The organism is Bacillus sp. BACIII, from assembly GCF_057836745.1.
Genome location: NZ_CM174437.1, coordinates 486,373 through 543,548 on the forward strand (window position 1 = coordinate 486,373; position 57,176 = coordinate 543,548).

At 45.9% G+C, this 57,176-nt stretch carries 61 protein-coding genes and 3 pseudogenes (2 of these 64 only partly in view); 53 read left to right on the top strand and 11 right to left on the bottom strand.

Annotated elements, in window-relative coordinates; genetic code table 11:
- The 4 genes in view from ACXN9U_RS02620 to ACXN9U_RS02635 are tightly spaced (at most 16 nt apart) and all read left to right on the top strand, a layout consistent with a single transcriptional unit that may run on beyond the window.
- Positions 1–285, top strand: the end of a protein-coding gene (locus ACXN9U_RS02620; RefSeq protein WP_016938889.1) for a nicotinate-nucleotide adenylyltransferase. 285 nt of this gene lie to the left of the window's left edge; the window shows 285 of its 570 coding nt (coding positions 286–570); its start codon lies off the left edge, out of view; it ends in the stop codon at positions 283–285.
- Positions 275–835 (top strand): bis(5'-nucleosyl)-tetraphosphatase (symmetrical) YqeK, encoded by a 561-nt coding sequence (gene yqeK, locus ACXN9U_RS02625; RefSeq protein ID WP_060964711.1) that lies wholly within the window; start codon positions 275–277, stop codon positions 833–835. The genes ACXN9U_RS02620 and yqeK overlap by 11 nt, the downstream gene beginning before the upstream one ends.
- A gap of 16 nt (positions 836–851) precedes the next feature.
- Positions 852–1,208: a ribosome silencing factor gene (gene rsfS, locus ACXN9U_RS02630; protein ID WP_016938891.1), complete on the top strand. Its 357-nt coding sequence runs from the start codon at positions 852–854 to the stop codon at positions 1,206–1,208.
- On the top strand, positions 1,205–1,942 hold the full coding sequence (locus ACXN9U_RS02635) for a class I SAM-dependent DNA methyltransferase (RefSeq protein WP_489202138.1): 738 nt from the start codon (positions 1,205–1,207) through the stop codon (positions 1,940–1,942). The genes rsfS and ACXN9U_RS02635 overlap by 4 nt, the downstream gene beginning before the upstream one ends.
- Before the next feature lie 68 nt (positions 1,943–2,010).
- Here the strand turns inward: ACXN9U_RS02635 and comER are convergent, their stop codons facing one another.
- Positions 2,011–2,832 (bottom strand): late competence protein ComER, encoded by an 822-nt coding sequence (gene comER, locus ACXN9U_RS02640; protein WP_489202139.1) that lies wholly within the window; start codon positions 2,830–2,832, stop codon positions 2,011–2,013.
- Positions 2,833–2,890: 58 nt separating this feature from the next.
- Here comER and ACXN9U_RS02645 point away from each other — a divergent pair, with 58 nt between their 5' ends.
- The 3 genes from ACXN9U_RS02645 (at position 2,891) to ACXN9U_RS02655 (ending at position 6,492) form a co-directional block, all read left to right on the top strand.
- Positions 2,891–3,505 (top strand): helix-hairpin-helix domain-containing protein, encoded by a 615-nt coding sequence (locus ACXN9U_RS02645; RefSeq protein ID WP_489202140.1) that lies wholly within the window; start codon positions 2,891–2,893, stop codon positions 3,503–3,505.
- Between the two features lie 65 nt (positions 3,506–3,570).
- Positions 3,571–4,140 (top strand): ComE operon protein 2, encoded by a 570-nt coding sequence (locus tag ACXN9U_RS02650; RefSeq protein WP_016938895.1) that lies wholly within the window; start codon positions 3,571–3,573, stop codon positions 4,138–4,140.
- Positions 4,141–6,492 carry a DNA internalization-related competence protein ComEC/Rec2 gene (locus ACXN9U_RS02655; RefSeq protein ID WP_060964715.1) on the top strand — a complete coding sequence of 784 codons (2,352 nt, stop codon included), beginning with the start codon at positions 4,141–4,143 and terminating at the stop codon, positions 6,490–6,492.
- A gap of 18 nt (positions 6,493–6,510) precedes the next feature.
- On the opposite strand, the gene ACXN9U_RS02660 is transcribed toward ACXN9U_RS02655, so the two are convergent.
- A complete protein-coding gene (locus ACXN9U_RS02660) occupies positions 6,511–6,645 on the bottom strand; it encodes a YqzM family protein (RefSeq protein WP_003152870.1) in 135 nt (44 codons plus the stop codon).
- Between the two features lie 40 nt (positions 6,646–6,685).
- On the opposite strand from ACXN9U_RS02660, the pseudogene ACXN9U_RS02665 reads away from it, so the two are divergent.
- Positions 6,686–6,840: pseudogene (locus ACXN9U_RS02665) on the top strand (hypothetical protein).
- Between the two features lie 39 nt (positions 6,841–6,879).
- Positions 6,880–7,921: pseudogene (holA, locus tag ACXN9U_RS02670) on the top strand (DNA polymerase III subunit delta); the annotation flags it as partial.
- Positions 7,922–7,938: 17 nt separating this feature from the next.
- On the opposite strand, the gene rpsT reads toward holA, so the two are convergent.
- Entirely contained in the window at positions 7,939–8,205 is a 267-nt protein-coding gene (rpsT, locus tag ACXN9U_RS02675; protein WP_003152876.1) for a 30S ribosomal protein S20, read from the bottom strand.
- Between the two features lie 202 nt (positions 8,206–8,407).
- Between rpsT and gpr the strand changes: the two genes are divergently transcribed.
- The 12 genes from gpr to mtaB all read left to right on the top strand — a co-directional run bounded on the left by gpr (position 8,408) and on the right by mtaB (position 22,319).
- Positions 8,408–9,514, top strand: coding sequence for a GPR endopeptidase (gene gpr / locus ACXN9U_RS02680; RefSeq protein ID WP_014418417.1), 1,107 nt, complete (start codon positions 8,408–8,410; stop codon positions 9,512–9,514).
- A 67-nt stretch (positions 9,515–9,581) separates the two neighbouring features.
- On the top strand, positions 9,582–10,775 hold the full coding sequence (gene spoIIP / locus ACXN9U_RS02685) for a stage II sporulation protein P (RefSeq protein WP_060964718.1): 1,194 nt from the start codon (positions 9,582–9,584) through the stop codon (positions 10,773–10,775).
- A 16-nt stretch (positions 10,776–10,791) separates the two neighbouring features.
- A complete protein-coding gene (locus ACXN9U_RS02690; protein WP_016938900.1) occupies positions 10,792–11,130 on the top strand; it encodes a YqxA family protein in 339 nt (112 codons plus the stop codon).
- Between the two features lie 131 nt (positions 11,131–11,261).
- Positions 11,262–13,097 (top strand): translation elongation factor 4, encoded by a 1,836-nt coding sequence (lepA, locus tag ACXN9U_RS02695; RefSeq protein ID WP_047475598.1) that lies wholly within the window; start codon positions 11,262–11,264, stop codon positions 13,095–13,097.
- A 58-nt stretch (positions 13,098–13,155) separates the two neighbouring features.
- On the top strand, positions 13,156–14,295 hold the full coding sequence (gene hemW, locus ACXN9U_RS02700; protein ID WP_060965134.1) for a radical SAM family heme chaperone HemW: 1,140 nt from the start codon (positions 13,156–13,158) through the stop codon (positions 14,293–14,295).
- Between the two features lie 80 nt (positions 14,296–14,375).
- A complete protein-coding gene (hrcA, locus tag ACXN9U_RS02705) occupies positions 14,376–15,407 on the top strand; it encodes a heat-inducible transcriptional repressor HrcA (RefSeq protein ID WP_016938903.1) in 1,032 nt (343 codons plus the stop codon).
- Between the two features lie 59 nt (positions 15,408–15,466).
- Positions 15,467–16,042, top strand: coding sequence for a nucleotide exchange factor GrpE (grpE, locus tag ACXN9U_RS02710; RefSeq protein ID WP_016938904.1), 576 nt, complete (start codon positions 15,467–15,469; stop codon positions 16,040–16,042).
- 24 nt (positions 16,043–16,066) lie between these two features.
- Entirely contained in the window at positions 16,067–17,905 is a 1,839-nt protein-coding gene (gene dnaK / locus ACXN9U_RS02715) for a molecular chaperone DnaK (protein WP_060964719.1), read from the top strand.
- Between the two features lie 179 nt (positions 17,906–18,084).
- Positions 18,085–19,212 (top strand): molecular chaperone DnaJ, encoded by a 1,128-nt coding sequence (gene dnaJ / locus ACXN9U_RS02720; RefSeq protein WP_060964720.1) that lies wholly within the window; start codon positions 18,085–18,087, stop codon positions 19,210–19,212.
- A gap of 23 nt (positions 19,213–19,235) precedes the next feature.
- Positions 19,236–20,171 (top strand): 50S ribosomal protein L11 methyltransferase, encoded by a 936-nt coding sequence (prmA, locus tag ACXN9U_RS02725; protein WP_060964721.1) that lies wholly within the window; start codon positions 19,236–19,238, stop codon positions 20,169–20,171.
- Positions 20,172–20,193: 22 nt separating this feature from the next.
- Entirely contained in the window at positions 20,194–20,964 is a 771-nt protein-coding gene (locus ACXN9U_RS02730) for a 16S rRNA (uracil(1498)-N(3))-methyltransferase (RefSeq protein WP_060964722.1), read from the top strand.
- The gene (gene mtaB, locus ACXN9U_RS02735; protein ID WP_013352930.1) at positions 20,964–22,319 is read left to right on the top strand and encodes a tRNA (N(6)-L-threonylcarbamoyladenosine(37)-C(2))-methylthiotransferase MtaB; all 1,356 of its coding nucleotides are present in this window, start codon (positions 20,964–20,966) and stop codon (positions 22,317–22,319) included. The genes ACXN9U_RS02730 and mtaB overlap by 1 nt, the downstream gene beginning before the upstream one ends.
- A gap of 35 nt (positions 22,320–22,354) precedes the next feature.
- Here mtaB and ACXN9U_RS02740 read toward each other — a convergent pair whose 3' ends face one another.
- A complete protein-coding gene (locus tag ACXN9U_RS02740; protein ID WP_060964723.1) occupies positions 22,355–23,281 on the bottom strand; it encodes a Na/Pi symporter in 927 nt (308 codons plus the stop codon).
- Between the two features lie 171 nt (positions 23,282–23,452).
- Between ACXN9U_RS02740 and rpsU the strand changes: the two genes are divergently transcribed.
- The 25 genes and pseudogenes from rpsU to ACXN9U_RS02865 all read left to right on the top strand — a co-directional run bounded on the left by rpsU (position 23,453) and on the right by ACXN9U_RS02865 (position 46,435).
- Positions 23,453–23,626 (top strand): 30S ribosomal protein S21, encoded by a 174-nt coding sequence (rpsU, locus tag ACXN9U_RS02745; protein ID WP_003152957.1) that lies wholly within the window; start codon positions 23,453–23,455, stop codon positions 23,624–23,626.
- A 14-nt stretch (positions 23,627–23,640) separates the two neighbouring features.
- Positions 23,641–24,087 carry a GatB/YqeY domain-containing protein gene (locus ACXN9U_RS02750; protein ID WP_007408278.1) on the top strand — a complete coding sequence of 149 codons (447 nt, stop codon included), beginning with the start codon at positions 23,641–23,643 and terminating at the stop codon, positions 24,085–24,087.
- Positions 24,088–24,209: 122 nt separating this feature from the next.
- Positions 24,210–25,526: an NfeD family protein gene (locus ACXN9U_RS02755; protein ID WP_060964724.1), complete on the top strand. Its 1,317-nt coding sequence runs from the start codon at positions 24,210–24,212 to the stop codon at positions 25,524–25,526.
- Positions 25,527–25,550: 24 nt separating this feature from the next.
- Positions 25,551–26,543 carry a flotillin-like protein FloA gene (floA, locus tag ACXN9U_RS02760; protein ID WP_060964725.1) on the top strand — a complete coding sequence of 331 codons (993 nt, stop codon included), beginning with the start codon at positions 25,551–25,553 and terminating at the stop codon, positions 26,541–26,543.
- Between the two features lie 27 nt (positions 26,544–26,570).
- Positions 26,571–27,005 (top strand): hypothetical protein, encoded by a 435-nt coding sequence (locus ACXN9U_RS02765; protein WP_060964726.1) that lies wholly within the window; start codon positions 26,571–26,573, stop codon positions 27,003–27,005.
- Between the two features lie 56 nt (positions 27,006–27,061).
- Positions 27,062–27,343: a sporulation protein YqfC gene (gene yqfC, locus ACXN9U_RS02770; RefSeq protein WP_003152966.1), complete on the top strand. Its 282-nt coding sequence runs from the start codon at positions 27,062–27,064 to the stop codon at positions 27,341–27,343.
- Positions 27,344–27,360: 17 nt separating this feature from the next.
- Positions 27,361–28,585: pseudogene (yqfD, locus tag ACXN9U_RS02775) on the top strand (sporulation protein YqfD).
- On the top strand, positions 28,549–29,508 hold the full coding sequence (locus tag ACXN9U_RS02780; RefSeq protein ID WP_045926742.1) for a PhoH family protein: 960 nt from the start codon (positions 28,549–28,551) through the stop codon (positions 29,506–29,508). Before yqfD ends, ACXN9U_RS02780 begins: the two are co-directional and overlap by 37 nt.
- A gap of 80 nt (positions 29,509–29,588) precedes the next feature.
- The gene (locus tag ACXN9U_RS02785; protein WP_060964728.1) at positions 29,589–31,721 is read left to right on the top strand and encodes an HD family phosphohydrolase; all 2,133 of its coding nucleotides are present in this window, start codon (positions 29,589–29,591) and stop codon (positions 31,719–31,721) included.
- Complete coding sequence (gene ybeY, locus ACXN9U_RS02790) at positions 31,722–32,195, top strand: rRNA maturation RNase YbeY (protein ID WP_003152973.1); 474 nt, start codon at positions 31,722–31,724, stop codon at positions 32,193–32,195. It begins immediately after the preceding gene.
- Positions 32,176–32,550, top strand: a complete 375-nt coding sequence (locus ACXN9U_RS02795; protein WP_060964729.1) for a diacylglycerol kinase family protein — start codon at positions 32,176–32,178, stop codon at positions 32,548–32,550. Before ybeY ends, ACXN9U_RS02795 begins: the two co-directional genes overlap by 20 nt.
- Positions 32,551–32,671: 121 nt before the next feature.
- On the top strand, positions 32,672–33,082 hold the full coding sequence (locus tag ACXN9U_RS02800; RefSeq protein WP_016938918.1) for a cytidine deaminase: 411 nt from the start codon (positions 32,672–32,674) through the stop codon (positions 33,080–33,082).
- A complete protein-coding gene (gene era / locus ACXN9U_RS02805; RefSeq protein WP_016938919.1) occupies positions 33,063–33,968 on the top strand; it encodes a GTPase Era in 906 nt (301 codons plus the stop codon). The genes ACXN9U_RS02800 and era overlap by 20 nt, the downstream gene beginning before the upstream one ends.
- A 155-nt stretch (positions 33,969–34,123) precedes the next feature.
- Entirely contained in the window at positions 34,124–34,267 is a 144-nt protein-coding gene (locus ACXN9U_RS02810; protein WP_007408286.1) for a YqzL family protein, read from the top strand.
- 36 nt (positions 34,268–34,303) lie between these two features.
- Entirely contained in the window at positions 34,304–35,071 is a 768-nt protein-coding gene (gene recO, locus ACXN9U_RS02815) for a DNA repair protein RecO (RefSeq protein WP_060964730.1), read from the top strand.
- Between the two features lie 301 nt (positions 35,072–35,372).
- Positions 35,373–36,260 carry a glycine--tRNA ligase subunit alpha gene (gene glyQ / locus ACXN9U_RS02820; RefSeq protein WP_060964731.1) on the top strand — a complete coding sequence of 296 codons (888 nt, stop codon included), beginning with the start codon at positions 35,373–35,375 and terminating at the stop codon, positions 36,258–36,260.
- Positions 36,253–38,292: a glycine--tRNA ligase subunit beta gene (glyS, locus tag ACXN9U_RS02825; RefSeq protein ID WP_489202141.1), complete on the top strand. Its 2,040-nt coding sequence runs from the start codon at positions 36,253–36,255 to the stop codon at positions 38,290–38,292. Before glyQ ends, glyS begins: the two co-directional genes overlap by 8 nt.
- Before the next feature lie 101 nt (positions 38,293–38,393).
- Positions 38,394–39,032: a transcriptional regulator CcpN gene (ccpN, locus tag ACXN9U_RS02830; protein ID WP_003152989.1), complete on the top strand. Its 639-nt coding sequence runs from the start codon at positions 38,394–38,396 to the stop codon at positions 39,030–39,032.
- A gap of 25 nt (positions 39,033–39,057) precedes the next feature.
- Positions 39,058–39,870, top strand: coding sequence for a pyruvate, water dikinase regulatory protein (locus tag ACXN9U_RS02835; protein WP_060964733.1), 813 nt, complete (start codon positions 39,058–39,060; stop codon positions 39,868–39,870).
- Positions 39,871–40,126: 256 nt separating this feature from the next.
- On the top strand, positions 40,127–40,633 hold the full coding sequence (locus ACXN9U_RS02840; RefSeq protein WP_045926739.1) for a YaiI/YqxD family protein: 507 nt from the start codon (positions 40,127–40,129) through the stop codon (positions 40,631–40,633).
- 21 nt (positions 40,634–40,654) lie between these two features.
- Positions 40,655–42,466, top strand: a complete 1,812-nt coding sequence (gene dnaG / locus ACXN9U_RS02845; RefSeq protein ID WP_060964734.1) for a DNA primase — start codon at positions 40,655–40,657, stop codon at positions 42,464–42,466.
- Positions 42,467–42,658: 192 nt separating this feature from the next.
- Complete coding sequence (rpoD, locus tag ACXN9U_RS02850) at positions 42,659–43,780, top strand: RNA polymerase sigma factor RpoD (RefSeq protein ID WP_016938926.1); 1,122 nt, start codon at positions 42,659–42,661, stop codon at positions 43,778–43,780.
- Positions 43,781–44,128: 348 nt separating this feature from the next.
- Entirely contained in the window at positions 44,129–44,491 is a 363-nt protein-coding gene (gene cccA, locus ACXN9U_RS02855; RefSeq protein WP_489202142.1) for a cytochrome c550, read from the top strand.
- A 182-nt stretch (positions 44,492–44,673) separates the two neighbouring features.
- Entirely contained in the window at positions 44,674–45,321 is a 648-nt protein-coding gene (locus tag ACXN9U_RS02860; RefSeq protein WP_438420244.1) for a tRNA (adenine(22)-N(1))-methyltransferase, read from the top strand.
- A complete protein-coding gene (locus tag ACXN9U_RS02865) occupies positions 45,314–46,435 on the top strand; it encodes a Nif3-like dinuclear metal center hexameric protein (protein WP_489202143.1) in 1,122 nt (373 codons plus the stop codon). Before ACXN9U_RS02860 ends, ACXN9U_RS02865 begins: the two co-directional genes overlap by 8 nt.
- 20 nt (positions 46,436–46,455) lie before the next feature.
- On the opposite strand, the gene ACXN9U_RS02870 is transcribed toward ACXN9U_RS02865, so the two are convergent.
- Both ACXN9U_RS02870 and vrrA read right to left on the bottom strand, forming a co-directional pair.
- Complete coding sequence (locus ACXN9U_RS02870) at positions 46,456–47,400, bottom strand: 4-hydroxy-3-methylbut-2-enyl diphosphate reductase (protein ID WP_060964738.1); 945 nt, start codon at positions 47,398–47,400, stop codon at positions 46,456–46,458.
- A 122-nt stretch (positions 47,401–47,522) separates the two neighbouring features.
- The gene (vrrA, locus tag ACXN9U_RS02875; RefSeq protein WP_049627032.1) at positions 47,523–48,230 is read right to left on the bottom strand and encodes a VrrA/YqfQ family protein; all 708 of its coding nucleotides are present in this window, start codon (positions 48,228–48,230) and stop codon (positions 47,523–47,525) included.
- A 165-nt stretch (positions 48,231–48,395) separates the two neighbouring features.
- Between vrrA and ACXN9U_RS02880 the strand changes: the two genes are divergently transcribed.
- Positions 48,396–49,712 (top strand): DEAD/DEAH box helicase, encoded by a 1,317-nt coding sequence (locus ACXN9U_RS02880; protein ID WP_060964739.1) that lies wholly within the window; start codon positions 48,396–48,398, stop codon positions 49,710–49,712.
- Positions 49,713–49,723: 11 nt separating this feature from the next.
- Positions 49,724–50,617: a deoxyribonuclease IV gene (locus tag ACXN9U_RS02885; RefSeq protein ID WP_489202144.1), complete on the top strand. Its 894-nt coding sequence runs from the start codon at positions 49,724–49,726 to the stop codon at positions 50,615–50,617.
- Positions 50,618–50,645: 28 nt separating this feature from the next.
- Here ACXN9U_RS02885 and ACXN9U_RS02890 read toward each other — a convergent pair whose 3' ends face one another.
- Positions 50,646–50,900 carry a DUF2624 domain-containing protein gene (locus ACXN9U_RS02890; protein ID WP_047475611.1) on the bottom strand — a complete coding sequence of 85 codons (255 nt, stop codon included), beginning with the start codon at positions 50,898–50,900 and terminating at the stop codon, positions 50,646–50,648.
- Between the two features lie 118 nt (positions 50,901–51,018).
- Between ACXN9U_RS02890 and ACXN9U_RS02895 the strand changes: the two genes are divergently transcribed.
- Both ACXN9U_RS02895 and zur read left to right on the top strand, forming a co-directional pair.
- Positions 51,019–51,900 carry a YitT family protein gene (locus ACXN9U_RS02895; RefSeq protein ID WP_060964741.1) on the top strand — a complete coding sequence of 294 codons (882 nt, stop codon included), beginning with the start codon at positions 51,019–51,021 and terminating at the stop codon, positions 51,898–51,900.
- A 123-nt stretch (positions 51,901–52,023) separates the two neighbouring features.
- The gene (gene zur / locus ACXN9U_RS02900; RefSeq protein ID WP_003153018.1) at positions 52,024–52,434 is read left to right on the top strand and encodes a zinc uptake transcriptional repressor Zur; all 411 of its coding nucleotides are present in this window, start codon (positions 52,024–52,026) and stop codon (positions 52,432–52,434) included.
- A gap of 29 nt (positions 52,435–52,463) precedes the next feature.
- On the opposite strand, the gene ACXN9U_RS02905 is transcribed toward zur, so the two are convergent.
- Positions 52,464–53,045, bottom strand: coding sequence for a 5' nucleotidase, NT5C type (locus ACXN9U_RS02905; protein ID WP_060964742.1), 582 nt, complete (start codon positions 53,043–53,045; stop codon positions 52,464–52,466).
- A 133-nt stretch (positions 53,046–53,178) separates the two neighbouring features.
- Between ACXN9U_RS02905 and ACXN9U_RS02910 the strand changes: the two genes are divergently transcribed.
- Positions 53,179–53,556 (top strand): DUF308 domain-containing protein, encoded by a 378-nt coding sequence (locus ACXN9U_RS02910; RefSeq protein WP_101605443.1) that lies wholly within the window; start codon positions 53,179–53,181, stop codon positions 53,554–53,556.
- 29 nt (positions 53,557–53,585) lie between these two features.
- Here the strand turns inward: ACXN9U_RS02910 and ispG are convergent, their stop codons facing one another.
- From ispG to ACXN9U_RS02925, 3 genes are all read right to left on the bottom strand, one after another.
- Positions 53,586–54,704: a flavodoxin-dependent (E)-4-hydroxy-3-methylbut-2-enyl-diphosphate synthase gene (ispG, locus tag ACXN9U_RS02915; RefSeq protein ID WP_198698973.1), complete on the bottom strand. Its 1,119-nt coding sequence runs from the start codon at positions 54,702–54,704 to the stop codon at positions 53,586–53,588.
- Positions 54,705–54,836: 132 nt separating this feature from the next.
- On the bottom strand, positions 54,837–55,139 hold the full coding sequence (locus ACXN9U_RS02920; RefSeq protein ID WP_016938938.1) for a LysM peptidoglycan-binding domain-containing protein: 303 nt from the start codon (positions 55,137–55,139) through the stop codon (positions 54,837–54,839).
- A 92-nt stretch (positions 55,140–55,231) separates the two neighbouring features.
- The gene (locus ACXN9U_RS02925; RefSeq protein WP_060964745.1) at positions 55,232–55,996 is read right to left on the bottom strand and encodes a DUF1189 domain-containing protein; all 765 of its coding nucleotides are present in this window, start codon (positions 55,994–55,996) and stop codon (positions 55,232–55,234) included.
- A 157-nt stretch (positions 55,997–56,153) separates the two neighbouring features.
- Between ACXN9U_RS02925 and ACXN9U_RS02930 the strand changes: the two genes are divergently transcribed.
- Both ACXN9U_RS02930 and sodA read left to right on the top strand, forming a co-directional pair.
- Entirely contained in the window at positions 56,154–56,636 is a 483-nt protein-coding gene (locus ACXN9U_RS02930; RefSeq protein WP_060964746.1) for a DUF456 domain-containing protein, read from the top strand.
- 165 nt (positions 56,637–56,801) lie between these two features.
- Positions 56,802–57,176, top strand: partial view of a superoxide dismutase SodA gene (sodA, locus tag ACXN9U_RS02935; protein WP_060964747.1) — the 5' portion only. Its footprint extends 231 nt past the window's final position; the window shows 375 of its 606 coding nt (coding positions 1–375); it begins with the start codon at positions 56,802–56,804; its stop codon lies beyond the right edge, outside the window.

Sequence of the window (57,176 nt, forward strand, 5' to 3'; positions counted from 1 at the left end):
CACCCGAACGACAAGCTTTTCTTTATTATCGGGGCGGATATGATTGAATATCTGCCGAAATGGTACAAACTGGACGAACTGCTTACACTCATTCAATTTATCGGAGTGCGGCGCCCGGGGTATCATATTGAGACCCCGTATCCGCTGCTTTTTGCCGACGTTCCGGAATTTGACGTATCGTCAACGATGCTGAGAGAACGTCTCAAAGCAAAAAAAACGACGCAATACTTAATGCCGGATAAAGTGAGGCAGTATATAGAGGAGAATGATTTATATGAATCGTGAGGAAGCACTTGCCTGCGTCAAAGAACAGCTGACCGAGCATCGCTACATCCACACAATCGGCGTGACAGATACGGCGGTTATTCTCGCAGGCCGGTTCGGAGCAGATCCGAAAAAAGCGGAAATGGCGGCTATTTTTCATGATTACGCCAAATTCCGGCCGAAAGAAGAAATGAAGCAGATCATCGTGCGGGAAAAAATGCCGGCTGAGCTTTTGGATTACAATGCCGAGCTCTGGCATGCTCCTGCGGGGGCGTATCTGGCTGAGAAAGAAGCGGGGATCACTGACCCGGAGATCTTAGACGCGATCCGCTATCACACGTCAGGGCGTCCCGGAATGACCCTTTTAGACAAAGTCATTTACGTGGCGGATTACATTGAACCCGGCCGCCATTTTCCGGGAGTAGAAGAGGTGCGGCGCCTGGCGGAAACGGATCTGAACGAAGCGCTTATACAAGCGCTGAAAAATACAATGATATTTCTGATGAAAAAAAACCAGCCGGTCTTCCCGGAGACGTTTGCAACCTATAACTGGCTGGTGTCTCAAAATTGACAGGAGGAATATGGAAATGGATCAAGCTTCCGTATTAAAAATCGCGGCAAAAGCATGCGACGATAAACGTGCAGAGGATATTTTAGCGCTGGACATGGAAGGAATCTCACTTGTAGCGGATTACTTTTTAATCTGCCACGGGAATTCTGATAAACAGGTTCAGGCAATTGCGCGTGAAATTAAAGATCAGGCAGAAGAAAACGGCATTGATGTCAAAAAGATGGAAGGGTTTGATGAGGCCCGCTGGATTTTAGTTGATCTCGGCGACGTCATTGTCCACGTTTTCCATAAAGATGAAAGAAGCTACTACAATCTTGAAAAGCTATGGGGCGACGCGCCGCTCGCAGAGCTTGAGCTCGGCTTGAACTCATGATTTACCAAGGCTTCGCCGGCGTATATGACGAGTTAATGTCCCATGCGCCGTATGATGAATGGGCGGACTGGATCGAAGCGTCTCTTCCGGAAAAGGGAAAGGTGCTTGATCTTGCCTGCGGAACCGGAGAAATATCCATCAGGCTTGCTGAAAAAGGCTGCGAAGTCACTGGGATTGATTTGAGTGAAGACATGCTGAGCTGTGCCCAGCAGAAAAAAACGGGAAAGCCGATTCTTTTTCTCCAGCAGGATATGAGAGAGCTTTCCGGTTTTGATGAACAGTTTGATGCCGTAGTCATCTGCTGTGATTCCCTCAATTACTTAAAAACGAAAAATGATGTCTTGAGCACCTTCAAAAGTGTTTTTCAAGTTTTGAAGGAGGGCGGCCTGCTTCTGTTTGACGTCCATTCCCCATATAAAATGACGGAGCTTTTTCCGGACAGCACCCATGCGGACCAGGATGAGCAGATCAGCTATATTTGGCAAAGTTTTGCCGGCGATGAAGAGCTTTCTGTCATCCATGATATGTCCTTTTTCGTGTGGAACGGACAAACTTATGACCGCTATGACGAGACGCATGAGCAAAAAACATTTTACATTGAAGAATATGAACAAATGCTTGCAGAGACAGGATTTGAACTGAAGAAAGTGACGGCTGATTTTACAGACCGGCCTCCTTCAAGAGAGTCCGAGCGTCTTTTCTTTACGGCAGGCAAACCAAAAACCATCGTTTAAACAAAACGATGGTTTTTAAAATGTATTTTTGCCGATTGGCACGTTATAGCGTTTTATGGCATACTCATTTACACGTGAAATTGCTTCTTTACTAAAGATATATCTTCATCGTATTTGTCATGTGTACGCTGAAAGACACGGTTGAACATATCCTGTACACCGCTTTCAAGCGCCTTCAGTCCTTCTCCGGTGACGCCGCCTTTAACGCACACTTTCTCCTGCAAGGCGGGAAGGGTGTAATGCCCTGTTTCCAGAAGCTTTCCGAGACCGACAAGCATTTCCGTCGACATAATGACGGCTTCTTCTTTGGTAATGTCCGTTTCTTCCACTGCCGCGTCAATAAAGCGTTGAACGAGATAACTCATAAAAGCAGGGCCGCAGCTGACAATGTCTGACGCCGCCCTTGTTATGCCACTATTGATTTCTACAGGCTTTGAAATATGAGTGATCAGGGTTTGGATATCCGCTTTTGTAGCCTCACTGCAGCTATTGCCGAACGTAACAAGCGAGACACCGGCAAAGGCGCGGTTTGTAATGCTTGGAATGACACGGGCCGTCTGGCACGGAACCGTATGTTCAATCTGTTCCGTTTGAACAGGGCTGGTAATGGAGATTAAAATGTGATCTTTCCGTAAATGAGGTGTGAGCTTCTTCAGCAAAGGATATATATCCAGCGGTTTTACACAAATGAATATCATTTCATTTTCCTGTACGAGCTTTTCCTGATCCTTGGTGACATGGATGCCGCTGAAACGCTCTTTTAGTTTTAATGCTTTTTCGATTGTTCTGTTTGTGATGGTGATATGTGAGGGATCGGCAGCGTTTGATTCAATTAACGATTCAATCAGGATCGTTCCCATGTTTCCGGTGCCGATAAAGCCTATTTTCAATGAATTCCCCTCCTTTTTCCCTTAATCCTCTAAACCTTATGCGGGGAGGCAATGCAATATGACGAAAGCGATGATGACGGAGCAGATGCGGCGGAACCTGAAAATTCTGGGTGTTTGTCTTGCGGCAGGAGCGATTTTTATCTGCATTTGGCTGTTTCATCCTGAAAAAGAAGAACCGGTCAAACAGCAGTCCGTGCTCGGCCAAACAGCCTCAGCATCCGGCACGGACAAAACAGACACCGCAGACGATAAGATTATGATTGATATGAAAGGCGCGGTCCGAAATCCCGGCGTGTATGAAATGAAGGCGGGAGACAGAGTGACACAAGCCATTGAAAAAGCCGGCGGCCTGAAGGAAAAGGCGGATGAACTGAATGTTAATTTAGCAGAGCAGCTGCAAGACGGGACGGTCGTTTATATTCCGAGTGAAGGCGAAGAAGAGAATCGCCCGAAAACCGCAGCAGGTGAGAAGGAGGATGCGCCTGTCAATATCAATACGGCAACTCTGGACGAACTTCAGGCGATTTCCGGTGTGGGGCAGAAAAAAGCGGAAGCGATTATCGCCTACCGGGAAGAAAACGGACGGTTTCAGACTGCTGAAGATTTGATGAAGGTATCAGGTTTTGGAGAAAAGTCATTTGAGCGGATAAAAACTTCCATTACAGTAAAGTGAATTGACGGTTTTGCTCAAAACTATGTAAACTTAGAAAAGCAACAAGACTTTTGGAGGGAACACTTGTGGAACGAATCTCATGGAATCAATATTTTATGGCGCAAAGCCATTTGCTGGCGCTGAGAAGCACATGTCCGAGACTGTCAGTCGGGGCAACCGTTGTCAGAGACAAGCGGATGATTGCCGGCGGGTACAACGGTTCAATTGCCGGCGGCGTCCATTGTGCTGATGAAGGATGTCTTTTAATAGATAATCACTGTCAGCGGACCATACATGCAGAGATGAATGCAATTCTGCAATGTTCTAAGTTCGGTGTGCCGACTGAGGGCGCCGAAATTTATGTAACGCATTATCCTTGTATTCAATGCTGTAAATCAATTATTCAGGCGGGCATCAAAACGGTCTATTATGCCGAAGATTACAAAACACAGCCATACGCAAAAGAGCTGTTCACCCAAGCCGGAGTCAAGGTGGAACAGGTTGAACTTGATGAAATGATCATTGATCTGAAAAACCGCGAAAAATTGTCTTTTGTAGCGGGTTTGATTCAGCAATTATCTGATGCGGGAGTTAAGGCGGATGAACTGAAAAAAATTCATGAACAGGCTAATGAGCTGTTTACCAGTTACGTATAAATGAAATATAAATACCTTCTTCTGCCTCTGGCGGCGGTTTCTGCAACCGCGGGAATTGCCGCCGCAAATTTCTTCTGGGTTCTATTCTTTTTTCTTCTGTATCTTCTCTTTCTTTTTGTAAAAACAAAGCAGTACACACCGTTTATCGTCAGCCTCGTTTCTTTTTGTCTTTATTTCTTTCTGTATACGGTTTGTGACGCTGCGAATGTATCCCGGTATCAGGGCGGGAGCTATACTGAACAGGCCGTCATCACAAATATTCCGAAGGTTGACGGGGCGAAAATGTCTGCCGTTATCCGAACGCATGACAAAGAAAAATGGGCCGCTTCATACAAAATCCGGTCTCTTGAAGAAAAAAGTCTCATTGAACAGCTGGAACCGGGGATGCGCTGCGTGTTTACCGGCTCTTTGGAACAGCCCGGACATGCGACGATTCCCGGAGGTTTTGATTATAAGGAACATCTTAATTCTCAGCATATTCACTGGTTATTTTCCGTGACTTCCATTCAGCAGTGTGAAAAATCCGGCATGCCGCTGTATAAATTGCTCAACATCAGAAAGAATTTGATTTCGATCATTCAAAATCACGTGCCTGAATCCTCTGCCGGAATTGTAGAAGCGCTGACCTTAGGTGAAAGATTTTCTATAGAGGACGATATACTGAACGCTTATCAAAATCTGGGAGTCGTTCATTTAATGGCCATTTCCGGAATGCATGTCGGTCTGATTACCGCGGGAATATTTTATGTTCTGATCAGAATCGGGCTGACAAGAGAAAAGGCGGGGGTTTTGCTGCTGTTTTTTTTACCGGTGTATACGCTGTTAAGCGGTGCGGCCCCGTCCGTATTGCGCGCATCTCTCATGCTGGGATTTTATATCGCCGGAACTCTTTTTAAACGCAGAATTCATTCCTCGGCTGCATTGTCTGTGTCTTATCTGCTGCTCCTCATGTTTAATCCTTACCTCCTTTGGCAGGCGGGCTTCCAGCTTTCTTTTGCGGTAAGCGCCGCTTTAATTCTGTCATCCTCCATTTTAAAGAAAGCAGGGAAAAGAAGATTTGCCGCGCTAGCGATGGCCTCATTCATTGCGGAGCTCAGTTCGCTTCCGTTTCTGCTCTATCATTTTCAGCAGATTTCGCTTGTCAGTTTTCCGATGAATATGGTGATGGTGCCTTTTTATACGTTATTTGTCATTCCGTTTTCGGTCATCGGTTTCCTTCTTCTCTTACTTTCAAGGCAGGTCGGGGAATGTTTGTTTTATATGTTTGACCTTGTGATGAAGCCTGTGCATGATTTCATGACGTATGCGGCATCCGTTGATTTATTTACAATGATTGTGTCAAAGCCTGACTTTCTTTCCCTTCTTCTGCTTGCGGTTTCCGTGTTTACGCTATTTGCAGCTTTGGAAAAGGGCGGTTTTTTGAAACTCAGGAAATCGCCTCTTTTTTTCTGCGCGGTTTTGGTTTATTTAATGTTCCGTCCTTATTTCAGTCCCTGGGGAGAAGCGGATATGCTTGATATCGGGCAGGGAGACTCGCTGTTTATAAGTGCGCCGCACCGCAAAGGAACCGTAATGGTTGATACAGGGGGAGTGGTGGCTTATCCAGGAGAATCATGGAAAGAAAAACGCCACCCGTATTCTATCGGTGAGAAGGTTTTGATTCCGTTTTTGAACGGAAAAGGGGTGAAAAAGCTGGATGCGCTGATTTTAACCCATGCGGATCAGGATCATATCGGGGAAGCCGGAGTATTAATCAAAAAACATAGAGTCAAACGGCTGATTGTTCCCGTGGGATTCGTGAAGGAACCGAAGGATCAGGACATATTGAAGATGGCGAAAGAAAACAACATTCCCGTTGCCGAAGCAAAGCGGGGCGACACCATTACAGCCGGTCATCTTCAATTTCAGGTGCTGTCCCCGGAGTCGTCTGACGGAAGAAGTAAAAACGATTCGTCACTGGTGCTTTGGACAGTTTTAGGCGGAGTGAGCTGGCTTTTGACGGGAGATTTAGAATCGGACGGCGAAACGGAAGTGCTGAAAGCGTATCCGAATCTGAAGGCTGATATATTGAAGGCCGGTCATCACGGCAGCAAAAGCTCTACGAGTGAAGCCTTTTTGAAACAGCTTCAGCCGGAAGCGGCACTGATTTCAGCAGGTGAAGATAATCGTTACCATCATCCGCATGAAGAGGTGCTGGATCGTTTGAAAGCGTACTCTGTCAATGTGCTTCGCACCGATCTCAGCGGAACGATTCAATACAGATTTAAAAAAGGCGCCGGAACGTTTTCTGTCTTTCCTCCATATGATATAGAAGAAACCAGGGCGCAGGAAGTAAAAAAGACTGCCGATTGACAGCAGCCCGGAATGCGGCTAAGAGCCGATAAGATGGATGGCTGTTGCCATCACGAACAAAAAGGCGAAAAATCCGAAGGACACGACAAAACCGACAGCTGAGTCAACAGCATCATTTCGTTTGCTTTGAACGTTTTTTTCAAAATCATTCAATTTCATCCCTCCTGACTTCCCTAAGTATACTGGAATTGTTTTGAAAAATCTAGAAGTGATGGTAACGTTTTCTGTTCTTGTGATTATCGCCTTTTTACAAGCAGCCCCGGGAGCTTGTGAATCAGGCGTTTATTATAAATGAGGAAGCTGTCCTTTTTAAAGCTTCCTCTTTACTATTTGCCTAACTCAATTTAGGATAGAAGGGGATCAAGAAAGAGAGGAAGTCATACGATCATGGTATTTGATGTTTGGAAAGCCCTGAAAAAAGGGGATGTCCGCTCCGTTTATTGTTTATACGGAAAAGAAACGTATCTTCTCCAAGAGACTGTCAGCCGTATCAGACAAGCTGTCGTTGATGAGGGGACAAAAGATTTTAACCTGTCTGTTTTTGATCTTGAAGAGGATCCGCTTGACCAGGCGATAACCGATGCGGAAACGTTTCCGTTTATGGGGGAGAAGCGGCTGGTCATTGTAAAAAACCCGTCTTTTTTAACAGGAGAAAAAAAGAAAGAAAAAATAGAGCACAATACAAGCGCTCTTGAGACTTATCTGAAGGAGCCTGCGCCTTATACGGTTTTTGTGATTGTGGCTCCGTATGAGAAGCTGGATGAGCGGAAAAAACTGACGAAGGCGCTGAAGCAGCAAGCTCTGATGATTGAAGCTAAGGAGCTGAATGCAAAGGAAACGACTGACTTTACGATTAATCTGGCAAAATCCGAAAATAAAACGATCGACGCAGAAGCTGCTGAGCATTTGGTTCTGCTTGCAAACGGCCACCTGTCTTCCATATATCAGGAAATACAAAAACTCTCCGCCTACACCGGAGACAGACATGAGATTACGCTTGAAGATGTCCGGGAGCTTGTCGCGAGAAGTTTGGAGCAGAATATTTTTGAGCTGATCAACAAAATCGTGAACCGAAAACGGACGGAAAGCCTTCAAATATTTTATGATCTTTTAAAACAAAACGAAGAACCGATCAAAATCATGGCGCTGATCGCCAACCAGTTCCGTCTCATTATGCAGACGAAGTATTTTGCCGGACAAGGATACGGTCAAAAGCAAATCGCATCCAATTTAAAGGTTCACCCTTTCCGGGTAAAGCTGGCGATGGACCAGGCGAGGCTTTTTTCTGAAGAAGAGCTCAGGCGTATTATAGAGAAACTGGCAGTGATGGATTACGAAATGAAAACCGGGAAAAAGGACAAGCAGCTCTTGCTGGAGCTCTTTCTTCTTGAACTTCTCCGGACCGAATGAAAAAAACGATCCCCGTTACCAGGGATCGTTTTTGTATTATGCAGAAAGTCCGTTCACTTGTTTCGCAAGTCTAGATTTGTATCGAGCTGCGGCATTTTTGTGTACAAGACCTGTTTTCACTGCTTTATCAATGCGTTTCGCTGCTTCAGAAAGAGCAGTTTTCGCTTTATCCGCTTCGTTGTTGGCAACAGAAGCTTCTACTTGTTTGATTGCAGTACGCATAGCAGATTTGATTGTCGCGTTATGAGCGCGGCGTTCGTTGTTTGTTTTTGTACGTTTAATCGCTGATTTAATGTTTGGCATGTGTTTCACCTCCTAAGATACAACCTGTAGCACAGTGTCTTAAGGTTAAATCTTCTTCACAATAGAACAAATTGTATTCTATCAAACAGAACTTTAGATTGCAATATAAATGTAAAGTATTTTTCGTTGATGGGTAAATTCGCATGATTCGTTTTACAAATGGCCACACTATGTACCACGATGATTGAAGGAGGTCTTCCCCGTGAAAAACAACGAACTGGATGTCAATCAATTTCTGATACGGACGGATTTAGCGGTAGAAACAAAACAGGCGGTAAAAGACGGACAAGCCGGTCAGAAAAAAGAAATAAACGGGTTTATTGAAAAAGAACGCGACAAGGGCGGCATTAAAGTCAGAACTGTGGATATTACAAAAGAAGGCGCCGAGCTATCGGGCAAAAAGCAGGGGCGCTATGTCACGATCGAAGCGCAGGGTGTGAGGGAGCACGACTCTGAAATGCAGGAAAAAGTAACGGAAGTGTTTGCCGAGGAATTTTCCGCCTATCTGTCGGCATTAAAAATTCCAAAGGATGCAAGCTGTTTGATCGTCGGTCTTGGCAACTGGAATGTGACGCCGGATGCACTCGGCCCTCTTGTGACCGAAAATCTGCTTGTGACGCGGCATTTGTTCAGGCTTCAGCCGGAAAATGTGCAGGAAGGGTACAGGCCGGTCAGCGCGCTTGCTCCCGGTGTGATGGGATTAACGGGAATTGAAACGAGCGATATTATTCAAGGCGTGATCAAAGAATCGAAGCCGGATTTTGTGATTGCTGTAGACGCTCTTGCGGCAAGAGCCGTTGAAAGGGTGAACACGACCATCCAATTTTCTGATACGGGCATTCACCCGGGATCAGGCGTCGGCAATAAGAGAAAAGAATTAAGCAAAGAGACGCTCGGCATCCCGGTCATCGCAATCGGTGTCCCGACTGTCGTTGATGCGGTGACGATCGCAAGTGATACAGTGGACTACATATTAAAGCATTTCGGCAGAGAAATGAAAGATGACAGCCCGTCGAGGTCTTTGGTGCCCGCCGGAATGAACTTTGGCAAAAAGAAGGTGCTTACAGATGAAGATCTTCCCGGAGAAAAAGAGCGCCAATCCTTTTTAGGCATTGTCGGCACGCTGGACGAAAACGAAAAACGCCAGCTGATTCATGAAGTGCTTTCTCCGCTCGGACATAATCTGATGGTCACGCCGAAGGAGATTGACACCTTTATTGATGATATGGCGAACGTGCTTGCAAATGGGTTAAACACCGCCCTTCATGAAAAGGTCTCACAAGATAACAAAGGTTCTTATAATCATTAAAATGGTTCTACCTCCTCTAGCTTGTTCATAGAGTAATTACTAGACAAGCGCTGGAGGGATTCAAATCATGAGAAAAAAACGCAGAAACCGTCAAATTGTCGTTGCAGTAAACGGTGGAAATGCGCTCAAGGGCATGTTTTTGTTTATGACAAGCCTTATCGTTATTTTCGTATTATCCGGTGTGCTCACATCGCTTCGCCCTGAACTGAGGCTTTCTTCCGATTCTCTTCACGGAATTGCCGGAGAGCTTCCGGGTGACGCGTTTGCACACCTCCTTGGCATGGAAAATCATTATTTCGCATCAGAGCTTCCTGAAAAAGACTCATTTCAGCTGTCACGGCTTTCCTTAAAACTGGCGACAAGCATTAATCTGGAAGATCCGCGGAGCTTCTTGGGACGCGAGCTGCCGGGATTCGCTCAATACGATACGGAGATCCTGTTGGCGGGGCAGGGGACGGATTATACGAATATGCCGGCTGAATCTCCGCCGCCGTCAAAGGTGATGGAAAAAGAAAAAGAAGTGAATCTTGCAGAAATCGAAAACAAAACGAAAAAAGAAGAAACGGCGCCGCCGAAGCATTCGACCGGCAGCAAAAAAGTCGTCTTTATTTATCACACTCACAATACCGAATCCTATCTCCCTCTGTTAAAAGGGGAAACAAATCCGGATAACGCCCGCCATTCGAAGGCCAATGTCACGCTTGTCGGAGATATGTTCGGAAAAGCGCTGGAAGCGCAAGGCGTAGGAGCGGACGTAGATAAAACCGACATTCAGGGCCGCCTGAACAAAGACGGTTTAAATTATGCGCGAAGCTATGACGAATCAAGACCGGTTGTAAAAAGCGCGCTCGCCAAAAATAAAAATCTGCAATATACCATAGATATTCACCGGGATTCCCGCCGCAAGAAAAATACGACAGCCGATATTAAAGGAAAAAGCTATGCCAGAGTGGCCATCGTCGTCGGCAAAAAAAGCGCCAATTTTGAAGAAAACTATAAACTCGCAAGTGAACTTCATAAGCTCATGGAGAAAAAATACCCCGGCTTAAGCGTCGGTGTTTTATCAAAAGGCTCTCCGGGAGATAATGGAGTATACAACCAGGATTTAAACGACCGGTCGCTTCTGCTGGAATTCGGAGGCGTGGATAACAACCTTGAAGAACTGAGACGCGCATCCGATGCCGTAGCCGATGTATTCAGCGAACTGTACTGGAATGCTGAAAAAGTCAGTTCGCAATCAGGAGAGAAGGAAAAACAATAGAAATCAGGTGATGCAAATGATCCGATTTACCGGCAAATGCCTGCTGATCGCCATTGTCATGTTTGTCGGCGTTTTGTTCGGCATGCAGCAGGCAAACAGCGGAATGCTTGATATGAAAGGATACAAAGACCCCTCCTTAAAAGGTGCATTCACGCTTAGCGGCGGAGAGGGTCAGGAAAAAGAGGCATCCATTTTGGGCCAAACCGTTACGGCGAAAGATCTGGAAGAAAAACAAAAACAGCTGGAACAGGCGGAAACCTTCAACCTGTTTTCAAAAGCCGGGGAAACCCTTTCAAATACCGTAACGGACTCGGCCCAGGCGATGTACGAGTGGGTTTCGAAACTGAACCGATAGCATTTTAAGGAGAAAAGCGGACGATTCCAAATAGGAAGCTTTTCTCTTTCTTGTTTTAATTGAATGTTTACAATCCTATTGATATAATCTAAGCTAGTGTATTTTGCGTTTAATAGTAGGAGTGATAGATTGTGACAGATAAAGAAAAGCGTTTAGAGAGGCAGTCAAGAATCCGGAATTTCTCGATCATCGCCCATATAGACCACGGCAAATCGACCTTGGCGGATCGGATTTTAGAAAAAACATCGGCGATCACCCAGCGGGAAATGAAAGAACAATTGCTTGATTCAATGGACCTTGAACGCGAACGGGGAATTACCATCAAATTAAATTCCGTTCAGCTGAAATACAAAGCAAAAGACGGAGAAGAATATATATTCCATCTCATCGACACGCCCGGACACGTCGACTTTACATATGAAGTATCACGAAGCCTGGCTGCTTGTGAAGGCGCGATTCTCGTTGTTGATGCGGCCCAGGGAATTGAAGCGCAGACATTGGCGAACGTCTATCTGGCGCTTGATAATGACCTTGAGATTCTTCCTGTCATTAATAAAATCGATCTCCCGAGCGCAGAGCCAGAACGTGTGCGTCAAGAAGTTGAGGACGTGATCGGTCTTGACGCTTCAGACGCCGTCCTCGCTTCAGCGAAAGCGGGTATCGGCATCGAAGACATTTTAGAGCAGATCGTAGAAAAAGTGCCTGCTCCCGCGGGAGATCCGGAAGCTCCGCTGAAAGCGCTCATCTTTGACTCGCTTTATGACGCGTACCGCGGAGTCGTCGCGTATATCAGAGTCGTAGAAGGAACGGTAAAACCCGGCCAGAAAATTAAAATGATGGCGACCGGAAAAGAGTTTGAAGTCATCGAAGTCGGCGTCTTTACGCCGAAAGCGCAGCCGGCTGACGAACTGACAGTCGGTGATGTAGGCTATTTGACAGCCGCAATTAAAAATGTCGGCGACACCCGTGTCGGTGATACGATTACAAGCGCGGTTAAGCCTGCGGCAGAAGCGCTTCCGGGATACCGCAAACTCAATCCGATGGTCTATTGCGGACTTTACCCGATTGACACAGCCAAATATAATGACTTGCGCGAGGCTCTGGAAAAACTTGAATTGAATGACTCCTCCCTTCAATACGAGGCGGAGACGTCACAAGCCCTCGGCTTCGGCTTCCGCTGCGGCTTTTTAGGAATGCTTCACATGGAGATCATTCAAGAACGGATTGAACGGGAATTTAAAATTGACCTCATCACGACCGCGCCGAGCGTTATTTATGACGTATATATGACGGACGGTGAAAAGATCGTCGTCGATAACCCGTCAAACATGCCTGACCCGCAAAAAATAGAACGGGTGGAAGAACCTTATGTCAAAGCGACGATGATGGTTCCGAACGATTATGTCGGAGCGGTTATGGAGCTTTGTCAGGGGAAACGGGGCAACTTTATCGATATGCAGTACTTAGACGCCAACCGGGTCAGCATTGTATACGAGATGCCTCTTGCGGAAATTGTTTACGAATTTTTTGATCAGCTGAAGTCCAGTACGAAAGGGTACGCCTCTTTCGATTACGAGCTGATCGGCTACAAGCCGTCTAAACTCGTCAAAATGGACATTATGCTGAATGCTGAAAAAATTGATGCGCTGTCATTTATCGTCCACCGCGATTACGCATACGAGCGCGGAAAAGTCATCGTCGAAAAATTAAAAGAGCTGATCCCGCGCCAGCAATTCGAAGTGCCGGTGCAGGCGGCGATCGGACAGAAAATCGTGGCGCGCTCAACCATTAAAGCCATGAGGAAAAACGTTCTTGCAAAATGTTACGGCGGAGACATCTCGCGGAAACGGAAGCTTCTTGAAAAACAAAAAGAAGGAAAACGCCGGATGAAGCAGGTCGGCTCAGTCGAAGTGCCGCAGGAAGCGTTTATGGCCGTCCTTAAAATGGATGACAGCCCGAAAAAATAACGGAAGCCGCCGCAGTCCCGCACTGCGGCTTCTTTCTGTAAAGAAGAAGGTGTTTCAAATGAAATCAGCTTATATTCATATTCCGTTTTGTGAGCATATCTGCCACTATTGCGATTTCAATAAATATTTTATTCAGAGCCAGCCTGTCGATGAGTATTTAAACTCACTCGAAAAGGAAATGATAAATACGATAGAACGTACGGGCCGCCCTGATCTTCGCACGATTTTTATCGGGGGAGGCACGCCGACATCGCTCTCGCCCGCCCAGCTTGAAAAACTGATGGATTCCATTCACCGCGTGCTGGAGCCTTCTGACGGACTCATTGAATTTGCCGCGGAAGCGAATCCGGATGACTTGTCCTCGGAAAAATTAAAAATCCTGAAAAATGCCGGTGTCAATCGGCTGAGCTTCGGTGTTCAAACTTTCGAAGATGCCCTTTTGCAGAAAATCGGCAGGGTGCATAAACAAAAGGACGTGTTCAGCTCCTTTGAACGGGCGAGGGCGCTCGGTTTTGACAACATCAGTCTCGATTTAATGTTCGGCCTGCCGGGACAGACGCTGGCTGACCTTGATAATTCTGTTAAAACGGCTTTGTCGCTGGATGCGGAGCACTATTCCGTTTACTCGCTGATCGTCGAGCCGAAAACGGTGTTTTATAATTTAATGCAAAAAGGCCGCCTGCATCTCCCTGCGCAAGAACAAGAGGCTGAGATGTATGAAACGGTTATGAGGCAGATGAGTGAAGCGGGCATCCGCCAATACGAAATCAGCAACTTTGCAAAGCCCGGCTACGAGTCGCAGCATAATCTGACCTATTGGAGCAATGAAGAGTATTTCGGTTTTGGCGCAGGGGCTCACGGATATATCAGCGGCACCCGCACCGTCAACGCTGGTCCCGTGAAACATTATATTCAGCTCATCGAAGAAAAAGGGCTGCCTTACCGGGACACGCACGAGGTGACACGTGAAGAGCAGATTGAGGAAGAAATGTTCCTCGGTCTCAGAAAAATGTCAGGCGTGCAAAAAAAAGCTTTCCTGGATAAATTCGGACGTTCAGTCGATGAACTGTTTCCTGATATTCTCAAAGATTTAACTGAAAAAGGCCTGATCTGTGACTCGGAAAAATCGGTAGCATTAACGCATGAAGGCAAATTATTAGGAAATGAGGTTTTTGGCGCTTTTTTGGGTGAGTTATAATTGACATTTTTCTTTTCGTTTGTTACTTTTGATATAGAATTAGCACTCGCTGACCTTGAGTGCTAACAGGGGTGATGATGATGTTAACAAATCGTCAGCTGTTGATCCTGCAAGTGATTATTAATGATTTTATACAATCAGCGCAGCCTGTAGGATCAAGAACTCTTTCAAAAAAAGACGAGATTACATTCAGCTCTGCAACGATCAGAAACGAGATGGCTGACTTGGAGGAATTGGGCTTTATTGAAAAAACCCATTCATCCTCAGGACGGATTCCGTCGGAAAAAGGGTACAGGTATTATGTCGATCATTTGCTGTCACCCGTCAAGCTGACTAAAACCGATCTGGATTTAATTCACTCGATATTTAAAGAAAAAATCTTCGAGCTTGAAAAAACAGTCCAAAAATCAGCGCAGATCCTGTCCGAACTGACAAACTACACATCGATTGTTCTCGGGCCGACGCTGAGCGAGAATTATCTTAAACAGATTCAAATTGTTCCGATCCAGCCGGATAAAGCGGTCGCCATCCTCGTTACGAATACGGGGCATGTCGAAAACCGCACGATCAATTTCCCGGCTAAAGTGGATTTGGCCGATATTGAAAAACTGGTCAATATATTGAACGACCGATTAGCGGGCGTTCCGATGGACGAACTGAATGAGCGTATTTTTAAAGAGGTTGTCACATATTTAAGGCAGCATATCGCCAACTATGACAGCATTCTCGAATCGCTCCGCTCCACATTCCATCCGGCGGGCCATGTTGAGAAATTATTTTTCGGCGGAAAAATCAATATGCTGAATCAGCCGGAGTTCCATGATATTGAACGGGTCCGCTCGCTCTTATCCTTAATTGAAAAAGAGCAGGATGTCCTGAAGCTGTTTCAGTCGTCAAAAGCCGGGATTTCAATCAAAATCGGAAAAGAAAACGACTACGAGGAAATGGAAAACTGCAGCCTGATCACGGCCACCTATACGGTTGACACGAAGCAGATCGGATCAATCGCCATTATCGGGCCGACACGCATGAATTATTCAAGAGTCGTCAGCCTGCTGCAGCATGTGACTTCGGACTTGTCAAAAGCATTCACAAGTTTGTATGATGAATAAGGGAATTTTGGCAAACATTTTCAGTCATCTTTTTACAGCATTTGAGGGAGGTGAACACAATGTCAGAAGAAAAACAAACCGCAGAACAGGTTGAAGCAGCAGAACAAGAAGAAACGACAGAACAGGCAGAACAAGCCGCTTCACAAGAACAGCATGAAGAAACAGCAGGTCAGGAAGAAGCCCTTCAGCACCAAATTGATGAATTGCAGGGTTTGCTTGATGAAAAAGAAAATAAGCTTTTGCGTGTTCAAGCAGACTTTGAAAACTATAAACGACGCAGCCGCCTTGAAATGGAAGCTGCTCAGAAATACCGTTCTCAAAACGTCGTAACGGAAATCCTTCCGGCTCTCGACAACTTTGAACGGGCCTTACAGGTAGAAGCTGAAAGCGAGCAGACAAAAAGCTTGCTGCAAGGTATGGAAATGGTCCGCCGCCAGCTGATGGACGCTCTTGAAAGAGAAGGCGTTGAAGCCATCGAAGCTGTCGGTCAGGAATTTGATCCGAACCTTCACCAAGCCGTCATGCAGGTGGAAGATGAAAACTTCGGCAGCAATATTGTTATCGAAGAACTGCAAAAAGGCTACAAACTGAAGGACCGCGTCATCCGTCCTTCAATGGTTAAAGTGAATCAATAACTACATAGCAGGAGGTAATTCAAAGTGAGTAAAGTAATCGGAATTGACTTGGGTACGACAAACTCATGTGTGGCAGTGCTTGAAGGCGGCGAGCCGACAGTTATCGCTAACGCTGAGGGTAACCGTACTACTCCGTCAGTCGTTGCATTTAAAAACGGCGAGCGCCAAGTAGGGGAAGTGGCAAAACGCCAATCTATCACAAACCCTAACACAATCATGTCTGTCAAACGCCATATGGGTACTGACTATAAAGTAGAAATCGAAGGAAAAGACTACACGCCTCAGGAAGTGTCAGCCATTATCCTTCAGCATCTGAAAGCATACGCTGAAAGCTACCTTGGCGAAACAGTTTCTAAAGCTGTTATCACGGTTCCTGCATACTTCAACGATGCAGAACGCCAAGCGACAAAAGATGCCGGTAAAATTGCCGGTCTTGAAGTAGAGCGTATTATCAACGAGCCGACTGCAGCAGCGCTTGCATACGGACTTGATAAAACGGACGAAGACCAAACGATTCTTGTTTACGACCTTGGCGGCGGTACGTTTGACGTATCTGTGCTTGAACTTGGCGACGGCGTGTTTGAAGTCCGTTCAACTGCCGGTGACAACCGTCTTGGCGGGGATGACTTTGACCAAGTCATCATCGACCATCTCGTAGCAGAATTCAAAAAAGAAAACGGCATTGATCTGTCAAAAGACAAAATGGCGCTTCAGCGTTTGAAAGATGCGGCTGAGAAAGCGAAAAAAGATCTTTCCGGCGTATCATCTACGCAAATTTCTTTACCGTTTATCACAGCGGGAGACGCAGGTCCTCTTCACCTTGAGCTGACACTGACCCGCGCTAAATTCGAAGAGCTTTCCGCTCATCTCGTTGAGCGCACAATGGCTCCTGTCCGTCAGGCTCTTCAAGATGCGGATCTTTCTGCAAGCGAAATCGACAAAGTTATCCTTGTCGGCGGATCTACACGTATTCCTGCCGTACAGGAAGCAATCAAAAAAGAAACAGGCAAAGAAGCGCATAAAGGCGTAAACCCGGATGAAGTTGTAGCGCTTGGTGCTGCAATTCAAGGCGGCGTCATCACAGGAGACGTAAAAGACGTTGTCCTTCTTGACGTTACACCGCTGTCACTCGGTATTGAAACAATGGGCGGCGTATTCACGAAACTGATCGACCGCAATACGACAATTCCGACAAGCAAATCACAAGTATTCTCAACTGCTGCTGATAACCAAACAGCCGTTGACATTCACGTGCTGCAAGGTGAGCGCCCGATGTCTGCCGACAACAAAACACTCGGCCGCTTCCAGCTTACTGATATCCCGCCTGCACCGCGCGGCGTGCCTCAAATCGAAGTTTCTTTCGATATTGACAAAAACGGTATCGTAAACGTAAGAGCGAAAGACTTAGGCACAGGAAAAGAACAAAACATTACAATCAAATCTTCTTCAGGTCTTTCTGATGACGAAATCGAACGCATGGTGAAAGAAGCGGAAGAAAACGCTGACGCTGATGCGAAGAAAAAAGAAGAAATCGAAGTCCGCAACGAAGCTGACCAGCTTGTGTTCCAAACGGAAAAAACATTAAAAGACCTGGAAGGCAAAGTGGATGAAGAGCAAGTGAAAAAAGCAAACGACGCGAAAGACGCGCTGAAAGCAGCTATCGAGAAAAACGAAATTGAAGAGATCAAAGCGAAAAAAGATGAGCTTCAAACAATCGTTCAAGAGCTTTCCATGAAGCTTTATGAAGAAGCGGCAAAAGCGCAGCAGGCTGAAGGCGCAGCAAACGCTGAAGGCAAAAAAGCGGACGATAACGTTGTCGATGCGGAATACGAAGAAGTAAAAGACGACGAAACGAAAAAATAAGTTCTTTCCGCAGAACGCAAAAGAACACACAGCATATTCTGATTCAACAGACAGAAAGTCAAAGTCAGGCATCTCTTGGCTTTGACTTTTTTTCTTGCCCGGGATAAAAGGAATTGAAAAAACATAATTCAAAATGATACAATCTAATTTATGTGAGAAATTCGGGAGAGTGAAGCGAGATGAGTAAGCGTGATTACTATGAAGTGCTTGGAGTAAGTAAGAGCGCTTCAAAGGATGAAATCAAAAAAGCCTATCGGAAGCTTTCAAAAAAATATCATCCTGATATCAATAAAGAATCCGGAGCAGATGAAAAATTCAAAGAGGTAAAAGAAGCATACGAAGCGCTCTCAGATGACCAAAAACGGGCTCAATATGATCAATTCGGCCATACTGACCCTAATCAGGGCTTCGGCGGCGGTTTCGGCGGCGGAGGAGACTTCGGCGGCTTCGGTTTCGATGACATCTTCTCAAGCATCTTCGGCGGCGGCACGAGACGCCGTGATCCGAACGCGCCGAGGCAGGGCGCGGATCTGCAGTATACAATGACACTGTCATTTGAAGATGCGGCTTTCGGAAAAGAAACGATCATTGAAATTCCTCGCGAAGAGAATTGTGAAACATGCAAAGGCTCAGGCGCGAAGCCGGGGACAAATCCGGAAACGTGCTCGCATTGCGGCGGTTCAGGCCAGCTGAATGTCGAACAGAACACGCCGTTTGGCAAAGTGGTTAACCGAAGAGTCTGCCACCACTGTGAAGGAACAGGAAAAATCATTAAAAACAAGTGCTCTGACTGCGGCGGCACGGGCAAAGTGAAAAAACGGAAAAAAATTAACGTTACGATCCCTGCCGGTGTGGACGACGGACAGCAGCTCCGCGTTCCGGGTCAAGGTGAACCGGGTGTAAACGGAGGTCCTCCGGGAGATCTGTTTGTCGTATTCCATGTGCGCGCCCACGAGTTCTTTGAGCGTGACGGAGATGATATTTACTGTGAAATGCCGTTAACGTTTGCCCAAGCGGCACTCGGAGACGAAGTTGAAGTGCCGACGCTTCACGGAAAAGTGAAATTAAAAATTCCTGCCGGCACACAAACCGGCACAAAATTCAGATTAAGAGGCAAAGGCGTGCAGAATGTCCGCGGCTACGGACAAGGCGACCAGCACATTGTCGTCCGCGTCGTTACGCCGACGAATCTGACAGATAAACAAAAAGACATCATCCGCGAGTTCGCTGAAGTCAGCGGCAACCTGCCGGATGAACAAGAAATGAGTTTCTTTGACAAAGTAAAACGCGCATTTAAAGGCGAGTAATGATTGGATAGGAGTTGGTAGTTTTGAAATGGTCCGAAATCAGCATTCACACAACACATGAAGCGGTCGAACCCATCTCAAATATTTTGCATGAAGCTGGTGCGAGCGGGGTTGTCATCGAAGATCCGCTTGATTTAATGAAAGAGCGTGAGAATGTTTACGGGGAAATCTACCAGCTCGACCCCAATGATTACCCCGATGAGGGTGTCATTGTCAAAGCGTATCTGCCGATCAACAGTTTCCTCGGCGAAACGGTCGACGGCATTAAAGAGACGATTAATAATCTGCTTTTGTACGACATTGATTTAGGCAGAAACACAATCACCATTTCTGAAGTTAATGAAGAGGAATGGGCGACAGCTTGGAAAAAGTATTATCATCCGGTAAAAATTTCTGAAAAATTCACGATCGTACCCACATGGGAAACGTACACACCCGTGAATACCGATGAACTGATTATCGAAATGGACCCGGGCATGGCATTCGGTACGGGAACGCATCCGACAACCGTTTTGTGCATTCAGGCGCTTGAGCGTATCGTTCAAAAAGGCGACCGTGTCATTGATGTCGGCACCGGTTCAGGAATTTTGAGCATTGCAGCCGCCATGCTTGAGGCTGAATCGGTTCATGCGTATGATCTTGACCCGGTCGCTGTCGAAAGCGCGCGTCTGAATGTGAAATTGAACAAAGTAAACGATACGGCCGAAGTGAAACAGAACAATTTGTTAGACGGCATCACAGGTGAACACGATGTCATTGTCGCGAATATTTTGGCGGAAGTGATTCTCCGCTTTACATCGCAGGCGTACGACCTGCTAAAAGACGGGGGCCACTTTATTACTTCAGGCATTATCGGCCAGAAAAAACAGGAAGTAAAAGAAGCGTTGGAAAAAGCCGGTTTTACCATTACAGAAATTCTGTCTATGGAAGATTGGGTCAGCATCATCGCGAAAAAATAACAGTTAGTAGGTGTCACAGCGTATGCAACGATATTTTATCGAGCTCACGAAGCAGGAGATGGACGAAACCCCCGATTTTCAAATTACGGGAGAAGACGTCCACCACATTGCAAACGTCATGAGAATGAATGCAGGAGACCGGATAATCTGCTGTTCGAAAGACGGCCATGAAGCGTTATGCCTGCTCAAAGAGGTTTCTAAAGATCATATATCATGCAGCATGGCTGAATGGACGGGAGAAAACCGTGAGCTGCCGTTAAAAATCAGGATCGCCAGCGGCCTTCCGAAAGGCGATAAGCTTGAATGGATTATTCAAAAAGGGACCGAGCTCGGGGCAAGTATGTTCATCCCCTTTCAAGGCGCCAGATCCGTCGTTAAGCTTGACGACAAAAAGGCAAAGAAGAAGCGGGAAAGATGGGCGAAAATCGCGAAGGAGGCGGCGGAGCAATCGTACCGCAATGAAATTCCCGAAGTGAAAACCGTTCATTCGTTCCGGCAGCTGCTTGAAATGGCGGAGAATGTCGATAAATGTGTCGTTGCATACGAGGAGTCATCAAAACAGGGAGAAACGGGCGCTTTCGCTGCGGAGCTCAAAAGCCTTCCGAAAGGTTCGTCTCTTCTCATCGTATTCGGCCCTGAAGGCGGTCTGACTGAGTCTGAAGTTCAGCAGCTTTCAGAAAAAGGCGCCGTCTTATGCGGCCTCGGACCAAGAATTTTACGGACTGAAACTGCGCCGCTTTACGCGTTAAGCGCAGTTTCCTATCATACAGAGTTATTAAGAGGTGATCAGTAATGGCAACTGTTGCTTTTCATACCCTTGGCTGCAAGGTCAATCATTATGAAACAGAAGCAATCTGGCAGCTGTTTAAAGATGCGGGTTATGAACGAAAAGAATTCGAGCAGACAGCAGATGTATATGTCATTAATACATGTACGGTAACAAACACGGGAGATAAAAAAAGCCGTCAAGTCATCAGACGGGCGATCCGCCAAAATCCTGACGGCGTCATCTGCGTAACAGGGTGCTATGCGCAAACATCTCCGGCAGAAATTATGGCCATCCCGGGCGTTGACATCGTCGTCGGCACGCAGGATCGCGAAAAAATGCTCGGTTACATTGAGCAGTACAGAGAAGAGCGCCAGCCGATCAACGGCGTCGGCAACATTATGAAAGCACGTGTGTTTGAAGAGCTGGATGTTCCCGCTTTTACTGACCGGACAAGAGCGTCATTGAAAATCCAAGAAGGCTGCAACAACTTCTGTACGTTCTGCATCATCCCTTGGGCGCGCGGCCTGCTTCGTTCCCGCGATCCTGAAGAAGTCATTAAACAGGCGCAGCAGCTGGTGGATGCCGGTTATAAAGAAATCGTTCTGACGGGGATTCATACGGGCGGCTACGGCGAAGATATGAAAGATTACAATTTCGCCAAGCTTCTCCGTGAATTGGATACACGTGTAGAAGGACTGAAAAGAATCAGAATCTCATCTATTGAAGCAAGCCAAATCACTGATGAAGTGATTGAAGTGCTGGATGCGTCTGATAAAATTGTCCGCCACCTTCACATCCCGATTCAGTCAGGATCAAACACCGTTCTGAAACGGATGAGACGCAAATATACGATGGAATTTTTCGCGGACCGTTTAAATAAGCTGAAAGAAGCGCTGCCGGGTCTTGCTGTCACTTCTGATGTTATCGTCGGTTTCCCGGGTGAAACGGAAGAAGAATTTATGGAAACATACCGGTTCATTAAAGAACATAAATTTTCTGAGCTTCACGTATTCCCTTACAGCAAACGCACCGGAACGCCTGCGGCCAGAATGGAAGATCAGGTTGACGAGAATGTGAAAAATGAACGGGTGCACAAACTGATTGCTCTGTCTGACCAGCTTGCCAAAGAATACGCCTCCGATTATGAAGGAGAGGTTCTTGAAATCATTCCGGAAGAGACGTTTAAAGAGTCTGATGAAGACGGCATGTTCGTCGGCTATACAGACAATTACATGAAAGTCGTCTTCAAAGGCACGGAAGATTTAATCGGCAAACTTGTCAAAGTCAAAATTCAAAAAGCGGGCTATCCGTACAATGAAGGACAATTCGTCCGCGTTGTTGAAGAAGAAATGACTCAGAATATGCGCATGTCTTCGTAACAGATAAAAAACCGATGCTTTCACGCATCGGTTTTTTACGGTTTCGGAGGGATCAGCCTGTCAATCAGCCGATAAAATAAATGCGTGAACGGCAGAAATAATAACGCGGTGACAACATTAAACAAAAGGCTGAAATGCGCGATCATTTGGGCGGGATCGTCAGACAGCCGCTCTGTAAAACCTGCTGCTGCGGACAGGAAGGGAAAGACAAGAAGTACGCCGAGTATATTAAAGACAACGTGAGCACCGGCGGTCTGTCTGGCGGCATAACCCCCTGAAACAGCAGCCATGACGGCCGTGACGCATGTCCCGATATTAGATCCGAGAACGACGCTGACCGCCTGTTCAATGCCGATCATCCCTTCGTTCATAAAGCTCATTAAAATGCCGATGCAGACGGAGCTTGAATGAATGATGGCCGTCAATATCATGCCGATCAAAAGAGCGGACCAGCTTGAATCATTTACATGGCGCAAAACCTCCGCCCCCGCCTTCATTTCTGTCAGCGGAACGGCAAGACGGCTGAAGCACGTGATGCAAAAAAAGATGATGCCGAGACCGAGAAAGCTTACGCCGATCTGCCTGAACGGATATTTCCGGATAAGAATAAACACAAGGCCGCCGATCAAAAGCACCCAAATGAGCACATCCATCTTTATGGCCAAAAACTCCGTCGTAAATGTGGAGCCGACATTCGTGCCGAGAATCATCGGAATGGTCCGTTTAAAAGGCAAAGCGCCTGCACTGACAAAGCCGATCACAATAACCATAAAAGCTGAGCTGCTCTGAAGAAAACCCGTGAATACAATGCTGATGAGAAAAGCTTTCAAAGGGTGGTCGGTAAACAAGAGGAGGCTCTTCTCAATTTTTGAATACGTTAAAGCAATCAGCCCTTGTCTGAGCAGGCTCATTCCGAGTAAAAAAACAAGGATAAGTGCGGTAAAGAGAATCAGTATCAGCAAACGAAACACCCCTTTCCATCATTATATAGACAAGCCGCGTTATTCATGACGGAAAAGTGAACTCACTTAGTTGACCTGACTCATGGCTTATATTATAATGTCAAAGTACATGTTTATATATGTATCTTTTTAAAGGTAGTCGATTGGTGTATTCGGAGGGAGGGAAAGAGAATGTCAAAAACGGTCGTTAGAAAAAACGAATCGCTTGAAGATGCTCTTCGTCGCTTCAAACGCAGTGTATCAAAGACAGGTACTTTGCAAGAAGCAAGAAAGCGCGAATTTTATGAAAAACCTAGCGTAAAGCGCAAGAAAAAGTCAGAAGCTGCTAGAAAACGCAAATTCTAAAAGAGGGTGGATTTATGAGTCTTCTTGAGCGACTTAACCAAGATATGAAGCTGTATATGAAAAGCCGTGAGAAAGACAAACTGACTGTCGTTCGAATGGTGAAAGCTTCACTTCAAAACGAAGCAATTAAGCTTAAGAAAGACAGTTTGACCGAGGATGAGGAACTTACTGTCCTATCTCGTGAACTTAAGCAACGTAAAGACTCCCTCCATGAATTTTCAAACGCTAATCGTTTAGATTTAGTAGATAAAGTTCAAAAAGAGCTGGACATTTTAGAAGTTTATTTACCGAAACAGCTTTCTGAAGAAGAGCTGCAGACAATCGTAAATGAAACCATCGCTGAAGTCGGTGCGAGCTCGAAAGCGGACATGGGCAAAGTGATGAGTGCTATTATGCCTAAAGTAAAAGGTAAAGCTGACGGCAGCGTGATTAACAGGCTTGTCAGCAGTCAATTATCTTAATTGACGAAGAAAAAGACATCTTTCCTCGAGAGATGTCTTTTTTTATACATAAAAAAATGAAACTAAAGTACATTTGTTACGTATATAAAGAAGAATGAAACGGGAAGGAGGGTATATCTGCCTTGTTCCGAAAAAAAACCGGAATTGCTGTTGCTCTATTGGGCTTGTTTGTATTATCTTTATTAGGAGTTCAATTGAACGCAAAAGCTGATCGTTCATCGGTTTATGTCATCCCGGTTGAGAAAAATGTCGAACAGGGGCTTGCTGCTTTTTTATCGCATTCTTTCAAAGAAGCGAAGGAATCCGGCGCGTCACACATTATTCTTGACATCAATACACCGGGAGGCGCCGTTCAATCAGCTTTGGATATTGCAGATGTCATTGGCGGCGCGGATGTGCCTGTTACCGCTTACGTGAATAAACGGGCGCTTTCTGCCGGGGCATATATAGCGCTTCAGGCTGATGACATTTATATGGCGCCGGGCGGAAAAATGGGTGCCGCAGCCATCATCGACGGCAAAGGAAACGCGGCAGACAAAAAGGCCCAATCACTGTGGCATGCAGAAATGGAGGACGCAGCGGCTAAAAACAACCGAAACCCGAAATACGCCCTGGCCATGGCAGACCCCGCCATCAATGCAAAAGAAGCGGGCGCTCCGAAGGGAAAACTGCTGACACTGACAGCTGAAAAAGCCAAGGAAGTCGGATATTCGGAGGGAACGGTTTCAAACCTCGATGCTTTATATACAAAGCTCGGTTTTGATAAAGCCGATGTTCACCATGCAAAAGAGGGTTTTGTCGGCAAATTGGGAAGATGGCTGACAAATCCGTTTGTTGTCCCCGTCTTATTAACGCTCGCTTTGCTTGGTTTGACCATTGAATTATTCTCGCCGGGCCTCGGCATACCGGGCGCCGTCGGACTGACGGCCATGCTGCTGTTTTTCACCGGGCATATCGCTGCCGGATTTGCCGGCTATGACAGTGTATTCTTATTTTGCGCAGGCTTGGTTTTTATCCTTTTAGAGATATTTCTGCCTGGAGGCATAATCGGTCTTATCGGTGTTGCAGGCGTCATCGCGAGCCTCTTTCTCGCTGCGGGCAGCTTTACTGTAATGGCGGTTTCTCTCTTGATCGCCTTTAGTGTGTCTATTGCTGCCTTTATCATATTAACAAGGGTGTTGGGGAAACGAATGAAATTCTTTAAGAAATTGATATTAACTGATTCAACAAGCACGGAGAACGGTTATGTTTCAAATCAGAACCGGACGGAGCTGTTGGGGAAAGTCGGTGTTACCGCTACAGCCCTCAGACCGTCAGGCACCGTTATTATTGATGATGAACGCCTTGATGTCGTTTCAGAAGGATCATTTACTGAAAAAGACAGACAGGTGAAAGTGGTGAAAGCGGAAGGCTCACGCATTGTCGTGAGAGAAATATAGATGATAATCTTGAGGAGGAATTAGATGGAACTGTCAAGTTTGGCGATTTTAGCAATAGTTGCAGCTGCCATAATTGTGTTAGCCATATTCTTCACCTTTGTACCGGTGATGCTATGGATTTCGGCACTTGCAGCAGGAGTCAGAATCAGCATTTTCACTTTGGTCGGGATGAGGCTGCGCCGCGTCATTCCAAGCCGCGTTGTCAACCCGTTAATTAAAGCGCACAAAGCCGGCCTGTCCGCAACAACAAATCAGCTCGAAAGCCATTACCTGGCGGGAGGTAATGTCGACAGGGTGGTCAATGCCCTGATTGCGGCACAGCGCGCCAATATTGAGCTGACATTTGAACGCTGCGCAGCCATTGACCTGGCCGGGCGTGACGTGTTGGAAGCCGTACAGATGAGCGTCAATCCGAAGGTCATTGAAACACCGTTTATCGCGGGTGTCGCCATGGACGGAATTGAAGTAAAAGCAAAAGCCAGAATCACGGTAAGAGCCAATATCGAGCGCCTTGTCGGAGGAGCGGGAGAAGAGACGGTTGTCGCCCGTGTCGGGGAAGGGATTGTCTCGACAATCGGTTCTTCGTATAATCATAAAAAAGTGCTTGAAAACCCTGATATGATTTCGCAGACCGTACTTGGCAAAGGGCTGGATTCAGGTACCGCATTTGAAATTCTCTCGATTGACATCGCCGACGTGGATATCGGCAAAAACATCGGAGCGATTCTGCAGACAGACCAGGCGGAAGCAGACAAAAACATTGCGCAGGCCAAAGCTGAAGAACGCCGCGCCATGGCCGTCGCCCAAGAGCAGGAAATGCGTGCGCGCGTAGAAGAAATGCGTGCGAAAGTCGTGGAAGCTGAAGCGGAAGTGCCGCTTGCGATGGCTGAAGCCTTACGTGAAGGAAACATTGGTGTCATGGATTATATGAACATAAAAAATATCGACGCTGACACGGACATGAGGGATTCTATCGGCAAGCTGACGAATGACCAGCAAGATGAAGACCAACAATAACCTCTCTATTAAGGAGGGAGCCGCTATATGCACGAGATTCTGACAAATCCGCTCGTCATTGCCGCCGTCATCGGCATTATATCGGCAATATTCGGCAAGAAAAACAAAGATGAAAAACGCCCGCCGAATAGACGTCCCGCAGATCAGAAAAAAAAGCAGGATCACACACAGCCGCCGAAAGAGCACAAGCCGGAAGCGGAAGAAATGCCTGCCGTTTCAAAAGAGAACCCTTTTGAGCAAAAAAGAAGGGAAGCTGAAAAGCGCCTTGCGGAGACAGAGCAGATGTTCAATGGGCTTGAACTTAAGCTGACATCTCAACGCACACGAAATGCGTCTCTGAAGAAATCAGCCCTCAAGATTAAGAAAGAAACTGCAGTGCAGGGCATCATATTCAGTGAGATTTTAGGTCCGCCCCGTGCAAAAAAACCGCACCGGACCATGCGGAGCATCGGTAAAAATTAAAGTGTTAGAACCCCTTTTCAAATCATACATATGAGATGAAAGGGGGTTCTTTTTTTATGGGGCAAAGAAAGAATCGTGTAAAGGCGTGGCTGACTAGAGCATTGGAAATTCCCCCGGACGTTATGATGGATCTGCCTCGCATTACGATGGTCGGCAGACTTCATATCTACATAGAAAATCACAGAGGCCTCTTGCTGTTCAGCGAAGAAGAAGTCAGGCTGATGCTCAAGCAGGGGCAATGTATCATATCAGGAAAAAACTTGGTCATTAAGGCAATCCTTCCTGAGGAAATTCTTTTGGAAGGCACGATAGATCACGTAAGATATGTCGATTCATAAAGCCGGGGGGAAATAATGTGAAAAACAAATGGCTGTCATTTTTTTCGGGTAAAGTCCAAATGGAAGTCAAAGGAAAAGGGATTGAACGGCTGCTTAATGAATGCACGAGAAACGGAATCGCCATCTTTGCGGTGAAAAAAAAGCAAGACTGTGTTCTGCTGATGATTCAGCTTCAAGATGTACATGCTTTCAGAAGAGTCATCAGAAAACATGAATGCAAAGCAAGCTTTACAAAAAGAAAGGGCCTGCCCTTTCTGCTTCTCAAATCAAAATTAAACCTGGGCTTCACTGCGGGATTTGTGATATTTTTCGTTATATTGTTTCTTTTGTCCAACATGATTTGGGACATTGATATTAAAGGGGCAAAGCCCGAAACCGAGCATCAGATGATGAAGCATCTGGAAGAAATCGGTGTAAAAAAAGGCCGTTTGCAATTTTTGATGATGACGCCGGAGAAAATTCAAAAATCATTAACAAACGGCATCGATAATATTACGTGGGTCGGTGTGGAATTGAACGGGACAGCCCTTCATATGAAAGTGGTCGAAAAAAATGAACCGACAAAAGAAAAGTACGTGAGCCCCCGCCATATCGTTGCCAAAAAGAAGGCGGTCATCAAAAGGATGTTCGTGCAAAAGGGGCAGCCGATGGCTTTTGTGAACGATCATGTTGACAAAGGACAGCTCCTCGTCTCAGGACTGATCGGAAATGAAGACCGGAAAGTCGCCTCAAAAGCGGAAATTTACGGAGAAACATGGTACAAGTCAGAAGTAACTGTGCCTCTTGAAACATCATTTACGCTATATACGGGTAAAGTAAGGACGAAGCACAAGCTGTCTTTCGGATCATGGGGCGTGCCTTTTTGGGGCTTCGGGTTTAATGAGGAGCCGCTGAAACATCCGAAAACAGAGGAAGAAAAGCATCCGTTTCAATTTCTGGGGCTGAAGCTTCCGGTATCTTACGTCAAAGAACAGACAAGAGAAAGCGAAACATCCGTGCGGACTTATACGAAGGACGAAGCGGTTCAGGCCGGCATCAAAATGGGCAGACAAGACGTAGAGAAGCGATTAAGCGGCAGCGGAGAGGTGGAAAGTGAAAAAGTTTTGCACCAATCCGTTGAGAATGGTAAAGTAAAGTTGATTATTCTCTACCAAGTTATAGAAGATATCGTGCAAACCACACCTATTGTTCAGGGAGACTAAAGAATGGCAGAACATTTACTTGCGATTAATCACAAACTGAAAAGCCCGGATGAAGCACTTTCTTTGTTCGGCAGCCAAGATGCCTTTTTACATTTAATGGAGAAGGATCTGGGCGTAAGCATCATCACACGCGGTGAAACCATTTACGTTTCCGGCAATGATGAGTCTTTTGAGATTGCTGACAGATTATTGGGCTCGCTCCTTACTTTAATCCGCAAGGGGATCGAGATTTCGGAACGTGATGTGCTGTATGCCGTGAAAATGGCAAAGAAAGATGAACTGGACTATTTTGAAAGCATGTATGAAGAGGAAATAACGAAAACGGCAAAAGGCAAACCGATCCGTGTCAAAACCATCGGCCAGAGAGAATATGTTGCGGCGATGAAGAAAAACGACATGGTGTTCGGTATCGGGCCGGCGGGAACCGGCAAAACATATTTGGCGGTCGTAAAAGCGGTGCATGCTTTAAAAAACGGCCACATTAAAAAAATCATTTTAACAAGACCCGCTGTGGAAGCCGGCGAAAGCCTCGGTTTTCTGCCCGGAGACTTAAAGGAAAAAGTAGATCCTTATCTGCGCCCGCTGTATGACGCGCTCCACGATGTGCTCGGAAGCGACCATACGGAGCGTCTGATGGAAAGAGGGGTTATCGAAATCGCCCCGCTTGCCTATATGAGAGGGCGGACGCTTGACGACGCATATGTGATTCTTGATGAAGCCCAGAATACCACTCCCGCTCAAATGAAAATGTTTTTGACGAGATTGGGTTTTGGCTCTAAAATGATCATTACGGGCGACGTAAGCCAAATTGACCTGCCGAAAGGCGTCACATCGGGACTTGCAGTAGCGAGGGATATGCTGAATGACATAAACGGCATTTCCGTGATTGAACTTGACCAGACAGATGTGGTCAGACATCCGCTTGTTGCAAAGATTATTGAAGCTTATGATAAGCAAAAGTAATGCAAAAATGACCCGATCTCCCGTTATCGGGTCATTTTTATATGATGTGTTCCTGATGTTTCAGGGAGGAGGTTCTTGTTTTGAAAAAGAAGGGAAAGGGTAAAAGCGCCCGGGAACGGTTCCGCACTTTCAGACATGCCCGCTCAGCCCATGTACTGCTGTATCTGCTGCTTTCAGCGATCATGTTTGGTTTGCTCTTTATTCATGTAAAACCTGAATCACTTAATTTGGATTTGTTCTCAGTCAGTGATAAGACGATTTACGCGCCCGCCACAGTGGAAGATCAGCAGGCGACGGAAGCGAAAAAACAGGCGGCCGAAGATGCAGTAGAAGATCAATACACTCTGAAAAAAGGCTATACCGACAACCGGCTTGACCTGATCACCTCCATATTTGACAGCATCGGAGAAGTGAAAACAGATGCGGATAAAGACAAAAAGTCACCTTCGGAAAAATCGCTGGTCAAATCGGTGAAAAGCAAGCTGACACAGGATGTCAATGAATCCATCTCGGAAGATGCCATTAAATCGCTTCTCCATGCGAACAATGAAGATTTTTCATTTGTGAGGGATTCTGTCATAACCGCAGTGAACACGGTGATGAGCAGTGAAATTCCTTCTGAAAAGCTTGCTGAAGCGAAGGATAAGGTCGCCAAAGAGCTGAAAAGCGCCTCCGTGCCGTCAAAATATTTAGCGGCTGCGACTGAAATCGGAAAATATGCGGTGATCCCGAATTACGTGTTTGATCCGAAAGCGACCGATGAAAAACGTCAGGAAGCGTCAGACAGCGTTCAGCCGGTGCAGATCAAACAAGGACAGGTTCTCGTGGAAGAGAATGACCTGATCGACCGGGAAGTATACAGAAAGCTCGAACTGACGGGGCTTTTGAATAATTCCAACCTGTTAAAGCCGATCAGCGGTCTGCTTCTGATGATCGGGCTGTTTATTGCCACGCTTGTCTACTATTTCGAGAAACAGCAGCAGGAGCTTAAGCTGAAAAATAAATCCCTATTGCTGTTTTCTATCATTACAACGCTTATTCTCGTCATAATGGAAGTCGTCAGTCTCTTTCAGAAGATTGAATACACCAACATCGGCTATCTGGTTCCGATCGCCGCCGGCGCGATTTTGTTCAGGCTGCTGCTCAATGAAAGGCTTGCCATTTTAGGGAGCATCATTCTGGCGATTTGCGGCAGTATGATGTTTAATCAGGGTGTGACGGGCACATTTAATTATGTGATCGGTATCTACTATTTAATCAGCAGCATTTCAGGCATTCTGTTTTTGGGGAAACATAACGTGAGATCAAAAATATTGCAGGCGGGATTGTTCGTCTCATTTATTAATATGATTATCGTGCTGTCGCTTTTATTAATCCAAAACACGGCGCTGTCGCCCGTTGAAATCGGAACGCTGATGCTGATGGGGGTCGTCTCGGGACTGGCTTCATCCGTTTTGATTATCGGTCTGATGCCGTTTTTTGAGACGGGATTCGGCATTCTTTCTACAATGAGGCTGATTGAACTGTCTAATCCGAACCATCCCCTGCTTCGGAAGATTTTAACGGAAACACCCGGTACATATCATCACAGCGTCATGGTGGCGAATTTGTCGGAAGCGGCCTGTGAAGCTGTAGGGGCAAACGGTCTTTTGGCAAGGGTCGGAGCGTATTATCACGATCTCGGCAAAACGAAACGCCCGCAATATTTTATTGAAAATCAGATGAATATGGATAATCCGCATGACAAGCTGTCTCCTCAGCTCAGCAAAAATATTATCATCGCGCATACGACAGACGGTGCGAATATGCTCAGAAGCTATAAGTTTCCGAAAGAGCTCGTGGATATCGCAGAGCAGCATCACGGAACGTCTCTTTTGAAATTCTTTTATTATAAAGCGAAGGAAAAGGGCGACCAGATTACAGAGCAAGAGTTCCGCTACCCGGGGCCGAAGCCGCAATCAAAAGAAGCCGCAATCATTTCAGTGGCCGACAGCGTTGAAGCTGCCGTCCGTTCCATGCATAATCCCAATCCCGAACGGATTGAAAAACTGGTGCGCGGAATTATATCCGACAAGCTTCAGGACGGGCAGTTCTCAGAATGTGATCTCACGTTCCGAGAGCTGGATACGATCGCAAAAACACTATGTGCGACTTTAAAAGGAATTTTCCACTCCCGGATTGAATATCCGGAGGCTACGAAGAAGGTGAAATAAATGGGTTTACTCATAGATATTGTTGATGAAACAAACAGCGTCTCAGCCGATGCGCTCCAAGAAGTAGAAAAGCTGCTTCAATTTGCGGCGGAAAAAGAAGGCGTTCAGGATCAGGCTGAAGTATCCGTTACGATTGTGACAAATGAGGAAATCAGAGAAATCAACAGAGACTACCGGGGAAAAGACACCCCGACTGACGTCATTTCGTTTGCACTTGAGGAAGAAGGCGAAGACGAGGTTGAAATCGTGGGCGCTGACATGCCGCCTGTTTTAGGAGATATTATCATCAGTGCCGACAGAACGAAGGAGCAGGCTGAAGAGTACGGCCATTCGTTTATGAGAGAGCTTGGCTTTCTGGCAGTCCACGGCTTTTTGCATCTGCTGGGCTATGATCACATGACAAAAGAAGAAGAGGAAGAAATGTTTTCAAAGCAAAAGGATTTGCTGGATGAGTATGGACTCACGAGATCATAAAAACGAGTGGAGCAGATTCCTGAAAAGCTTTGTCCATGCATGGAGGGGAATCTGGAAAACGGCGCGGTCAGAGCGGAATTTTCAATTTCACATCATCGCGGCCTGCGCCGTTATCCTTTGCGGTTTTCTCACCGGGCTCAATACGGCCGAATGGGCCGTTATTTTGATCCTGATCGGCGGAATGCTTACTCTTGAGCTTGTAAATACGGCGATAGAGCATGTTGTTGATTTAGTTACCGATCAGTATCATCCGCTCGCAAAAGCGGCAAAGGATGCGGCAGCCGGAGCCGTTTGCGTCTTTGCCGTGATTTCGTGTATTATTGGTTTACTCATCTTCTTGCCGAAGATATGTTAGCAGAAGATTCTTACAATTATTTTACATTGCCAAAAATGGGCGTGAAAAACCAATCATAATTATGTAAAATAAAAGTGACAGCGGTATCATTCAGGATTAAGGTAAGAGAGGAAAAGTACACATGAACAGACAAGAATTGATTCAAGAAGCATTAACAGCACGGGACACAGCGTATGTGCCGTATTCAAACTTCAGAGTGGGAGCCGCTCTTCTTACCAAAGACGGAAAAGTGTACAGAGGCTGCAACATCGAGAATGCGGCATACAGCATGTGCAACTGTGCTGAACGCACGGCGATATTCAAAGCTGTTTCCGAGGGGGATACGGAATTTGCGATGCTCGCCGTGGCTGCGGACACTCCGGGACCGGTTTCACCGTGCGGAGCCTGCAGACAAGTAATTTCCGAGCTGTGCTCAAAGGATATGCTTGTTATTCTGACCAACTTACAAGGACAAATAAAAGAAATGACTGCGGAAGAATTATTGCCGGGCGCATTTTCATCGGAGGATTTACATGACGAACGAAAGCTTTAAATCAGGATTTGTATCAATCATCGGAAGACCGAATGTTGGTAAGTCGACCTTTTTAAACAGGGTCATCGGTCAAAAGATCGCCATCATGAGCGACAAACCCCAGACGACAAGAAATAAAGTCCAAGGGGTGCTGACAACAGGCACATCGCAGACCATTTTTATTGATACACCGGGCATTCACAAACCGAAGCACAAGCTTGGCGATTTTATGATGAAAGTGGCGCAGAACACGCTGAAAGAAGTTGACTTGGTGTTATTTATGATTAACGCCGAGGAAGGGTACGGAAAGGGCGACGAGTTTATCATTGAAAAGCTTGGACAGACGTCCACGCCGGTCTTTTTGATCGTAAACAAAATTGATAAGATCCACCCTGATCAGCTCCTTCTTTTAATTGATGAGTACCGTTCGCGCTATCCGTTTAAGGAAATCGTGCCGATCTCAGCATTGGAAGGAAACAACGTCGAGACCCTGCTCACGCAGATTGAAGCGTATTTACCGGAAGGGCCTCAGTTCTATCCGAGCGATCAGGTGACTGACCATCCTGAGCGGTTTATTATTTCTGAACTGATCAGGGAAAAGGTGCTCCATCTTACAAGGGAAGAAGTGCCGCACAGCATCGCTGTCGCTATCGAGTCCATTAAAGGGCAGGAGAACGGCTCCGTCCATGTCGCCGCCACCATCGTGGTCGAGCGGGATTCTCAAAAAGGAATCGTCATCGGGAAAAAAGGAGCTCTTCTGAAAGAAGTCGGCAAAAGAGCGCGGGCTGATATTGAAGCGCTGCTGGGCTCACGCGTTTACCTGGAACTATGGGTGAAAGTGCAGAAGGACTGGCGGAATAAAATGTCTCAGCTGCGTGATTTCGGCTTCAAAGAGGATGAATATTAAGTTATCTGAGGCGCATGCCTGATGTGTGGGATTACCTCACAGAAACAGGGATTCGTTAGCAAAATTTGTTTAACATGAAAAGGAGGACATCAGGTCAAGATAAGGGTAAGAATTTGGATTGGCAAGCTAGTTTAATGATGAAAGGTGGGTTTTTTGTGTTGAATTTTACCTGGAACGTATTTTCTCAAACAGGAAGTGTTGATACGTACCTTCTTTTTAAAGAACTGGAAAAAGAGAACCTGGAAAGACCCGAAGAACCGGAAGATGAGCTAGCCCGTATTGATTTTCCAATTTTGTAAACCTCTTGGCCCCTCCCGTTGTTGGAAGGTGCGGAAATGCTGACAAAATGTGAAGGAATCGTGCTCCGTACGAATGACTACGGAGAGACGAATAAAATCGTGACATTGCTGACGAGGGAACACGGCAAAATCGGCGTCATGGCAAGGGGTGCCAGGAAGTCAGCCAGCCGGCTGTCAGCAGTCAGCCAGCCTTTTTTGTACGGGTCATTTTTAATGCAAAGAACATCCGGACTCGGCACGCTCCAGCAGGGTGAAATGATTCTCAGCATGAGAACGATCAGAGAAGACTTGTTTTTGACGGCATATGCCGCTTTTATCGCTGAACTCACTGACAAAGGAACGGAAGAGAAGAAACCGAACCCCTATTTATTCGAATTGATTCTCGAATCCTTTAAGAGGCTGAATGAGGGGACTGACCCGGACGTGATCACCTTCATCGTTCAGATGAAAATGCTTGGCGTCATGGGGCTGTATCCGGAGCTGAATCATTGTGTCCACTGTAAAAGCCGGGACGGGACGTTTCATTTTTCGATAAGAGATAACGGTTTTATCTGCCACCGCTGCTTTGAAAAAGATCCGTACAAAGTTCCGATTTCGCCGCAAACGGCAAGGCTGCTAAGGCTTTTTTATTACTTTGATATCGGAAGGCTCGGCAGCGTCTCGTTAAAGCACGAAACCAAAAATGAAATAAAACAGGTCATTGATCTGTATTACGAGGAATATTCAGGGCTTTATTTAAAGTCAAAGCGGTTTTTAGATCAGATGGAAAGCATGAAGAACCTTTTGGATGAAAACAAAAGTTGACATTCTGCCCATCTTTTTATATGATCATTTATTATAAAATATGTTGCAGTGACAGAAAGAAGTACTTGCGTCCAACTCATATAAGCGACCTTAGGACAGTGTAAGCTAGGGATGAGCGCGCAACGAAAGGCATTCTTGAGCAACTCTTTAAAAAGAGGCTGAGCGATTCACATCCTCAGCAACTAGGGTGGAACCGCGGGAGAACTCTCGTCCCTATGTTTGCGGCTGGCAAGCATAGAGACGGGAGTTTTTTGATTGCCGCCGCACTTGTAAAAGAATGGAGAAAGTGGAGGTGCTTGAAATGAACATTCAAGATATGATTTTAACCTTGCAGAAACACTGGTCTAATGAAGGCTGTGTGCTCATGCAGGCGTATGATGTGGAGAAAGGCGCAGGCACAATGAGCCCGTATACATTTTTACGAAGCATCGGACCCGAGCCGTGGAAAGTGGCTTACGTTGAGCCTTCCAGACGGCCTGCGGACGGACGGTACGGAGAAAACCCGAACAGACTTTATCAGCATCACCAATTCCAAGTCATTATCAAGCCGTCGCCTGATAACATCCAGGAGCTTTACCTGGATTCATTGCGCGCGCTCGGTATTGATCCGCTCGAGCATGATATTCGTTTCGTAGAAGACAACTGGGAAAACCCGTCTTTAGGCTGTGCGGGCCTTGGCTGGGAAGTATGGCTTGACGGTATGGAAATCACCCAGTTTACGTACTTCCAGCAGGTGGGCGGAATTGAATGTAAACCGGTGTCTGTTGAGATTACGTACGGCATTGAGCGTCTTGCGTCTTATATTCAGGATAAAGAAAACGTCTTTGATCTTGAATGGACATCAGGATTCACAGTGAAAGATTTGTTTATGATGGCTGAATATGAACATTCCGTTTACACATTTGAAACATCAGATGTGGATATGCTTTTCCATTTGTTCAGCACTTACGAAAAAGAAGCGATCAGACAAATGGATAACGGCCTTGTGCATCCGGCCTATGATTATGTGCTGAAGTGCTCTCACACATTTAACCTGCTGGACGCAAAAGGCGCAATCTCAGTGACAGAGCGGACGGGTTATATCGGACGGGTCCGCAACTTAGCTAGAAAAGTAGCCAAAACGTATTATGAAGAACGGGAAAAATTAGGGTTCCCAATGCTTAAAGAGGAGGGCTCTTCCCATGAGTAAACAAGATTTGCTTTTAGAGATCGGACTCGAGGAAATGCCGGCGCGTTTTTTACATGACAGCATGGTGCAGCTCGGTGACAAACTGACCGGCTGGCTGACTGAAAAAAATATTGCCCACGGTGAAGTGAAACTTTTTAATACACCGAGACGTCTGGCAGTATATATAAAAGACGTAGCAGAAAAACAGGCTGATATTCAGGAAGAAGCAAAAGGACCGGCGAAAAAAATCGCTCTGGATGCTGACGGAAACTGGACAAAAGCCGCTATCGGATTTTCCAAAGGCCAAGGCGCCGGAGTGGATGACCTGTATATAAAAGACGTAAACGGCACGGAATATGTTTTCGTCCAAAAATTCCAGGCGGGACAAGAGACGAAAACACTTTTACCGCAGCTGGAAAACTTGATTACCGGAATGCATTTCCCGAAAAACATGCGCTGGGGCACACAGGATCTGCGTTATATCCGTCCGATCAAATGGATTGCCGCTCTCTTCGGAAAAGACGTCATTCCGTTTGAAATCACGAATGTAGAGACGGGCCGGAACACACAGGGACACCGTTTTCTCGGTCAAGAAGTATCTGTTGATGCACCGTCATCATACGAAGAGCTGCTGAAAGAACAGCACGTCATTGCTGATCCGAAAGTGCGCAAACAAATGATTCAGGGGCAGCTGGACGCGCTGGCAAACGAAAAGAAATGGAATATTCCGATAGATGAAGATCTGCTGAACGAAGTCAATCATCTGGTGGAATATCCGACAGCGCTTTACGGCTCTTTTGAACCCGAGTTTCTTTCTTTACCTGAAGAAGTGCTTGTGACAACTATGAAAGAGCATCAGCGCTACTTCCCGGTAAAAGATGAAAACGGGAATCTGCTGCCTCATTTTATTACGGTAAGAAACGGGAACAGCCATGCCCTTGAAAATGTTGCCCGCGGAAACGAGAAAGTGCTGAGAGCAAGACTTTCAGATGCTGCGTTCTTCTACAAGGAAGACCAAAAGCTGAACATCGATGAAAATGTGAAGAAACTGGAAAATATCGTTTTCCATGAAGAGCTCGGTTCCCTCGGGGATAAAGTAAGAAGAGTGGTCACCATTGCGGGTAAACTTGCGGTCCGCCTGAATGCTGATGAACAGACGCAAAAACATGTGAAGCGCGCCGCAGAGATTTCTAAATTTGACCTTGTTACACATATGATCTATGAGTTCCCTGAGCTTCAAGGCGTCATGGGAGAAAAATATGCGCGCATGCTCGGTGAAGATGAAGCCGTCGCTGCCGCGGTAAATGAGCACTACATGCCGAGAGCGGCCGGGGGAGAGGTGCCTTCAACCTTTACCGGTGCGGTTGTGGCATTAGCCGATAAATTGGACACGATTGCTTCCTTCTTCAGCATTGACGTGATCCCGACAGGTTCACAGGATCCGTACGGATTGCGCCGTCAGGCAAGCGGCATCGTTTCCATTCTGATCGACCGCAACTGGGGCATCTCTTTTAAAGAACTGCTGTCATTGACAGAAACGGAAAAAGAAAATGAGCTTCTTGATTTCTTTACACAGCGTCTGAAATACGTCTTAAACGCTGAAGACATCCGACATGACGTGATTGAAGCCGTTCTGGACAGCACGGAGCTTGAACCTTATGCAGCTGTTTCTAAAGCAAAAGTGCTTGAGAAACACCTCGGCACACCTGGATTTAAAGAAACGGCTGAATCACTGGGTCGGGTCATCTCCATCAGTAAAAAAGGCGAGAGCCGTGAGATCAAGCCGGATCTGTTTGAAAATGAACAGGAGAAAAAGCTGTTTGACGCTTATCAAAAAACAAAAGACAGCGTCGCGGAAAGCTTTGCCTCTAAAAACTATGAACAGGCGCTGGCCGCGCTCAGCGGATTAAAGGATCCGATCGAAGGTTACTTTAATCACACGATGGTAAATGCGGACAATGAAGCATTAAAAACCAACCGTTTAGCGCAAATGACTGCACTTGCAGATGTGATCAAGTCTTTTGCTAATATGAATCATCTTATTGTAAAATAAAGAAAAAGACGGTTGCTGTGTGATCGGCAATCGTCTTTTCCCCTTTTACATAAACATCACAGAATGAAAAACATAGATAAAGAAACCCTTCCATAAAGGTGGTGAGTACGATCGAATTAAATAAACGGCAAGAACAAATTTTACAAATTGTAAAGGAAAACGGCCCGATTACCGGAGAGCATATTGCAGAACAGCTCAATTTAACAAGAGCCACGCTGCGGCCGGACTTAGCTATACTCACCATGTCAGGCTTCTTAGAGGCCCGTCCCCGGGTCGGTTATTTTTATACCGGAAAAACGGGAAATCAGCTGCTTGCGGATAAACTGAAAAAGCTGCAAGTGAAAGATTTTCAATCGATCCCTGTCGTCATCAATGAAAACGTCTCGGTATACGATGCCATCTGCACCATGTTTTTAGAAGATGTCGGCACGTTATTTGTCGTAGATCGTGATGCTGTCTTAGTCGGTGTGCTGTCACGCAAAGATTTGCTGCGGGCGAGCATCGGCCAGCAGGAACTTGCCTCAATACCGGTTCATATTATTATGACCAGAATGCCGAATATCGCCGTCTGCCGGCGTGACGATTATGTGATGGACATCGCCAAATATTTGATTGAGAAACAGATCGATGCCCTGCCCGTTATTAAAGATACGGATAAAGGCTTTGAGGTCATCGGCCGCTTTACCAAAACGAATATGACCAAGATACTTGTCAGTTTATCAGAGAATGAAATCATATAAGCTTGAAAACTAACGGGGGGATAACATGGACAATCGCATCATTTATGTAGTATCAGACTCAGTCGGAGAAACCGCCGAACTCGTTGTGAAAGCCTCGCTCAGCCAGTTTAACGGCTCAGCCGATGATACGCATATCAGAAGAATACCTTATGTGGAAGATATCGGCACCATTAATGAAGTCGTGTCTCTCGCCAAAGCGGACGGCGGCATTATCTGTTTTACGCTCGTTGTTCCTGAAATGCGCAAATACTTAGTTGAACAAGCTGAAAAAGCGAATGTGATGTACTACGATATTATCGGTCCGCTCATCGACAAAATGGAAACAGCCTACGGTTTGGCGGCGAAATATGAACCGGGCCGCGTCCGCCAGCTTGATGAAGATTATTTCAAAAAGGTCGAGGCGATCGAGTTTGCCGTTAAATATGACGACGGGAGGGACCCAAGAGGCATTTTAAAAGCCGATATCATCCTGCTCGGCGTATCAAGAACGTCTAAAACCCCATTATCTCAATATCTTGCCCATAAGCGCCTGAAAGTGGCCAACGTGCCGATCGTGCCTGAAGTCGATCCGCCGGAAGAACTGTTCAGCGTTGATCCGAAAAAATGCATCGGGTTAAAAATCAGCCCTGATAAACTGAACCATATTCGAAAAGAACGGTTAAAATCTCTCGGCTTAAATGACAAAGCCATTTACGCCAATATCAACAGAATTAAAGAAGAGCTGGAGTATTTTGAGAAAATCGTGGATCGGATCGGCTGCCAAGTCGTTGACGTTTCGAACAAAGCGGTCGAGGAAACAGCGAACATCATTCATCATCTGAAAACAAAGGGCCGATAACTCAGGACGCTTTATCCTGGGTTTTTGGGTATGCAAATAGGGAATAAACAAAAAGGATGGCATCTTCGCGAAGTTTGTATTATAATAAAAAATTGTGATAAAATGTTTATTTTTAGGTTTAAGCTTAGTGTGATACGAATAAACTATTACGGGTAAGATGTCAAGAATAACTCCCGGAAATTTTTCGACAAAGACTCAAAATAGATCCGCAGTCATGGAGCATATGCGATTTCGCTTGTTTTTATGCAGGAGATTGATGGAGGGATGGAGAATTAGTCTTCTAAATGAAAAAGAAAAGACGATTTTTGTCGATGCAGACGCATGCCCCGTAAAAGAGGAAATCTTGCTCATTGCATCGCAATTCAGCGTTCGTGTTATTTTCGTCGCATCATTTGAACACTACCAGCTTTCCAGAAGCAAAGACGAGAACTGGATATACGTAGATCCTCATAAAGAAGCGGCAGATTTATACATCGCAAACCATGTGAGATCGGGAGACGTCGTAGTCACGCAGGATATCGGTTTAGCATCTCTTCTGCTGAACAGAAATATCGCCGTCTTATCGGAAAGGGGCCGTTCTTATACTGAAGACACGATTGACTTCGCTCTGATGAGCCGTCATATGTCAGGCAAAATGAGAAGAAGCGGCATCTATTCCAAAGGACCTAAAAAATTAAATAAAGAAGATCGGAATCGATTTGTTACCCTGCTTAAAAAAATCCTGTCGAATGATGAAGGGATTTCAAATCAAAACATCGAATAATGTACGACGGAGTGTTATAAGATGGGAAACCGCATACCAGATGAAGTAGTTAATCAGGTGCAGCAGTCAGCAGACATTGTTGAAGTCATAGGTGATTATGTCCAATTGAAAAAGCAAGGCCGCAACTACTTTGGGCTCTGTCCGTTTCACGGTGAAAACACGCCCTCGTTTTCCGTCTCCAGTGATAAGCAGATCTTTCATTGCTTCGGATGCGGAGCGGGCGGGAACGTTTTCTCTTTCTTACGGCAGATGGAAGGCTATTCATTTACGGAAGCTGTTTCTCACCTTGCTGATAAATATCAGATTGATTTCCCTGATGATATAACGATTCACTCTGCATCCAGGCCGGAATCTTCCGGAGACCAGAAGATGGCGGAAGCTCACGAGCTTCTGAAGAAATTTTACCATCATTTGCTAATGAATACAAAGGAAGGCCAGGAAGCGTTAGATTACCTTTTATCAAGGGGTTTTACGAAAGAGCTCATAGATGAGTTTGAAATCGGCTACGCGCTGGATTCCTGGGATTTCATGACGAAATTCTTGAAAAAGCGCGGTTTTGAGGAAGAACTGATGGAGAAAGCGGGTCTGCTGATCAGAAGGGAAGACGGCAGCGGATATTTTGACCGTTTCAGAAACAGAATCATGTTTCCCATTCATGATCATCACGGAGCCGTGGCGGCTTTTTCAGGAAGGGCGCTCGGAAGCCAGCAGCCGAAATATATGAACAGTCCGGAAACGCCGCTGTTTCATAAATCTAAGCTGCTGTACAACTTCCATAAGGCCCGCCTGCCGATCAGGAAAGAGGAGAGAGCCGTTCTGTTTGAAGGCTTTGCGGATGTCATTTCCGCCGTAAGCTCAGGCGTAAAAGAAAGTATCGCCACAATGGGGACGTCGCTCACCGAAGAGCATGTGAAAATCCTGAGAAGAAATGTTCAGGAGGTCATTCTCTGCTACGATTCGGATAAAGCCGGGTACGAAGCTACGCTGAAAGCGGCCGACCTGCTTCAGAAAGCTGATTGTAAGGTAAGAGTAAGCATGATGCCTGACGGTCTTGATCCTGATGACTATGTCAGAACCCGGGGCGGAGGAAAATTCAAGACAGATATCATTGATGCAAGCGTTACGGTCATGGCTTTTAAAATGCAATATTTCCGCAAAGGGAAAAACTTATCTGACGAAGGAGACCGGCTCGCTTACATGAAAGAAGTGCTGAAAGAAATCAGCGCTCTTTCGGGGTCGCTTGAGCAGGAAATGTATGTGAAGCAGCTCGCCTCCGAATTTTCTCTTTCGGTAGAGTCTTTGACTGAACAGCTTTCCATCTATGCCGCCCAAAACGCCCCCGGCGGCAAAAACGCCGAACCGCAGCCAAGACGGGCCCGGGTGACGACAAAAGCGAAACGGCGCCGTCTCCGTCCCGCCTATGAGAATGCGGAAAGACTTCTTCTCGCTCATATGCTGAGAGACCGAAACGTCATAAAGAAAGTGATTGAGCGTGTCGGCTTTGAATTTAACATTGACGGACATCGTGCGCTGGCAGCATATCTGTACGCTGTTTATGAAGAGGGCGCTGACATGACGCCGCAGCATCTTATGGCGAGAATGCAGGATGATGAAATCAGCCAGCTGCTTTCAGATATAGGGATGCTCCAAATAAACGAGGAGCTCTCAGAGGCCGAGTTATCCGATTACGTAAAAAAAGTGTTGGATCACCGAAAATGGTCAATGATAAAGGAAAAAGAAGCAGAACGAGCGGATGCAGAGAGGCAGAAAGACTTTGTGAAAGCTGCGTCTCTGGCTCAAGAAATTGTCGCATTGAACCGATCATTAAAATAACATCAAAAAAGAGGCTTGCGTTCTCTTGGCAATGATTCCTTGCGGAGGAGCAAATAGATCGCTTAACCTCATCATGAATTGTCACTTATTATCCGCTGCCCTGCATGCTGAAAAAGAGAGAAGGCTCCCGGGACGGATAAGAAACATACCGCTTTTAGAATTCGTTGCAAGCTTTGGAAGGAGGGATCCATAATGGCTGATAAACAAACCCACGAGACAGAAACAGAACTTACACTGGATCAGGTAAAAGACCAGCTTACTGAAACCGGAAAAAAACGTGGCGTTTTAACATATGAAGAAATTGCTGAACGCATGTCCAGCTTTGAAATTGAATCAGACCAAATGGATGAGTATTATGAATTTTTAGGAGAACAAGGTGTTGAATTAATTAGTGAGAATGAAGAAACAGAAGATCCTAATATTCAACAGCTTGCCAAAGCCGAAGAAGAATTTGATCTTAATGACCTCAGCGTACCGCCTGGCGTAAAGATCAATGATCCAGTCCGCATGTACCTTAAGGAAATCGGACGGGTAAATCTTCTTTCTGCTAAAGAAGAAATCACCTATGCTCAAAAAATTGAAGAAGGTGACGAAGAATCTAAACGCAGATTGGCTGAAGCAAACCTTCGTTTAGTTGTCAGCATTGCTAAACGGTATGTCGGCCGCGGCATGCTTTTCTTAGACTTGATTCAAGAAGGAAACATGGGTCTCATGAAAGCCGTCGAAAAGTTTGACTACCGTAAAGGATATAAATTCAGTACGTATGCGACTTGGTGGATCAGACAGGCGATTACACGCGCCATCGCTGACCAGGCGAGAACGATCCGTATCCCGGTTCACATGGTGGAAACGATCAACAAATTAATCCGTGTGCAGCGTCAGCTTCTTCAGGATCTGGGCAGAGAGCCGTCACCGGAAGAGATTGCTGAAGACATGGATCTTACGCCTGAAAAAGTTCGTGAAATATTAAAAATTGCCCAAGAGCCTGTTTCTTTAGAAACGCCGATCGGTGAAGAAGACGATTCACATCTCGGTGATTTCATTGAAGACCAGGAAGCGACGTCTCCGTCGGATCATGCGGCATATGAGCTTTTGAAAGAACAGCTGGAAGATGTGCTGGATACGTTGACGGATCGTGAAGAAAATGTGCTGCGTCTCCGTTTCGGTCTGGATGACGGACGCACAAGAACGCTTGAAGAAGTCGGCAAAGTGTTTGGAGTAACGAGAGAGCGTATTCGCCAAATTGAAGCAAAAGCGCTTCGTAAATTGAGACATCCAAGCAGAAGCAAACGTCTGAAGGATTTTCTCGAATAGAATGGAACGGGTCTGTTGATCCGTTCTTTTTTACGTATAAGATATATGGATAATATACCTTTATTTTACTGGATAAGCATGTGTTTTGCAAATGGGTTCGGAAAAATGCGGCATGTCCTGAATAGAGGGAAAGTGAGATAAGTTAATTTATATTCTTTATTGTAAGCGTATACAATTCATTATACAATAGAATAAAGACAATTTTGGGTAAACAAAACAGTTTATTTTTGTTTATGTATAAATTGTGAAATCAATGAAATTGCTTAATGAGACCATTTACATTTTGTAAAAATAAGTTAGAATTAGAAGTGTTTACATAGGGGGAGAATGAAAAAGGGGGATGGAGATATGAAGTGGAATCCGCTGATTCCTTTTTTGCTCATCGCAGTTCTGGGAATAGGGCTGACTTTCTTTCTGTCAGTAAAAGGAAATGGAGATGCGCATCAGATCGCAAGCGGCGGTGAAAGTAAAAATGCCGAAAAGGAAACTGCAAACGCTTCACCTGAAGAGATTTATAAAGCGAACTGCATCACCTGTCATGGGGAGAACTATGAAGGTGTCTCAGGGCCGAGCTTAAAAGGCGTCGGCAAAAGAAAAGATGTCGCTGCGATTAAAATGAGAATTGAAAAAGGCGGCAACGGGATGCCAGCCGGCCTTGTCCCGGCCGAAAAGCTGGATGACATGGCAAAATGGGTTTCTGAGATTAAATAAAGCTTTACCTGTCCCTATATAAAAGACATATGAAAAACTCTATCCGCCGCTTGGATTCCGGGCGGTTTTTTTATATGATAGTAAAGGAAAAAGAACCTGAGAAAAGTTGTGATATTGTGAATGAAATGAAGTTGTCTAAAAGATTGCAGTCTGTAGCGGAATATATCCCTCCGGGTGCCCTGGTGGCTGATATAGGGTCAGACCATGCGTATCTTCCCTGCTATGCCGTTTTGAATCATCTGGCAAGCCGCGCAATCGCCGGTGAAATTACAGACGGGCCGTTTCTATCCGCCAAACAGCAGGTGGAAAAGCTGGACTTAAGCGCTCTTATCTCCGTAAGGAAAGGTGACGGGCTGAGCGTCCTTGAAAAGGGAGAAGCGGACGCCATCACAATCGCGGGCATGGGCGGAGCGCTGATCGCTCATATTTTGGAGTCCGGAAAAACAAAACTGACGGGGCGTGAACGGCTGATTCTGCAGCCGAATATTCATGCCGTTCATATAAGAGAGTGGCTTTATCAGGAAGGCTATGAACTGATTGACGAAGTGATTCTCGAAGAAGACGGTAAGTGTTATGAAATACTCGTCGCGGAAACCGGCGACCGTGATGCGCCGTACCGGGACACCACAATGGCTGCCGGAATGCTTGCCGGTCCGTTTTTGTTAAAAGAAAAGAGTGAAGTGTTTCTTCGGAAATGGACCCAGGAACTTAAGCATACTGAACATATTTATGAACAGATCAGCCGCAGCGCAAAGAATGAAAACCATGAAAAATTAGCTGAACTGAAAGAGCGGATCTTACTGCTGAAGGAGGTAATAGGACATGCCTAAACATGTGAACGGACAGGAAATCATCCAGCTGTTTGAACAATTTTCACCGAAGGCTTTTGCGGTGGAAGGAGACAAAATCGGTCTGCAGATCGGCACATTGAATAAGCCGGTGAAAAATGTCATGGTCACGCTGGATGTTCTGGAACAGACGGTGGATGAAGCAATTGAAAAAAAGGTTGACTTAATTATCGCTCACCATCCGCCGATTTTTCGGCCGCTTAAACATATCACCACTGATCAGCCTGGCGGAAGATTGATTGAGAAATGTATAAAGCATGATATTGCCGTATATGCGGCTCATACGAATCTCGATGTGGCGGACGGCGGTGTTAACGATCTGCTTGCGGAAGCTCTCGGCCTGACAGACACAGAAGTGCTCGTTCCGACATATTCGGACCCGCTGAAAAAGCTTGCCGTGTATGTGCCGAAAGACTATGAAGAAGCTGTAAGAACCGCGCTCGGCAATGCCGGAGCGGGACATATCGGCAATTACAGCCATTGTGCATTCTCTTCTGAGGGAATCGGCAGCTTTAAACCGCTGGACGGGGCAGACCCATTTATCGGACAGACAGGAGAGCTGGAACTCGTCCATGAAGTGAGACTTGAGACCGTTTTTCCGGCAAGTATGGAGAAAACCATCGTAAAAGCGCTGAAAAAAAGCCATCCGTATGAAGAGGTGGCGTATGATATTTATCCGGTGGAGCAGTCCCCGCTTGAAAAAGGACTCGGCCGCATCGGAAAACTTCAGCAAGACATGACGCTTGAAGAGTTTGCGCTGTTTGTGAAAGAGAAATTTGACGTCAACGGAGTCCGGATGGTCGGAGAGCGAAACAGCAAGGTGAAAAAAGTCGCAGTGCTTGGCGGTGACGGAAATAAATATATTTACCAGGCTAAGCGGAAGGGTGCAGATGTTTACGTGACGGGCGACCTTTATTTCCATGTAGCGCATGACGCGATGATGATGGGGTTAAACGTCGTAGACCCGGGGCATTATGCTGAAAAGATCATGAGAAAAGGCACTGCTGAGAAGCTTACGGCAATGGCCGGGGAGAAAAATTACGACGTGCGTATTTTCGCTTCCGAAACAGACACAAATCCATTTACCTTCCTATAAAAAAACTGAGGCCAGGGGCCTCAGTTTTTTATTTTTACTTTCGGAAGGATTTTTTTGAGCGGCACATTGTGCTCAAGCTGCCATGTCGATTCATCGTTATGGTCAAACTGCTCTAAAAACCGGATGACTTCCTTTGTAATCGGTGTCGGTGTTGAAGCGCCCGCGGTAACGGCGACGGTATTGACGTCTTTGAGCCATTCGAGCTTCAATTCACTGATGTCTCCGATGCGGTAGGCTTTTGTTCCGGCGATTTCTTCTGACACTTGAGCCAGCCTGTTGGAGTTATTGCTTTTCGGATCGCCGACAACAATGGTTAAGTCCGCTTTTTTTGCCTGCTCTGAGACAGCTTCTTGACGAACCTGTGTGGCCAGACAGATTTCCTGATGATATTCCACGTGCGGGTACTTTTCTTGGACTGATTCCATAATATCATGGACGTCCCACTGGGACATGGTCGTTTGGTTTGTAACGATTAATTTCTCAGCCTGAATATCGAGGTTTCTCACGTCTTCCTCTGTTTCAACGAGATGAACGATTTCAGGGGCGACGCCGACGGCTCCTTCTGGCTCGGGGTGGCCTTTTTTGCCGATATAAATGACGTGGTAGCCTTCTGCTTTTACTTTTCGGATTAAGTCATGTGTTTTCGTGACGTCCGGGCATGTGGCGTCAATCGCAACAAGCCCTTTTTCCTCAGCGGCTTTTCTTACTTCCGGAGATACTCCGTGTGCGGTGAAAATAACGGTTCCTTTTTCCACCTGCTTTAAAATCTCCAGACGGTTAGTGCCGTCAAGCGTGTAAATTCCGTCTTCTTCAAACGCATCTGTGACATGCTTATTATGAACGATCATTCCGAGTATATATATAGGTCTTGGCAAACTTTTATCGAGTGCCGCGTTTTTGGCTATGACCATGGCATCAACAACGCCGTAACAATAGCCGCGCGGCGAGATTTTGATAACGTCCAATGTAGATGTCCTCCTATCAAAAGTGAGTGTAGAGGCAATATAAAAAGCCGTAGTTAAACGGCTCAAATCTTGCATTCTTCTGATCTCATTATAGCTAATCTTTCGTGAGATATCAAAGAATGTTAAATATATAATTTCGGCTTTGATCTGCCCGATGTTCTTTTTGGACGCGGCTGTTCCGCTGATGTTGCTTCAGTTTCGTCTTTTTCTTGTGAAGCGGATGCTTTTTCAGACGTCTTCTTTGATGTTTTAGATGAGGCGTCTGATTTGTTTTCACCTTCAGTTTCGTCCGTTTTTTCATCTTCATCCTTTTTGTCCTGTTCGGCTGTTTCTTTTGTCTCGCCGGATTCGCTATCTTCATTCTCATCATCGCTGCTGCTTAATTGACTGTAAAGCTTCATCATGGCGGGCAGATTCCGCACTAAAGGGCCGTACTGCTGGATCATCGGCGTAACCTGCTGCGCCACGCCGAGCACCTTCTGAACATTGCCGAGCATGCTCGACAGGGATGCCGGACTTGCCAGACTCTGAATTCCCTGCAATCCCTGCAGGCCTGCGCCTGCTCCTCCGCTGGCCGCTGCCGGTGCGGACCCGGCAGCGCTTCCTCCTGATCCGGGTAAAAAACGGGAAAGCATTCCTTTTAAGCCTCCTCCGCCTGTGCCTGCGTTTCTCAAACCTGCTCCGGCCATCTGCTGCTGAGGGAAAAACTGCCGGCCCTGCTGCATCATCTGCCGGCCCGGCAATGACGGTCTGCCTCTCATCATCATCCGCGGGTTCATCAACGGCCGGCCCTGCTGCGCCATATTTCTCATCGGCTGCTGTGGAAACATACTTGTACCTCCTTTCTGTCTCTCTGCTATTACAATATGCATCGGAGGGGGCATTTGCTTTTCTGTCCGGAAAACAGGATTCCCCCAAGACATGGTGTTTTTAAGTAAAATCGGTTATAATGTGATGATGGACACAGAATGTGCCGCTTTAAGGAGCTGGGAAAAATGAAAGAAACTAAATTTGATGGATACAACTTAAAACCGTTTATTATAGATGCAGTTCACCGCCTTGGTTTTTATGAACCGACAGATATTCAAAAGCGGCTGATACCCGCTGTATTGAAAAACGAAAGCGTGATCGGGCAGTCCCAGACGGGGACGGGAAAAACCCACGCCTATTTATTGCCTATTCTGAATCGGATTGATCCGGATTCTGATACGGTGCAGGCGGTTATCACGGCGCCGACGAGAGAGCTTGCCAATCAGATTTATCAGGAAGCGCTCAAAATCACACAGGGTGCCGAAGACGGGCCGATCCGGACAAAATGCTTTATCGGCGGAACGGACAAGCAAAAATCAATTGATAAGCTGAAAACACAGCCTCATCTCGTCGTCGGAACGCCGGGCCGGATTGCGGATCTGATTAAAGCGCAGGCATTGAACGTGTATAAAGCGCAGTCTCTCGTCATTGACGAAGCTGATCTGATGCTTGATATGGGCTTTTTAGAAGACGTTGATTACATCGGATCCCGTATGCCGGAACAACTGCAGATGCTTGTTTTCTCAGCTACGATTCCGGAAAAGCTGAAGCCGTTTTTGAAAAAGTATATGGAAAATCCGAAATACGCTCATGTTGAGCCGAAAAGGATCACAGCCGAAAAGATCGAACATGTTTTGGTTCCTTCTAAACAGCGTGATAAAGACAAACTGCTTTTTGATATGATGTCGAACCTGAATCCTTATCTGGGCATCGTGTTTGCCAATACGAAAAATACGGCTGACCATATTGCAAAATACCTGACCGAAAAAGGCATGAGAATCGGCCTTCTGCACGGGGGATTAACGCCGCGTGAACGTAAAAAGGTAATGAAGCAGATTAATGATCTGGAATTCACTTATGTCATTGCGACAGACCTTGCGGCAAGAGGAATTGACATTAAAGGCGTAAGCCATGTCATCAACTACGAGCTTCCGGACGATCTGGATTTTTATGTTCACCGCGTCGGAAGAACCGCACGCGCCGGTTCATCAGGCCAAGCACTGACTATATACGAGCTTTCTGACGAAGATGCGCTCGCAAGACTCGAAAAGATGGGCATTGTGTTTGACTATGCGGAGCTTGTAAACGGGGAATGGAAGAAAGGCGATGACCGCCACCGCCGTAAAAATCGCAAAAAGACGGCAAATGAGGCTGACCAAATGGCGAAACGCCTTGTGAAAAAGCCGAAAAAAGTAAAGCCGGGCTATAAAAAGAAAATGAGCTACGAAATGGAAAAAATTAAAAAGAAGCAGAGAAGAAACCAATCTAACAGAGGAAAGTAGGGGGAATCGGGTTGCTGAAAATAGGCTCACACGTCTCAATGAGCGGAAAACATATGCTCCTTGCCGCAAGCAAGGAAGCCGTTTCATACGGGGCGAACACATTTATGATCTATACGGGCGCTCCCCAAAATACGCGCCGCAAAAAAATTGAAGACTTGAATATTGAAGCGGGCCGCGCCCATATGAAGGAAAACGGCATCGGTGACATTGTCGTGCATGCGCCGTACATCATTAACATCGGAAATACGACAAACCCGGCAACATTTGAGCTGGGCGTTGATTTTCTGCGTTCTGAAATTGAAAGAACGGCAGCGATCGGCGCGAAACAGATCGTGCTTCATCCAGGAGCGCATGTCGGAGCCGGTGCTGAAGCGGGCATCAAAAAGATCATTGAAGGATTAAACGAAGTGATTGATCCGGGCCAAAGCGTCCAGATTGCGCTGGAGACAATGGCGGGCAAAGGGTCAGAATGCGGAAGAAGTTTTGAAGAGCTTGCCGAGATCATTGCGGGCGTCACACATAATGAACATCTTTCCGTCTGCTTTGACACTTGTCACACCCATGATGCAGGATATGATGTTGCCAATGATTTTGACGGCGTTCTTAATGAGTTTGATAAAATCGTTGGCATCGACCGGATAAAAGTCCTTCATGTGAATGACAGCAAAAATATCAGGGGAGCCCGTAAAGACCGTCATGAAAACATCGGGTTCGGAGAGATCGGTTTTGACGCTCTGCAGTACATTGTTCATCACGAGCAGCTTGCCGATATTCCGAAAATCCTCGAAACACCTTATGTAGGCGAAGACAAGAAAAATAAGAAGCCGCCGTACCGTTTTGAAATCGAAATGCTGAAAGAAAAGCAGTTTGACAAGGAGCTTCTTGAAAAAATATCAGCTCAATAAAAAGGAGGGGGGGATTGCCCCTCCTTTTTTACCCTGAAAATTGATTGAAAAGTTCGTCAACTTTCCGAGCCGTTTCTTTTGAGGTAATCGTTTCCACTTTTTTCAGCAGGCGAAGCCGCTCCTGTTCATCAAAAATATTGATATTTTTTCCGTGCATCAGAGCCGCTACCTCAGCCGCTTGACTTCTCGTAATGCTGATTCCGTATTGCTTTGAATATTTCAGCAGGTCGTCCGCAGTGGCTTGATTGAGCCGCTGCAAAATGATTCTTTGTATTAAAATCATCGATACTTTCACCTCTTTAGACATAATGTATTGAGCAAATTATTAAAATGTTACAGCTTTTAATGGTAAAATGAAGTTGCTTACTGTTTAAAATAGTTATTACAGGAAAGGAGATTTTATGACCCCAAATAAACAGCACAAAAAAGAATCATTTTTACACTTTATCTTCAGGGTCATCATGATTCTGATCGGGGCGGGTTCAGCCGCCGTAAGTATTGAATTGTTTCTGGTCCCTAATAATTTTATCGACGGAGGCATTATCGGTGTTTCATTAATTTTAGACCACCTCTTTATGTCCAATCCCCTCCTCAATTTCGCCTTATTCGTTGTGTTACTCAACATTCCATTTATGATTTTCGGATATAAATATATCGGAAAAACATTTCTCATCTCTACTTTTATCGGAATCGTCGGTTTAGCGCTGATTGAATCCTCCTTGCACCATGTGGAGGCCATTACGACCCAGCCTATTTTGGCGACGGTATTCGGCGGGCTTTTGCTCGGTTTCGGGGTAGGCCTTGTCATCCGAAACGGAGGCTCGATGGACGGTACTGAAATACTAGGTATCCTTCTCACAAAAAAGCTGCCCTTTTCAGTCGGAGAATTCGTTATGCTCATCAATGTGTTTATTTTTATATGGGCCGGTTTTGTGTTCGGTCCGGAGCAGGCGATGTATTCTTTCATGACTTATTATATTGCCATGAAAACGATTGACGCCGTCATTCAGGGTCTCGATGAAACAAAAGCGGTCATTATTGTGGCAGACCAGTATGCGGAAATTTCAGACGCGATCTTGCACCGGCTTGGAAGGGGAACCACCAAGCTTCAGGGAAAAGGCGGATATACGGATGAAACCAAAGAAGTCATTTACGCGGTCGTGACAAGGCTTGAAGTGACAAAGTTGAAATCCATTGTGTTTGAAATTGATAAAAACGCATTTATTACGATCATGAATACCCATGAAACGAGGGGCGGTAAGTTCAAAACCGCGATTCACTAGGCTTTCGTTTACTTTTCGTCATTTTATAGGTATAATTTTATACAGCATAAGAAAATGGCCTGCTGTTCATTCAGCTGCCATTTTCTTTTTGGAGCGATACCGTGTTGTAAAGGGGAGGTCCTCATGAACGTACAAGAAGCGTTGAACCTGCTGAAAGAAAAAGGGTATAAATATACGAGTAAGCGAGAAGACATGCTGCAGCTTTTTGCTGATTCTGATAAATATCTGACGGCCAAAAACGTGCTTGCCGCATTAAACGACGACTATCCGGGTTTGAGCTTTGATACCATATACAGAAATCTTTCGTTATATGAAGAACTCGGTATTTTAGAAACGACGGAGCTGTCCGGGGAAAAACTGTTCCGATTTACATGCTCTTATACCCATCACCATCACCATTTTATCTGTTTAACCTGCGGGAAAACGAAGGAAATTGAGTCCTGTCCGATGGATAAGCTTCACGATGATTTGGAAGGGTATGAAATCAGCGGTCATAAATTTGAAATTTACGGCACCTGTCCGGCGTGCCGATAAAAAACCTCCTGTATAAGCAGGAGGTTTTTTCAGCTTCTGACATGCTGAAGGCTGTGTTTGTTTTTATTGATCCAGGCGACGGCTTCAAGCCAATTCTGCACCCTGATAATATTGGAATCGGTGGGGAGCTGGTTATAAGGGGAATCAAAAAGGATAACCGGAATGCCTGCTTCTTTTGCGATCATTGTCGCGTTGCCGTGGTGATCTTCGAAAAACAGGTCAATGCCGTGTTTTTTGACAGCCTCCACTTTGTGATGACTCCCGACAAGCTCAATGTGATCGTAATGAACGTCCCGGTTTGCAAACCAGTCCAGCGTGACATCTTCTAAGTGGCTGCGTCTTGCCGTAATGTAGATGAGGCGATGCTCTTCTTTCAGTCCGTCCAGCGCCTGCTTCGCAAATTCCGCGAGCTTTGCTTCTTTATATATGGCTGCTTCATGAACATTCATCCATTCCCAAAACTCCTCAGCTGTAATGTTCAAAAGCTTGGTCAGATCATAATCAGTCATATCATCCAAAGTAATGGAAAGATGAAATGAGCGGTTTAAATAAGGGACAAATGTATCCTGTGCCGTAACCGTGCCGTCAATATCTATACCTAACCGTAACATGTCCACACTCCTATATTTTCATCCCTTCAAGTGTAACATAAACAATTGACAATACCAGCAAAGTTTAGCAAACATGATTCCGTAAAAAACGCGGAAACTAAAAAAGCTCCTTTCATAAAAGAAAAAGGGGGAATTGAAGGTGGCATACGATTACGAAAATCGAAAAGACAACGACTACTATGTGGATCATGGATCGGAAGGAACGGATATCACGCGTGATGTTTATTCAGAAGAGACAGCGGCCGAAATTTCAGAGCCATATCGTGCTTCTGACCGAGCAGCAGACCGCGATGATAACCGGGACGGAGTAAGCGAAGGCCGGGGTATAGGGTATGCAGCATTGGCTATTTCTATCATCTCCCTGTTCGTACTCCCAGTTTTATTAGGGGCATGCGGCATTATCGTCGGCTATATCGCCAGAAGAAGAGGAGCGGGCGCTCTAGGCGGCTGGGCGATGGGAATCGGTATTGTTTCCCTTGTGCTGGGCATCTTCATTACACCGTTTTTCTAACACGCAAAAAAAGCTTGGCGGATTATCCGTCAAGCTTTTTGTGTGTCTTGTTCTGCTTTTGCTTTTTCTGCTTCAAGCTTTGCGTAGTGTTCTTCTGCCAGTTTGTCGATTTCTTTTTTCAGCTCTTCGACCATTGTTTCTTCAGGGACTTTGCGGACGATTTGGCCTTTGCGGAAAAGAAGTCCTTCGCCGCGGGCGCCGGCAATACCGATATCGGCTTCTCTTGCTTCGCCCGGTCCGTTAACGGCGCATCCGAGAACGGCTACTTTAATCGGCGCTTTGACTTTAGAAATGTATTCTTCGACTTCATTTGCGATGCTGATGAGATCAATTTCGATCCGTCCGCATGTCGGGCATGAAATAAGCGTAGCCGCATTTGAAGCGAGACCGAATGATTTCAGCAGCTCTCTGGCTACTTTTACTTCTTCAACAGGGTCGGCGCTCAGGGAGATCCGGAGTGTGTTTCCGATTCCTTTGCTTAATATCGCTCCGAGTCCGGCCGCGCTTTTTACCGTTCCTGCAAACAGCGTGCCTGATTCTGTAATCCCGAGGTGGAGCGGATAATCAAATGCTTTTGACGCTTTTTCGTATGCTTCTATGGCGAGATTGACGTCAGACGCTTTCATGCTGACGATAATGTCGTGAAAATCAAGGTCTTCCAGGATTTTTATATGATGAAGCGCACTCTCAACCATGCCGTCAGCAGTCGGATAGCCGTACTTTTCAAGAATTCGTTTTTCCAATGATCCTGCGTTTACGCCGATTCGGATCGGAATTCCTTTTTCTTTAGCCGCTTTTACGACCGCTTCCACTTTTTCACGGCGGCCGATATTACCGGGGTTGATTCTGATTTTGTCGGCGCCGCCCTCAATTGCTTTTAATGCGAGCTTGTAATCAAAATGAATATCGACAACGAGAGGGATGGAAATTCGTTTTTTGATGTCGGCAATTGCGTTCGCCGCGCGTTCGTCAGGGCATGCCACCCGGACAATTTGGCAGCCGGCTTCAGCTAAACGGTTGATTTCCGCCACTGTTGCTTCTACGTCGTGTGTTTTGGTCGTCGTCATACTTTGGATGACGACTTCATTATTTCCGCCTATTGTTAAAGGTCCCACTTTGACGGGACGCGTTTTTGTACGATGTGTGATTTCACTCACTTGTCAATCGCTCCTTAATTGTAGTTACCGCTTCTGCAGGCTGAGCCTTTTACATGTCTGGCAACTTCTATTTACATATTATATTGTAACAGTGTATTTGCCGAACTGACAAGAAATTAACGTTTAATTACGGTAGACGGGGAATTTATAAGCGGTGCCCGCCTGAATGGCGTTTGCTTTCACATTCGGATTCAGCGCTTCAAAATCTTGTACAATATCATCCGGCGCTTTATGTGCGCCGACGATCGACATCACCGTATCACCTTTTTTGACCGTAACCGTTCTGTATGATGTTTCCTGATTTGCAGGCTGAGCCGCCGCAGCGTATGCAGGAAGGCCTTGAGAAGGGATCGTGCCGATTTTAAGATCATAAAAGATAATAAATATCACAAATAAACTGCCGAATACAAAAGTAAGCCGCTTCATTCCAACCGCCTCCCGCATACATGTTTACTTCATTGTATGCTTGTCCCATTTTGTTCATGACAAAAAAAGAAGACCGCGGGGGGCGGTCTTTGTTACACAGCAGTCTTTCTTGGCGGTATCTCTTTTAAGACGAGGAAAAGGATGATAAAGTTTACAAACCAATTCAATAAAAATTCGCTCGGAACCGTAATGACAAGCGCACGCATAATCGTAAAGAATATGGTGGAGAGCGTAATGGAATAAGCCGAAAGCTTCCAGAGCTGCTGATAATTCAATGTCTTTCTTTGCGCATTTTTTATAATCAGCCCGATGACGGCGAGAAATGAGACTTCAATGAATTTGCCGGCCGCCGTCATAATGAACAGCAAAACGGAAAGGACGGCGACGATCATCGTTTTATTTTGGTTTAAAGCTGATATGATTTCACTTTTAGTGATATCAGCAGGCATTAATGAATAATTCATTTCTGTCGCCTGTCCGTCTACTGCAAGCACCATTTTATTCTTCAAAATGCCGATCGCGTTTTGTTTCGCCGCTATTTGTTTAGCGCCGTACGCATCAGTGGGATCAAACACGATAACAAACCCGTTCGCTTCCGTTTCCTTAGAGGCGGAAGCTTTCGTCTGCAATTCACCGTTTGAAATTTTGAAATCAGGGAAATCTTTTTCTAACACGGTTTTGAAACCGTTCATTGAGTTTACGGTGCCGGAGCAAAGGTAATAAGCGCTCGGCAACGTAAAAAGGACAGACAGCAAAAATACATAAAGGATCGCTTTTCCTATCCCCTGAAACCGTGTTTTTGCAATATCTGCCGGAGAGTATGTACTTTTCAATAAAGCCGTAAATATGTTCAACATCTTCACTTCCTAGCCTAAACTGGTATATGTTGCTTATTGTATCGTTCACCGGAGATGAACACAAGTGAGAGTATTTAAAGCGGCGGTAAGGAATCATACATATTAAGAAAAAGCGGAAGCGGTAATGCTCCGTAAAACAAAGGAGGTTGTTTAAGTTATGAGTGTTTTGTATTGGCTGATTATTATTGCGGTCTTCGTCATTGCTTTCATCGGTCTTGTGTATCCGGTGATCCCAAGCGTTATATTTATCGTGGCCGGTTTTCTCCTCTACGGATTTCTGTTTTCCTTCAGTCCTTATTCTTACCTCTTCTGGCTCATTGAGGCGGTATTTGCGGCCGTTTTATTTGCAGCTGACTATGTGTCAAACTTACTTGGCATCAAAAGGTACGGAGGGAGCAGGGCGGCGATCTGGGGGAGCACGATCGGATTATTGATCGGGCCCTTTGTTATTCCCGTGGCAGGCATTATATTAGGTCCGTTTATCGGTGCTGTCTGCGCTGAGGTATTTGTTCATCAAAAGGATATCAAGTCTGCGGCAAAAGTGGGACTGGGCTCGTTAATCGGCTTTTTAACAAGCGTCGCGGCCAAAGGAGTCATTCAGCTCTTTATGATTGGATACTTCTTATGGACGGTGCTTTAGAAGGTTTAATTTCGGCCGTGAACGGATAAAGTGTAATATGTCTGCTGGAATCGCCGGATTGTGAGCTTTTTCATTGATTACCTTGCTTTCTTTTGTTACATTGAGATTAGAAAAGTTCGCTAAAAGCGGCATTTCAGTACATATATTTAAAGGAGGAAAAAAATTATGGCTTACAAACTTCCAGAACTGCCTTACGCTTATGATGCTTTAGAACCGCATATCGATAAGGAAACGATGACGATTCACCACACGAAGCACCATAACACATACGTTACAAACCTGAACAAAGCGATCGAAGGATCAGCTCTTGCAGAGAAATCTGTAGAAGAGCTTGTCGCTGATTTAAACGCAGTGCCGGAGGATATCCGCACAGCTGTCCGCAACAATGGCGGCGGACATGCAAACCACTCTTTATTCTGGACTCTTTTATCTCCAAACGGCGGAGGCGAACCGACTGGTGAGCTTGCTGAAGAGATCAAAAGCACGTTCGGAAGCTTCGATCAATTTAAAGAAAAATTCGCTGCAGCGGCTGCCGGCCGT

Excerpts from the sequence above, each read along its gene's own strand:
- yqeK (WP_060964711.1), top strand. The coding sequence starts at position 275 with ATGAATCGTGAGGAAGCACTTGCCTGCGTCAAAGAACAGCTGACCGAG.
- rsfS (WP_016938891.1), top strand. The coding sequence starts at position 852 with ATGGATCAAGCTTCCGTATTAAAAATCGCGGCAAAAGCATGCGACGAT.
- ACXN9U_RS02635 (WP_489202138.1), top strand. The coding sequence starts at position 1,205 with ATGATTTACCAAGGCTTCGCCGGCGTATATGACGAGTTAATGTCCCAT.
- ACXN9U_RS02645 (WP_489202140.1), top strand. The coding sequence starts at position 2,891 with ATGACGAAAGCGATGATGACGGAGCAGATGCGGCGGAACCTGAAAATT.
- ACXN9U_RS02655 (WP_060964715.1), top strand. The coding sequence starts at position 4,141 with ATGAAATATAAATACCTTCTTCTGCCTCTGGCGGCGGTTTCTGCAACC.
- rpsT (WP_003152876.1), bottom strand. The coding sequence starts at position 8,205 with ATGCCAAACATTAAATCAGCGATTAAACGTACAAAAACAAACAACGAA.
- spoIIP (WP_060964718.1), top strand. The coding sequence starts at position 9,582 with ATGAGAAAAAAACGCAGAAACCGTCAAATTGTCGTTGCAGTAAACGGT.
- ACXN9U_RS02690 (WP_016938900.1), top strand. The coding sequence starts at position 10,792 with ATGATCCGATTTACCGGCAAATGCCTGCTGATCGCCATTGTCATGTTT.
- hemW (WP_060965134.1), top strand. The coding sequence starts at position 13,156 with ATGAAATCAGCTTATATTCATATTCCGTTTTGTGAGCATATCTGCCAC.
- hrcA (WP_016938903.1), top strand. The coding sequence starts at position 14,376 with ATGTTAACAAATCGTCAGCTGTTGATCCTGCAAGTGATTATTAATGAT.
- grpE (WP_016938904.1), top strand. The coding sequence starts at position 15,467 with ATGTCAGAAGAAAAACAAACCGCAGAACAGGTTGAAGCAGCAGAACAA.
- dnaJ (WP_060964720.1), top strand. The coding sequence starts at position 18,085 with ATGAGTAAGCGTGATTACTATGAAGTGCTTGGAGTAAGTAAGAGCGCT.
- ACXN9U_RS02730 (WP_060964722.1), top strand. The coding sequence starts at position 20,194 with ATGCAACGATATTTTATCGAGCTCACGAAGCAGGAGATGGACGAAACC.
- mtaB (WP_013352930.1), top strand. The coding sequence starts at position 20,964 with ATGGCAACTGTTGCTTTTCATACCCTTGGCTGCAAGGTCAATCATTAT.
- rpsU (WP_003152957.1), top strand. The coding sequence starts at position 23,453 with ATGTCAAAAACGGTCGTTAGAAAAAACGAATCGCTTGAAGATGCTCTT.
- ACXN9U_RS02750 (WP_007408278.1), top strand. The coding sequence starts at position 23,641 with ATGAGTCTTCTTGAGCGACTTAACCAAGATATGAAGCTGTATATGAAA.
- floA (WP_060964725.1), top strand. The coding sequence starts at position 25,551 with ATGGAACTGTCAAGTTTGGCGATTTTAGCAATAGTTGCAGCTGCCATA.
- ACXN9U_RS02765 (WP_060964726.1), top strand. The coding sequence starts at position 26,571 with ATGCACGAGATTCTGACAAATCCGCTCGTCATTGCCGCCGTCATCGGC.
- yqfC (WP_003152966.1), top strand. The coding sequence starts at position 27,062 with ATGGGGCAAAGAAAGAATCGTGTAAAGGCGTGGCTGACTAGAGCATTG.
- ACXN9U_RS02780 (WP_045926742.1), top strand. The coding sequence starts at position 28,549 with ATGGCAGAACATTTACTTGCGATTAATCACAAACTGAAAAGCCCGGAT.
- ybeY (WP_003152973.1), top strand. The coding sequence starts at position 31,722 with ATGGGTTTACTCATAGATATTGTTGATGAAACAAACAGCGTCTCAGCC.
- ACXN9U_RS02795 (WP_060964729.1), top strand. The coding sequence starts at position 32,176 with ATGGACTCACGAGATCATAAAAACGAGTGGAGCAGATTCCTGAAAAGC.
- ACXN9U_RS02800 (WP_016938918.1), top strand. The coding sequence starts at position 32,672 with ATGAACAGACAAGAATTGATTCAAGAAGCATTAACAGCACGGGACACA.
- era (WP_016938919.1), top strand. The coding sequence starts at position 33,063 with ATGACGAACGAAAGCTTTAAATCAGGATTTGTATCAATCATCGGAAGA.
- recO (WP_060964730.1), top strand. The coding sequence starts at position 34,304 with ATGCTGACAAAATGTGAAGGAATCGTGCTCCGTACGAATGACTACGGA.
- glyQ (WP_060964731.1), top strand. The coding sequence starts at position 35,373 with ATGAACATTCAAGATATGATTTTAACCTTGCAGAAACACTGGTCTAAT.
- glyS (WP_489202141.1), top strand. The coding sequence starts at position 36,253 with ATGAGTAAACAAGATTTGCTTTTAGAGATCGGACTCGAGGAAATGCCG.
- ACXN9U_RS02835 (WP_060964733.1), top strand. The coding sequence starts at position 39,058 with ATGGACAATCGCATCATTTATGTAGTATCAGACTCAGTCGGAGAAACC.
- ACXN9U_RS02840 (WP_045926739.1), top strand. The coding sequence starts at position 40,127 with ATGGAGGGATGGAGAATTAGTCTTCTAAATGAAAAAGAAAAGACGATT.
- dnaG (WP_060964734.1), top strand. The coding sequence starts at position 40,655 with ATGGGAAACCGCATACCAGATGAAGTAGTTAATCAGGTGCAGCAGTCA.
- rpoD (WP_016938926.1), top strand. The coding sequence starts at position 42,659 with ATGGCTGATAAACAAACCCACGAGACAGAAACAGAACTTACACTGGAT.
- cccA (WP_489202142.1), top strand. The coding sequence starts at position 44,129 with ATGAAGTGGAATCCGCTGATTCCTTTTTTGCTCATCGCAGTTCTGGGA.
- ACXN9U_RS02865 (WP_489202143.1), top strand. The coding sequence starts at position 45,314 with ATGCCTAAACATGTGAACGGACAGGAAATCATCCAGCTGTTTGAACAA.
- vrrA (WP_049627032.1), bottom strand. The coding sequence starts at position 48,230 with ATGTTTCCACAGCAGCCGATGAGAAATATGGCGCAGCAGGGCCGGCCG.
- ACXN9U_RS02880 (WP_060964739.1), top strand. The coding sequence starts at position 48,396 with ATGAAAGAAACTAAATTTGATGGATACAACTTAAAACCGTTTATTATA.
- ACXN9U_RS02890 (WP_047475611.1), bottom strand. The coding sequence starts at position 50,900 with ATGATTTTAATACAAAGAATCATTTTGCAGCGGCTCAATCAAGCCACT.
- ACXN9U_RS02895 (WP_060964741.1), top strand. The coding sequence starts at position 51,019 with ATGACCCCAAATAAACAGCACAAAAAAGAATCATTTTTACACTTTATC.
- zur (WP_003153018.1), top strand. The coding sequence starts at position 52,024 with ATGAACGTACAAGAAGCGTTGAACCTGCTGAAAGAAAAAGGGTATAAA.
- ACXN9U_RS02905 (WP_060964742.1), bottom strand. The coding sequence starts at position 53,045 with ATGTTACGGTTAGGTATAGATATTGACGGCACGGTTACGGCACAGGAT.
- ACXN9U_RS02920 (WP_016938938.1), bottom strand. The coding sequence starts at position 55,139 with ATGAAGCGGCTTACTTTTGTATTCGGCAGTTTATTTGTGATATTTATT.
- ACXN9U_RS02925 (WP_060964745.1), bottom strand. The coding sequence starts at position 55,996 with ATGTTGAACATATTTACGGCTTTATTGAAAAGTACATACTCTCCGGCA.
- ACXN9U_RS02930 (WP_060964746.1), top strand. The coding sequence starts at position 56,154 with ATGAGTGTTTTGTATTGGCTGATTATTATTGCGGTCTTCGTCATTGCT.